55 protein-coding genes and 1 riboswitch (2 of these 56 running past the window's edge) are annotated in these 55,339 nt (G+C 66.2%); of the genes, 23 read left to right on the top strand and 32 right to left on the bottom strand.

Annotation, left to right across the window (positions count from 1 at the left end; genetic code table 11):
* Both QFZ60_RS09235 and pdxT read right to left on the bottom strand, forming a co-directional pair.
* A protein-coding gene (locus tag QFZ60_RS09235; RefSeq protein WP_307089955.1) for a YebC/PmpR family DNA-binding transcriptional regulator crosses the window boundary here: on the bottom strand, positions 1-388 show its 5' portion. It extends 368 nt beyond the left edge of the window; only the first 388 of its 756 coding nucleotides appear in the window; its start codon is at positions 386-388; its stop codon lies off the left edge, out of view.
* Positions 389-391: 3 nt separating this feature from the next.
* Positions 392-1,102, bottom strand: coding sequence for a pyridoxal 5'-phosphate synthase glutaminase subunit PdxT (gene pdxT / locus QFZ60_RS09230; RefSeq protein ID WP_307089953.1), 711 nt, complete (start codon positions 1,100-1,102; stop codon positions 392-394).
* 91 nt (positions 1,103-1,193) lie between these two features.
* On the opposite strand from pdxT, the gene QFZ60_RS09225 reads away from it, so the two are divergent.
* Both QFZ60_RS09225 and QFZ60_RS09220 read left to right on the top strand, forming a co-directional pair.
* Positions 1,194-2,486 carry a Mur ligase family protein gene (locus tag QFZ60_RS09225; RefSeq protein WP_307089951.1) on the top strand — a complete coding sequence of 431 codons (1,293 nt, stop codon included), beginning with the start codon at positions 1,194-1,196 and terminating at the stop codon, positions 2,484-2,486.
* Complete coding sequence (locus QFZ60_RS09220; protein WP_307089949.1) at positions 2,483-3,238, top strand: type 1 glutamine amidotransferase; 756 nt, start codon at positions 2,483-2,485, stop codon at positions 3,236-3,238. Before QFZ60_RS09225 ends, QFZ60_RS09220 begins: the two co-directional genes overlap by 4 nt.
* Before the next feature lie 13 nt (positions 3,239-3,251).
* Here the strand turns inward: QFZ60_RS09220 and QFZ60_RS09215 are convergent, their stop codons facing one another.
* Entirely contained in the window at positions 3,252-4,613 is a 1,362-nt protein-coding gene (locus QFZ60_RS09215; RefSeq protein ID WP_307089947.1) for a hypothetical protein, read from the bottom strand.
* A gap of 163 nt (positions 4,614-4,776) precedes the next feature.
* Here QFZ60_RS09215 and QFZ60_RS09210 point away from each other — a divergent pair, with 163 nt between their 5' ends.
* Positions 4,777-6,789: a M3 family metallopeptidase gene (locus QFZ60_RS09210; RefSeq protein ID WP_307089945.1), complete on the top strand. Its 2,013-nt coding sequence runs from the start codon at positions 4,777-4,779 to the stop codon at positions 6,787-6,789.
* A gap of 267 nt (positions 6,790-7,056) precedes the next feature.
* Here the strand turns inward: QFZ60_RS09210 and pdxS are convergent, their stop codons facing one another.
* The 6 genes from pdxS to QFZ60_RS09180 all read right to left on the bottom strand — a co-directional run bounded on the left by pdxS (position 7,057) and on the right by QFZ60_RS09180 (position 15,331).
* A complete protein-coding gene (pdxS, locus tag QFZ60_RS09205; protein ID WP_142122051.1) occupies positions 7,057-7,983 on the bottom strand; it encodes a pyridoxal 5'-phosphate synthase lyase subunit PdxS in 927 nt (308 codons plus the stop codon).
* Between the two features lie 138 nt (positions 7,984-8,121).
* Positions 8,122-8,745 (bottom strand): phosphatidylinositol phosphate synthase, encoded by a 624-nt coding sequence (gene pgsA / locus QFZ60_RS09200; RefSeq protein WP_142122053.1) that lies wholly within the window; start codon positions 8,743-8,745, stop codon positions 8,122-8,124.
* Positions 8,735-9,322, bottom strand: a complete 588-nt coding sequence (locus QFZ60_RS09195) for an HIT domain-containing protein (protein WP_056336549.1) — start codon at positions 9,320-9,322, stop codon at positions 8,735-8,737. Before QFZ60_RS09195 ends, pgsA begins: the two co-directional genes overlap by 11 nt.
* Before the next feature lie 18 nt (positions 9,323-9,340).
* Positions 9,341-11,350 (bottom strand): threonine--tRNA ligase, encoded by a 2,010-nt coding sequence (gene thrS / locus QFZ60_RS09190; RefSeq protein ID WP_307089943.1) that lies wholly within the window; start codon positions 11,348-11,350, stop codon positions 9,341-9,343.
* A gap of 116 nt (positions 11,351-11,466) precedes the next feature.
* Positions 11,467-14,958: a DNA polymerase III subunit alpha gene (locus QFZ60_RS09185; RefSeq protein WP_307089941.1), complete on the bottom strand. Its 3,492-nt coding sequence runs from the start codon at positions 14,956-14,958 to the stop codon at positions 11,467-11,469.
* Positions 14,959-14,986: 28 nt separating this feature from the next.
* On the bottom strand, positions 14,987-15,331 hold the full coding sequence (locus tag QFZ60_RS09180; protein ID WP_307089940.1) for a DUF6504 family protein: 345 nt from the start codon (positions 15,329-15,331) through the stop codon (positions 14,987-14,989).
* A gap of 130 nt (positions 15,332-15,461) precedes the next feature.
* On the opposite strand from QFZ60_RS09180, the gene QFZ60_RS09175 reads away from it, so the two are divergent.
* Positions 15,462-15,851 carry a hypothetical protein gene (locus QFZ60_RS09175; RefSeq protein ID WP_056336538.1) on the top strand — a complete coding sequence of 130 codons (390 nt, stop codon included), beginning with the start codon at positions 15,462-15,464 and terminating at the stop codon, positions 15,849-15,851.
* A 25-nt stretch (positions 15,852-15,876) separates the two neighbouring features.
* On the opposite strand, the gene QFZ60_RS09170 is transcribed toward QFZ60_RS09175, so the two are convergent.
* The gene (locus QFZ60_RS09170) at positions 15,877-16,200 is read right to left on the bottom strand and encodes a chorismate mutase (protein ID WP_082566821.1); all 324 of its coding nucleotides are present in this window, start codon (positions 16,198-16,200) and stop codon (positions 15,877-15,879) included.
* 16 nt (positions 16,201-16,216) lie between these two features.
* On the opposite strand from QFZ60_RS09170, the gene QFZ60_RS09165 reads away from it, so the two are divergent.
* Positions 16,217-16,639, top strand: coding sequence for a VOC family protein (locus QFZ60_RS09165; RefSeq protein WP_307089936.1), 423 nt, complete (start codon positions 16,217-16,219; stop codon positions 16,637-16,639).
* Between the two features lie 27 nt (positions 16,640-16,666).
* On the opposite strand, the gene QFZ60_RS09160 is transcribed toward QFZ60_RS09165, so the two are convergent.
* Positions 16,667-17,428 (bottom strand): SOS response-associated peptidase, encoded by a 762-nt coding sequence (locus tag QFZ60_RS09160; protein WP_307089934.1) that lies wholly within the window; start codon positions 17,426-17,428, stop codon positions 16,667-16,669.
* Positions 17,429-17,561: 133 nt separating this feature from the next.
* Between QFZ60_RS09160 and QFZ60_RS09155 the strand changes: the two genes are divergently transcribed.
* The gene (locus QFZ60_RS09155; protein ID WP_056336530.1) at positions 17,562-17,819 is read left to right on the top strand and encodes a mycoredoxin; all 258 of its coding nucleotides are present in this window, start codon (positions 17,562-17,564) and stop codon (positions 17,817-17,819) included.
* Positions 17,820-17,859: 40 nt separating this feature from the next.
* Here the strand turns inward: QFZ60_RS09155 and QFZ60_RS09150 are convergent, their stop codons facing one another.
* The 4 genes from QFZ60_RS09150 to QFZ60_RS09135 all read right to left on the bottom strand — a co-directional run bounded on the left by QFZ60_RS09150 (position 17,860) and on the right by QFZ60_RS09135 (position 21,868).
* Positions 17,860-18,609 carry a lipoate--protein ligase family protein gene (locus tag QFZ60_RS09150; protein WP_307089932.1) on the bottom strand — a complete coding sequence of 250 codons (750 nt, stop codon included), beginning with the start codon at positions 18,607-18,609 and terminating at the stop codon, positions 17,860-17,862.
* Between the two features lie 68 nt (positions 18,610-18,677).
* Positions 18,678-20,390 (bottom strand): AarF/ABC1/UbiB kinase family protein, encoded by a 1,713-nt coding sequence (locus tag QFZ60_RS09145; RefSeq protein WP_307089930.1) that lies wholly within the window; start codon positions 20,388-20,390, stop codon positions 18,678-18,680.
* A 4-nt stretch (positions 20,391-20,394) separates the two neighbouring features.
* Positions 20,395-20,937: a PadR family transcriptional regulator gene (locus QFZ60_RS09140; RefSeq protein ID WP_307089928.1), complete on the bottom strand. Its 543-nt coding sequence runs from the start codon at positions 20,935-20,937 to the stop codon at positions 20,395-20,397.
* Between the two features lie 127 nt (positions 20,938-21,064).
* Positions 21,065-21,868 carry a thioesterase family protein gene (locus QFZ60_RS09135; protein ID WP_307089926.1) on the bottom strand — a complete coding sequence of 268 codons (804 nt, stop codon included), beginning with the start codon at positions 21,866-21,868 and terminating at the stop codon, positions 21,065-21,067.
* 159 nt (positions 21,869-22,027) lie between these two features.
* Here QFZ60_RS09135 and QFZ60_RS09130 point away from each other — a divergent pair, with 159 nt between their 5' ends.
* Positions 22,028-22,705 carry an endonuclease/exonuclease/phosphatase family protein gene (locus QFZ60_RS09130; RefSeq protein WP_056336513.1) on the top strand — a complete coding sequence of 226 codons (678 nt, stop codon included), beginning with the start codon at positions 22,028-22,030 and terminating at the stop codon, positions 22,703-22,705.
* 35 nt (positions 22,706-22,740) lie between these two features.
* On the opposite strand, the gene QFZ60_RS09125 is transcribed toward QFZ60_RS09130, so the two are convergent.
* Both QFZ60_RS09125 and QFZ60_RS09120 read right to left on the bottom strand, forming a co-directional pair.
* Entirely contained in the window at positions 22,741-23,256 is a 516-nt protein-coding gene (locus QFZ60_RS09125) for an NUDIX domain-containing protein (protein ID WP_142122072.1), read from the bottom strand.
* Between the two features lie 66 nt (positions 23,257-23,322).
* The gene (locus QFZ60_RS09120) at positions 23,323-23,514 is read right to left on the bottom strand and encodes a DUF1918 domain-containing protein (protein WP_142122074.1); all 192 of its coding nucleotides are present in this window, start codon (positions 23,512-23,514) and stop codon (positions 23,323-23,325) included.
* Between the two features lie 73 nt (positions 23,515-23,587).
* Between QFZ60_RS09120 and QFZ60_RS09115 the strand changes: the two genes are divergently transcribed.
* Both QFZ60_RS09115 and QFZ60_RS09110 read left to right on the top strand, forming a co-directional pair.
* Positions 23,588-24,133: a metallophosphoesterase gene (locus tag QFZ60_RS09115; protein WP_307089922.1), complete on the top strand. Its 546-nt coding sequence runs from the start codon at positions 23,588-23,590 to the stop codon at positions 24,131-24,133.
* 114 nt (positions 24,134-24,247) lie between these two features.
* Positions 24,248-25,141: a glucose 1-dehydrogenase gene (locus QFZ60_RS09110; RefSeq protein ID WP_307089921.1), complete on the top strand. Its 894-nt coding sequence runs from the start codon at positions 24,248-24,250 to the stop codon at positions 25,139-25,141.
* Between the two features lie 63 nt (positions 25,142-25,204).
* Here the strand turns inward: QFZ60_RS09110 and QFZ60_RS09105 are convergent, their stop codons facing one another.
* The 5 genes from QFZ60_RS09105 to QFZ60_RS09085 are packed head-to-tail and all read right to left on the bottom strand — an operon-like array spanning position 25,205 to position 28,004.
* On the bottom strand, positions 25,205-25,651 hold the full coding sequence (locus QFZ60_RS09105) for a DUF1810 domain-containing protein (RefSeq protein ID WP_307089919.1): 447 nt from the start codon (positions 25,649-25,651) through the stop codon (positions 25,205-25,207).
* 36 nt (positions 25,652-25,687) lie between these two features.
* On the bottom strand, positions 25,688-26,209 hold the full coding sequence (locus QFZ60_RS09100; protein WP_373427671.1) for a DNA alkylation repair protein: 522 nt from the start codon (positions 26,207-26,209) through the stop codon (positions 25,688-25,690).
* 5 nt (positions 26,210-26,214) lie between these two features.
* Entirely contained in the window at positions 26,215-26,574 is a 360-nt protein-coding gene (locus tag QFZ60_RS09095) for a TraR/DksA C4-type zinc finger protein (RefSeq protein WP_307089916.1), read from the bottom strand.
* A 21-nt stretch (positions 26,575-26,595) separates the two neighbouring features.
* Positions 26,596-27,489 carry a hypothetical protein gene (locus tag QFZ60_RS09090; protein ID WP_307089914.1) on the bottom strand — a complete coding sequence of 298 codons (894 nt, stop codon included), beginning with the start codon at positions 27,487-27,489 and terminating at the stop codon, positions 26,596-26,598.
* On the bottom strand, positions 27,450-28,004 hold the full coding sequence (locus QFZ60_RS09085; RefSeq protein WP_307089913.1) for a hypothetical protein: 555 nt from the start codon (positions 28,002-28,004) through the stop codon (positions 27,450-27,452). Before QFZ60_RS09085 ends, QFZ60_RS09090 begins: the two co-directional genes overlap by 40 nt.
* A gap of 205 nt (positions 28,005-28,209) precedes the next feature.
* A riboswitch (cyclic di-AMP (ydaO/yuaA leader) is annotated at positions 28,210-28,377 on the top strand.
* 3 nt (positions 28,378-28,380) lie between these two features.
* On the opposite strand from QFZ60_RS09085, the gene QFZ60_RS09080 reads away from it, so the two are divergent.
* Entirely contained in the window at positions 28,381-29,223 is an 843-nt protein-coding gene (locus QFZ60_RS09080) for a LysM peptidoglycan-binding domain-containing protein (RefSeq protein WP_307089910.1), read from the top strand.
* A 103-nt stretch (positions 29,224-29,326) separates the two neighbouring features.
* Here QFZ60_RS09080 and QFZ60_RS09075 read toward each other — a convergent pair whose 3' ends face one another.
* From QFZ60_RS09075 to QFZ60_RS09060, 4 genes are read right to left on the bottom strand one after another with little or no spacing between them, the layout of a single operon-like run.
* Positions 29,327-30,793, bottom strand: coding sequence for a YdiU family protein (locus QFZ60_RS09075; protein ID WP_307089908.1), 1,467 nt, complete (start codon positions 30,791-30,793; stop codon positions 29,327-29,329).
* A complete protein-coding gene (locus QFZ60_RS09070; protein ID WP_307089906.1) occupies positions 30,777-31,724 on the bottom strand; it encodes a ribonuclease Z in 948 nt (315 codons plus the stop codon). Before QFZ60_RS09070 ends, QFZ60_RS09075 begins: the two co-directional genes overlap by 17 nt.
* Positions 31,717-32,241: a DUF664 domain-containing protein gene (locus QFZ60_RS09065; RefSeq protein ID WP_307093275.1), complete on the bottom strand. Its 525-nt coding sequence runs from the start codon at positions 32,239-32,241 to the stop codon at positions 31,717-31,719. Before QFZ60_RS09065 ends, QFZ60_RS09070 begins: the two co-directional genes overlap by 8 nt.
* 42 nt (positions 32,242-32,283) lie before the next feature.
* On the bottom strand, positions 32,284-32,715 hold the full coding sequence (locus tag QFZ60_RS09060; protein ID WP_307089904.1) for a hypothetical protein: 432 nt from the start codon (positions 32,713-32,715) through the stop codon (positions 32,284-32,286).
* A gap of 301 nt (positions 32,716-33,016) precedes the next feature.
* On the opposite strand from QFZ60_RS09060, the gene QFZ60_RS09055 reads away from it, so the two are divergent.
* The 8 genes from QFZ60_RS09055 to QFZ60_RS09020 all read left to right on the top strand — a co-directional run bounded on the left by QFZ60_RS09055 (position 33,017) and on the right by QFZ60_RS09020 (position 41,389).
* The gene (locus QFZ60_RS09055; protein ID WP_307089902.1) at positions 33,017-33,883 is read left to right on the top strand and encodes a universal stress protein; all 867 of its coding nucleotides are present in this window, start codon (positions 33,017-33,019) and stop codon (positions 33,881-33,883) included.
* A gap of 61 nt (positions 33,884-33,944) precedes the next feature.
* Positions 33,945-35,696, top strand: a complete 1,752-nt coding sequence (locus tag QFZ60_RS09050; RefSeq protein WP_307089899.1) for a DUF4389 domain-containing protein — start codon at positions 33,945-33,947, stop codon at positions 35,694-35,696.
* Between the two features lie 74 nt (positions 35,697-35,770).
* A complete protein-coding gene (locus QFZ60_RS09045) occupies positions 35,771-36,238 on the top strand; it encodes a universal stress protein (RefSeq protein WP_307089897.1) in 468 nt (155 codons plus the stop codon).
* Between the two features lie 43 nt (positions 36,239-36,281).
* Positions 36,282-37,304, top strand: coding sequence for a polysaccharide deacetylase family protein (locus tag QFZ60_RS09040; protein WP_307089895.1), 1,023 nt, complete (start codon positions 36,282-36,284; stop codon positions 37,302-37,304).
* A gap of 12 nt (positions 37,305-37,316) precedes the next feature.
* Positions 37,317-40,133 carry an HAD-IC family P-type ATPase gene (locus QFZ60_RS09035; RefSeq protein ID WP_307089893.1) on the top strand — a complete coding sequence of 939 codons (2,817 nt, stop codon included), beginning with the start codon at positions 37,317-37,319 and terminating at the stop codon, positions 40,131-40,133.
* Positions 40,134-40,253: 120 nt separating this feature from the next.
* Positions 40,254-40,511, top strand: a complete 258-nt coding sequence (locus QFZ60_RS09030; protein ID WP_307089890.1) for an SHOCT domain-containing protein — start codon at positions 40,254-40,256, stop codon at positions 40,509-40,511.
* 39 nt (positions 40,512-40,550) lie between these two features.
* Positions 40,551-40,868, top strand: a complete 318-nt coding sequence (locus QFZ60_RS09025; protein WP_307089888.1) for a DUF3040 domain-containing protein — start codon at positions 40,551-40,553, stop codon at positions 40,866-40,868.
* On the top strand, positions 40,865-41,389 hold the full coding sequence (locus tag QFZ60_RS09020; protein WP_307089887.1) for a hemerythrin domain-containing protein: 525 nt from the start codon (positions 40,865-40,867) through the stop codon (positions 41,387-41,389). Before QFZ60_RS09025 ends, QFZ60_RS09020 begins: the two co-directional genes overlap by 4 nt.
* 127 nt (positions 41,390-41,516) lie before the next feature.
* Here the strand turns inward: QFZ60_RS09020 and QFZ60_RS09015 are convergent, their stop codons facing one another.
* Positions 41,517-41,951 (bottom strand): universal stress protein, encoded by a 435-nt coding sequence (locus QFZ60_RS09015; RefSeq protein WP_307089885.1) that lies wholly within the window; start codon positions 41,949-41,951, stop codon positions 41,517-41,519.
* A 255-nt stretch (positions 41,952-42,206) separates the two neighbouring features.
* Between QFZ60_RS09015 and QFZ60_RS09010 the strand changes: the two genes are divergently transcribed.
* Positions 42,207-42,881 (top strand): response regulator transcription factor, encoded by a 675-nt coding sequence (locus tag QFZ60_RS09010; protein ID WP_307093273.1) that lies wholly within the window; start codon positions 42,207-42,209, stop codon positions 42,879-42,881.
* Between the two features lie 25 nt (positions 42,882-42,906).
* Here the strand turns inward: QFZ60_RS09010 and QFZ60_RS09005 are convergent, their stop codons facing one another.
* The gene (locus QFZ60_RS09005; RefSeq protein WP_307093272.1) at positions 42,907-44,559 is read right to left on the bottom strand and encodes a GAF domain-containing protein; all 1,653 of its coding nucleotides are present in this window, start codon (positions 44,557-44,559) and stop codon (positions 42,907-42,909) included.
* 237 nt (positions 44,560-44,796) lie between these two features.
* Here QFZ60_RS09005 and QFZ60_RS09000 point away from each other — a divergent pair, with 237 nt between their 5' ends.
* From QFZ60_RS09000 to QFZ60_RS08985, 4 genes are all read left to right on the top strand, one after another.
* Complete coding sequence (locus tag QFZ60_RS09000) at positions 44,797-45,255, top strand: pyridoxamine 5'-phosphate oxidase family protein (protein WP_307089883.1); 459 nt, start codon at positions 44,797-44,799, stop codon at positions 45,253-45,255.
* 70 nt (positions 45,256-45,325) lie between these two features.
* On the top strand, positions 45,326-46,192 hold the full coding sequence (locus QFZ60_RS08995) for a universal stress protein (protein WP_307089881.1): 867 nt from the start codon (positions 45,326-45,328) through the stop codon (positions 46,190-46,192).
* 22 nt (positions 46,193-46,214) lie between these two features.
* Positions 46,215-48,734, top strand: a complete 2,520-nt coding sequence (locus QFZ60_RS08990) for an HAD-IC family P-type ATPase (protein WP_307089879.1) — start codon at positions 46,215-46,217, stop codon at positions 48,732-48,734.
* Positions 48,735-48,747: 13 nt separating this feature from the next.
* Positions 48,748-49,170 (top strand): Hsp20/alpha crystallin family protein, encoded by a 423-nt coding sequence (locus QFZ60_RS08985; RefSeq protein ID WP_307089878.1) that lies wholly within the window; start codon positions 48,748-48,750, stop codon positions 49,168-49,170.
* A gap of 51 nt (positions 49,171-49,221) precedes the next feature.
* Here QFZ60_RS08985 and ppsA read toward each other — a convergent pair whose 3' ends face one another.
* The 4 genes from ppsA to QFZ60_RS08965 all read right to left on the bottom strand — a co-directional run.
* On the bottom strand, positions 49,222-51,651 hold the full coding sequence (ppsA, locus tag QFZ60_RS08980) for a phosphoenolpyruvate synthase (protein ID WP_307089876.1): 2,430 nt from the start codon (positions 51,649-51,651) through the stop codon (positions 49,222-49,224).
* 47 nt (positions 51,652-51,698) lie between these two features.
* Positions 51,699-54,254 carry a cation-transporting P-type ATPase gene (locus QFZ60_RS08975; protein ID WP_307089874.1) on the bottom strand — a complete coding sequence of 852 codons (2,556 nt, stop codon included), beginning with the start codon at positions 54,252-54,254 and terminating at the stop codon, positions 51,699-51,701.
* Positions 54,251-54,712, bottom strand: coding sequence for a universal stress protein (locus QFZ60_RS08970; protein WP_307089872.1), 462 nt, complete (start codon positions 54,710-54,712; stop codon positions 54,251-54,253). The genes QFZ60_RS08975 and QFZ60_RS08970 overlap by 4 nt, the downstream gene beginning before the upstream one ends.
* Before the next feature lie 63 nt (positions 54,713-54,775).
* Positions 54,776-55,339: the end of a heavy metal translocating P-type ATPase gene (locus tag QFZ60_RS08965; RefSeq protein ID WP_307089871.1), read on the bottom strand. Its footprint extends 1,410 nt past the window's final position; only the last 564 of its 1,974 coding nucleotides appear in the window; its start codon lies beyond the right edge, outside the window — the gene reads right to left on this strand; the stop codon is at positions 54,776-54,778.

Genomic DNA, 55,339 nt, shown 5'->3' with positions numbered 1-55,339 from the left:
AGCCGGGGTCGGCGATAGTGCCGCCGTTGCGGGAAATGGCCAGGCGGACCTCGGAGGCTGCACGGTTCTTGTTGTCGGTAAGGCACTCGATCAGCAGCGCGGAGCCCTGGGGGCCGCGGGCTTCGTACATGATCTCGGTGTAGTCCACCACTTCGCCGGTGAGGCCGGCGCCGCGCTTGATGGCACGGTCGATGTTGTCGTTGGGGACCGAGGTCTTCTTGGCCTTGGTTACGGCCAGTTCCAGGCCCGGGTTGCCGGCGAGGTCGGGGCCGCCCATCCTGGCGGCAACTTCGATGTTCTTGATCAGCTTGGCGAACGACTTTGCGCGGCGGCTGTCAATGATCGCCTTTTTGTGCTTGGTCGTTGCCCATTTGGAGTGGCCTGACATGCTTTACGCTTCTCCTCTGATCATGCGGATAAAAAGTTCGTGTACGCGTTTCTCGCCGGTCACTTCCGGATGGAAGGAGGTGGCCAGCAGCTGGCCGGAACGCACTGCGACAATTCTAGCCGTCCCCGGGAGGGATGCCGCGTGAGACGCCTGGCCGGGGTCCGCCGGTTCCACCTGGGCCAGGACCTCCACGTCCGCACCCACCCGCTCCACCCAGGGGCCGCGGATGAATACGGCGTGCACCGGTTCAACGCCGGATTCGGTGGCGCTGAAGTCCAACCCTTTGAAGTCCAGGTCGGTTTCAAAGGACTCGCGCTGCCGGCCGAAGGCATTGCGGCGGACAGTGATGTCCAGGCCGCCGAACGTCTGCTGGGGAGCGCCTGAAAGATCGGTGGCGGGATCGGCGATATCAGAGGCCAGCAGGATCATCCCTGCGCAGGAGCCATAGACGGGCAGGCCTTCGGCGATGTACTTCCGCAACGGGTCGGCAAGGTCAAAGGCCCGGGCCAGTTTGTCGATGGTGGTGGACTCGCCACCGGGGATGATGAGGCCGTCCAGGCCGTCCAGTTCCCCGGGGCGGCGGACAGCCACGCCCTGGGCACCGGTGGCTTCGGCGGCGCGCAGGTGCTCGCGGAAGTCTCCCTGGAGGGCCAGGACACCAATCCGCAGGCCCGAGCCCACGCGCGCGCGATCAGCAGAAGGGGGGTTTGTCATCCCTCCAGCATACGGGGCACAACCCCTTCGCTGCTGCCGTGCGGATGCGGCTGGCAAAGGTTGCATGCCGCTGCTGGGATATATTCAAAACATGGTCTTCTTCAGTGTTCCGCTCGGCAAGCTGGTCCGCAGGGTGTCCCGGCTGCGCGGCGGCGGGTCCGCCCTTCCAGGACTGGTGGTTGAGAAAATCGACTCCGGCTTTATGCGGCGGACACTCACCACACTGCCCCACGGCGTGGCGGTGGTCAGCGGCACCAACGGCAAGACCACCACCACCAAAATGGTGGTTGAACTGCTGGAAAGCCAGGGCCTTAAGGTCTTCACCAACCGCACCGGCAGCAACTTCACCCGCGGTGTGGCCGCGGCGCTCCTGGGCGAGGTGGACTGGCGCGGCCGGCTGGACGCGGACATCGCTGTGCTGGAACTGGACGAAGCCCATGCTGTCCATTTCGTGAACAGCGTCCCGCCGCGCTACTGCCTGCTGCTCAACGTGCTGCGCGACCAGCTGGACCGCTTTGGCGAGATCGACAAGACAGCGCAGCTCCTGCAGCACATCGCTGCCAAAACCACAGGAACGGTTGTCCTGAACCGCGAGGACCCACGTGTTGCCAGGATCGCGGATACGCTCACGGGACAGGAGGTCAAGTACTTCGGCCTTGACGACTCCCTGCTCGGCACCTTTCCCAACGACGATGACATGCGCGCCGCCCCAGGCTCCCCCGCCCCGGCGGGCCTGCCGGAAAAGCCCGCGGCCGACGTCGTACTCCGCAAAGTGGGCGCGGACAGCGCCGAGTTTGAGTACGACGGCGGTACGGTCACCACGGCGATGAAGCTGCGCGGTGTGTACAACATCTTCAACGCCGCCGCGGCGCTGACGCTGGCCCGCAGCATCTGCGGCGGAGGCGCCGCAGCCGCAGACCATGCCACCTTGCTCGAAGCCCTGTCCAGGGTGGCGCCGGCCTTTGGCCGCGGTGAAAGCCTTACCGTCGACGGCCAGCCGCTGGACCTGGTGCTGGTGAAGAACCCCAGCGGTTTCCGGCTGGGACTCAAATCCTTCCCCGCCGAGGGCTACGCCACCATGATCGCCATCAACGACAATTACGCGGACGGACGGGACATGTCCTGGCTCTGGGACGTGGAATTCGATTCCCTCCGCGGCGGCGGCGTGGATGTGCTCACCGGATCACGCGCCTACGACATGGCGCTGCGGCTCCAGTACGACGAAGTCCGGGTCGGAGCGGTGCACACCGATATCTCCGCCGCCCTGGCAGCCTTCATTCGCGAAGGCCGGGACAGGCCCAAACGGATCTTCTGCACCTACACCGCCATGCTGGCCATTCGCCGCGAGCTGGCCAAAATTACCACCGTGGAGGTTGTCTCGTGAATCCGGCAGAAGCAACGGCGGCCGATGGCCCGTCCAAGGGAACCCTCCGCGTGGTCCAGCTCTACCCGCGTGACATGAACATTTACGGCGACTGGGGAAACGCCCTGGTCCTGAAGCGCCGGATCGAATGGCACGGTTACACCCCTGAACTGCTGGAGTACAACGTGGGCGATCCCTTCCCCGAGGACGTGGACATCATTGTCGGCGGCGGGGGCCAGGACAGCGGGCAACTGGTGATCCAGGACGATCTGCAGGCACGGGCCGGCCAACTCAAGGAACTGGCGGAGGACGGTGCGCCGATGCTGGTCATTTGCGGCCTCTACCAGCTTTTCGGCAGGTACTTCAAGACCCGCACCGGCGCCGTCATTCCGGGCATCGGCATCCTGGACGTGGAAACCCACGGCACGGATGAGCGCCTGATCGGCAACGTCAAGGTCTCCACCACGGAGTTCGGCGAAGTCCTGGGCTACGAAAACCACAGCGGCCAGACCACGCTCGGCAGCGGTGTGCAGCCACTGGGCACCGTAGCGAAGGGCACTGGAAACAACAGCAATGACGGCCATGAAGGGGCCCGGTACCGCAACATCGTTGCCAGCTACCTGCACGGCTCGCTGCTGCCCAAGAACCCTGCCATTGCCGACTTCCTGATCCGCACCGCGGCGGAGCGAAAGTTCGGCAGCTTCTCCCCGGGCAACCCGGACGACACCTACGCCGCCCTGGCCCGGGAGCACGCTGCCCGCCGGCCCCGCTGACCTGGTTCATCCGTTACCGCCACTGGAAATACTCCCGGTGGATGTTGGCCCTGCGAACACCTGCGTTCCGGAAGGCCTTACGGAACTGCCGCAGCATGGCGTCCGGTCCGCCCATGAATACCGAGAGCTCGCGGGGTTCGGTGCCTACGGCCGCCAGGACCGCCTCCGGGGTGAGCCGTCCGTCTGCTTCGGTGTCCACTGCATGGACCGTGAGCCGTGGATGGTTCCGGGCGATGGCAGAGATCTCATCGGCAAAGGGGGACGGACCCGCCGAGGTGACGAAGAAGTGGACATCGTCGTGGAGTTCGCCGTCCAGGGACCGCAGCCAGCTGAGGAAGGGCGTGATTCCCACGCCGCCCGCGATCCAGACCTGATGCGCTGTTCCGCGGTGCCGGTCAAAGCGTCCGTAGGGCCCGCCAACCACCGCCGGCATCCCGGGCTGCACAACGTCCGGAAGCCTGGCCGTGTGGTCGCCCAGCGCCTTGACCGTGATGCTGATCCCGCCTTCCAGCGCCGGCCCCGAGATGGAGAAGGGGTGCCGCTGCCAGCCGTCCGCTCTTTCCAGGTAGACCATGGCGAACTGCCCGGGTTTGAAGACCAGCGGCCGGCCCAAGGGACGCAGTGCCACTTCCACCAGGTCCGGTGCCACCGGCTGGACCGCAGCCACCTGGTAGTCGTGGTGGGGCAGGAAATGCCGTGCCAGCAGTTCGCGGTAGGCATAGAACCCCAACCCGGTTTCACCGATGGCCACGTAGCTCCAGCGAAGCGCGGGCACAGCCTCGAACGCACTGGCGTCGAGCAAGCCGTGCAGGAACCCGGCGGCCAGGAACAGGCCGGTCAGCCGGTGGAAGCCGCGCCACCGCTCGTAGCCGCCCAGCAGGCGGGCGGCCAGCCGCACCGGCCTGGTCCTCAACAAGGTGCGGACCAGCCCGCGGACAGGCGCGGGAAGTATGGTCCGCCAGCGTGGCAGGACTGCCCATACAACCAACGCGGCGAGCCCGCTGGTGGCAACCACCGCCAGTGTCTTGCCAAGGCTGGTTGCCTCCGGATTGGCGGCAAGTTCTATGTGCGGCAGCAACAGGATTGTTGCCGTCATCGCCGCCCTGCGGTGCCAGATGGCGGCGTGGTCAATGCCACCGAAAACCGGCTCAACGTGAGGCAGGGTGCTGACCAGGACCAGCGCGATTGAATACAGCAGGACGGATTCGCCGCCGAAGAGTTGCCCTGCGTGCCCCAGGACGGGTTCGCCGGCAGGCCGAGCGAGGGACCAGAAGATGCCGTAGGCCCCGGCCAGCACCATGATTGCGCCTGGACCAAGCCATCGCAACGGCATTCCCAGGAAGACGGTCCCGTGTCCGGCGCCACCCTTGGTCATGGCCACGGTCCTTTCATCATTGACAAACCGTTGTGCGTCCCTGCAGGAGACGGTAATCGCGGTCCGGGGCGGACCGTATAGCGGCCATTGTAGGGTTACCGGCTGGGAGGACGTGCCCAGCCCCACAATTGAGAAGCCTGTCCCTCTGTGAAAGGTTTAGCCCATGACGAACCCGCTCCTTGCCGCCAGTCCCCTGCCCTACGGCCTCCCGCCCTTTCAAGCCCTCACATTGGAGCAGTACCGGGAAGCCATCGAGGCAGGATTGTCTGCTCACCTGGATGAGATCCGGGCAATCACCGGCAACGCCCAGCCGGCCACCTTCGAAAACACGGCCTTGGCCATGGAACGTTCGGGGCAGCTGCTGAACCGCGCGGCCGCGGCGTTCTTCACCCTGGTGTCCGCCAACGCAACAGAGCAGATCCGGGAGCTCGAAACGGAGTTGTCCCCGCGGTTCTCAGCCCACCAGGATGAGGTGTTCCTCGACAGGGCGCTCTTCGACCGCTTTGCCGCCATCGATACGGACAATTTCGATCCCGAGTCCTCCCGTTTGGTGGAGGAGTACCTCAAGGAGTTCCGCCAGTCCGGCATCCAGCTTGACCCGCCGGGCCAGGAGCGGCTCCGCGCCATCAACGCCGAACTGGCACGCCTGGGTACCGAGTTCGGCCAGCGGGTCAAGGAAGGCATGAAGTCCGCTGCACTGCTGCTGGACAATGAGGGTGACCTGGCCGGCCTGCCGGCCGACGACGTCGCCGGCGCTGCGGAAGCAGCCCGCGCCGCCGGTCACGACGGCAAATACCTGCTCACCCTGATCCAGCCCGGGAACCAGCCTGCCCTGGCATCGCTGGAGAACCGGGACGTCCGCCGTCGCCTGTTCGAAGCATCCGTGGCCAGGGGCAGTGACGGCGGCAGCCTGGATGTCCTTGACCTGGCCAGGGAAATGGCCGGGCTGCGGGCGGAGAAAGCAAGGCTGCTGGGATTCGACAATTACGCAGAGCTGGTGGCGGACCGCCAGACGGCCCCCGACTTTGAGGCAGTCCGGACCATGCTGAGCAGGATGGCGCCGGCCGCCATCCGCAACGCCGACGCCGAGGCGGCAGAGCTGGCCGAAGTTGCCGGCCACCCATTGGAGGCATGGGACTGGGCCTACTATTCGGCGAAGGTGCGGCGGGAAAAATACGAGGTCGACGAACAGGCGCTCCGGCCCTACTTTGAACTCAACCGCACTATCACCGACGGCGTGTTCTCTGCAGCAACGTCACTCTACGGGATCACTTTCCACGAGCGGACCGATCTCCACGGCTACCACCCGGACGTGCGTATCTGGGAAGTACGCAACGAGGACGGCACGGCACTGGGGCTGTTCCTGGGCGACTACTACGCGCGCGAATCAAAGCGGGGCGGCGCCTGGATGAACTCGCTTGTTGACCAGTCGGACCTGCTGGGCACGCGGCCCGTGGTGACCAACACACTCAACATTTCCAAGCCACCCGCCGGCGAACCCACTCTTCTCAGCCTGGACGAGCTGCGCACCCTGTTCCACGAGTTCGGCCACGCGCTGCACGGCCTGTTTTCAAACGTCACCTATCCGCGCTTCTCGGGGACGGCGGTGCCGAGGGACTTCGTGGAGTATCCCTCGCAGGTGAACGAAATGTGGATCATGTGGCCGGAGGTGTTGTCCAACTACGCACGCCACTATCTCACGGGCGAGCCCCTTCAGCAGGACATCGTGGCCAGGCTGGAGGAGTCCAGGCTCTGGGGTGAGGGTTTTGCCACCACGGAGTACCTGGGAGCTGCCCTGCTCGACCTGGCGTGGCACACGCTGGAGCCGGATGGCGTTCCCGAGGACGCGCTGGAGTTCGAGGCCAAGGCCTTGGCTTCGGCCGGAATTGCGCACCGCCTGATTCCGCCGCGGTACCGGACCGGGTACTTCCAGCACATCTTCGCCGGGGCGGGATACGCGGCGGGCTACTACTCCTATATCTGGAGCGAGGTGCTGGACGCCGACACCGTGGACTGGTTCAGCGAGAACGGCGGCCTGACGCGCGCCAACGGCGAAAGCTTCCGCCAGGAACTCCTCTCCCGCGGCAACAGCCGCGACCCCCTGGAGTCATTCCGCATCCTGAGGGGCCGCGACGCGCACCTGGAGCCGCTGCTAAAGCGCCGCGGCCTCGAGTAACCCCTAGCGATTGCTCCGTACCTGTCGTTTTCAGCCCCGATAACGACAAGTACGGAGCAATCGATATTAAAGAACGACGCCGGTCCCCCACCAGAAAAGGTGAGGAACCGGCGTCGTCAGTTACAACAGGGGAAAGCGACGGGCGGCCCGGTCCGGCAGCGTGCGTAAAAGGGGCCCCGCCCAAACCCCCTGCCCGTATGGCGGCAGCGGGAGGCGGGGAATAGCACGCAGAGGATCGGGCCGCCCGTCGGCCCCAGGACCAGAGAGTTACCAGCCGCGCTCGGCGAGGCGGTGCGGCTGGGGGATCTCGTCGACGTTGATGCCCACCATGGCTTCACCCAGGCCGCGGGAGGCCTTGGCGATGACGTCGGGGTCGTCGAAGAAGGTGGTGGCCTTCACGACGGCAGCGGCGCGCTGGGCGGGGTTGCCGGACTTGAAGATGCCGGATCCGACGAAGACGCCGTCTGCGCCGAGCTGCATCATCATGGCAGCGTCTGCGGGGGTGGCGATGCCACCGGCGGTGAACAGCACCACGGGAAGCTTGCCGGCAGCGGCGACTTCCTTGACCAGTTCGTAGGGTGCCTGCAGTTCCTTGGCCGCGACGTACAGCTCGTCCTCGGGAAGGGAGGACAGCCGGGCGATCTCGGAGCGGATCTTGCGCATGTGACCGGTGGCGTTGGAGACGTCGCCGGTGCCTGCTTCACCCTTGGACCGGATCATGGCCGCGCCCTCGTTGATGCGGCGCAGGGCCTCACCCAGGTTGGTGGCGCCACAGACGAAGGGAACCTTGAAGTTCCACTTGTCGATGTGGTTGATGTAGTCGGCCGGGGTGAGGACCTCGGACTCGTCGATGTAGTCGACGCCGAGGGACTGCAGGATCTGGGCTTCGACGAAGTGGCCGATGCGGGCCTTTGCCATGACCGGGATGGAGACGGCATCAATGATCTGGTCGATCATGTCGGGATCGGACATGCGGGACACGCCGCCCTGGGCACGGATATCAGCCGGAACACGTTCCAGCGCCATGACTGCCACGGCACCGGCGTCTTCGGCGATGCGGGCCTGTTCGACGTTGACGACGTCCATGATGACGCCGCCCTTGAGCATCTCGGCCATGCCGCGCTTCACGCGGCTGCTGCCCGTGACGCTGTTCGCGGACGAACCGGCCTCGTTGCTTACATCAGGTGTAGACACAAAAACCCCTATGGGTAGCTAGATGATCTTCGCCGGGCATGCGGCGGCAGCTGCCGGACGTGCACGCACGGATTGCCGGGTCCATTGACCGGGCAGTCTTTATACTAGTCCCCCGCCGCCCGGCCGGCTTAATCATGTCTAATCAGCCGGCGTCGGTTCCGCCAAGGCCTGCCGCCGCACCGAGATGACGCGCTGGACCACGGTAATAAGGCTGGCTGCCGCCAGGAGGACCAGAGTGACGAGGAGCACTGCCGGCGGGAGTCCGAGGCCGGTGAGACCAGTGATGACCAGGACGGAGACCAGGCGTTCGGCCCGCTCTGCGATCCCGACGTTCGCAGTGAAGCCCAGGGACTCTGCTTTGGCCCGGGCGTAGGAGACCACCATGCCCAGGACAAGGCAGAGCAGGGCTGATACGGCAATGGCCATGTTGTTGCCACCGGTAAAGAACCAGATGGACACCCCTGCGAACAGGGCACCGTCGGCAATCCGGTCCAGGGTGGAGTCGAGGAAGTTCCCCCAGCGGCTCTTCACGCCCTGCATCCGCGCCATGATGCCGTCCAGGACGTCGGAAAAGATGAAAGCCGTGATGAAAAGGGTGCCCCAAAAGAGCTGGCCCAGCGGGTAGAAAACCAGGGCCCCGGCCGCAACCCCTGCGGTGCCGAGGATGGTTACCGCGTCCGGGGAGACACCGATCTTCAGGAGCCAGCGGGCCAGCGGGGTAAACAGCGCGGTGAAGAATCCGCGGGCGTGCCTATTCAGCATCCGACTCCCCGGGCCAGGCTTCAGCCACCTGCCGCCGGACCTCATCAAGGGTCTGGGTGATGGCCTTGGTCTGGGCGATGATGGGGAAGAAGTTGCCGTCGCCGCCCCACCGCGGAACGATGTGCTGGTGCAGGTGCGCGGAGATGCCGGCTCCCCCCACCACCCCCTGGTTCATCCCCAGGTTGAATCCGCCGGGGTTGGAGACCTTGCGCAGCACCCGCATGGCCGTCTGGGTCAGGTCAGCGAACTCTGCTGTCTCTTCAACCGTGAGGTCGGTGTAATCCGGAATGTGCCGGTACGGGCAGACCAGAAGATGCCCCGGGTTGTAGGGAAACAGGTTCAGCACCACGTAGCAGGTCCGGCCGCGGTAGACGATGAGCGCCTCTTCGTCGGTCCTGTTCGGGCCTACGCAGAATGGGCAGTCGTTCTCATTCTTGAACTGGTGCTGCCCGCCCTTGATGTAGGCCATGCGGTGGGGAGTCCACAGGCGCTGGAAGGCGTCCGGGACACCGGCGAGGGCAAAGTCGTCGGTAACGCCGGCATCGCCTGGATATCCTGCGCCTGTGTTCTCCTGCACTGTGCTGCTTCCGTTCGGCTAGCTGGTCCGGTTGCGGACGGCGTCGGTGATCCGCTTGACTGCTTCCGCAACGGGCACGCCGTTGTCCTGGCTGCCGTCGCGGAAACGGAATGAAACTGCGCCCGCCTCCGCGTCGTCGCCGCCGGCGATCAGCACGAACGGGATCTTGTCCTTGCTGGCGGTGCGGATCTTCTTGGGGAACCGGTCCGTGGAAGTGTCCACCTCGGCGCGGATGCCCTCGGCCTTAAGCTGGTCGACGACGTCGAACATGTACTCGTTGAACGCCTCCGCCACGGGGATGCCCACCACCTGGACGGGAGCCAGCCACGCTGGGAACGCTCCGGCGTAGTGCTCGGTGAGGACGCCCATGAACCGCTCGACTGAGCCGAAGAGCGCACGGTGGATCATCACCGGACGCTGCCGGCTGCCGTCGGCGGCCTGGAATTCGAGTTCGAAGCGCTCGGGCAGGTTGAAGTCCAGCTGGATGGTGGACATCTGCCAGGTTCGGCCCAGCGCGTCCTTGGCCTGCACGGAAATCTTGGGACCGTAGAACGCAGCCCCGCCCGGATCCGGCACCAGTTCCAGCCCGGACTCCTGCGCCACCTCGGAAAGGGTCCTGGTGGCTTCCTCCCAGGTGGCGTCGTCGCCAACATACTTCTCCGGGTCCTTGGTGGACAGCTCCAGGTAGAAGTCGTTCAGCCCGTAGTCCTTGAGCAGGTCCAGGACGAAGGTCAGGGTCTTGGTGAGCTCGTCCTTCATCTGCTCGCGGGTGCAGTAGATGTGGGCGTCGTCCTGTGTCATGCCACGGACGCGGGTGAGGCCGTGCACCACGCCGGACTTCTCGTAGCGGTAGACCGAACCGAACTCGAACAACCGCAGCGGGAGCTCGCGGTAGGACCGGCCGCGGGAGCGGAAGATGAGGTTGTGCATGGGGCAGTTCATCGGCTTCAGGTAGTAATCCTGGCCGGGCTTGCGCACCGTGCCGTCCTCATTGAGTTCGGCGTCCACGTGCATGGCGGGGAACATGCCGTCCTTGTACCAGTCCAGGTGCCCGGAGACCTCGTAGAGGTGGCCCTTGGTGATGTGCGGGGTGTAGACGAACTCGTAGCCGGCCTCGACGTGCCGCTGGCGCGAGTAGTCCTCCATCTCCTTGCGGATGATGCCGCCCTTGGGGTGGAAGACGGGCAGGCCGGAGCCCAGTTCGTCCGGGAAGGAGAAGAGGTCAAGTTCCGAACCGAGCTTGCGGTGGTCGCGGCGCTCGGCCTCGGCAATGCGCTCCTGGTAGGCCTTCAGGGCGTCCTTGGTGGGCCAGGCGGTGCCGTAGATGCGCTGCAGCTGCTGGTTCTTCTGGTTGCCCAGCCAGTAGGCCGACGACGACCGGGTGAGGGCGAAGGCGTTGGAGATCATCTTGGTGTTGGGCAGATGGGGGCCGCGGCAGAGGTCGCACCAGACAGTGGTGCCTTCCTTGCGCTCCACGTTGTCGTAGATGGTGATGTCTCCGGCACCGACCTCCACGTTAACGCCCTCGCCGGCCTCGGCGGCGTCGTTCTTCTTTCCCAGCAGTTCGAGCTTGTAGGGCTCGTTCTTCATGGCCTCGCGGGCCTCGTCCTCGCTGACCACGCGGCGGACGAACTTCTGGTTCTGGTTGACGATTTTGAGCATCATCTTCTCGAGGGTCTTGAGGTCCTCGGGGGTGAAGGGCTCGGCAACGTCGAAGTCGAAGTAGAAACCATCGGTGATGTAGGGGCCGATGCCCAGCTTGGCGTCGGGGCGCAGCTGCTGCACGGCCTGGGCCATGACGTGGGCGGTGGAGTGGCGCAGGACGTTCAGGCCATCGGGGGAATCAATGGTGACGCCTTCCACCTCGGCGCCCTCGGGAAGTTCCTGGTCAAGGTCCTTCAGTTCGCCATTAACGCGGGCCACAACAACGTCACGGCGCTGAAAGAAGAGTTCCGCACCGGTTGTCCCGGTAGTCACCTTGGTCTCTTCGCCATCGACGAGAAGGGTGATCTGCTGGGCATCTGACACGGGTGTCTCCTATTCAAAGTTAAGGCTTCATAGCTTGTGGCATACGGGGACCACAGCCAGCCACCGTCAATGCTATCGGTTCACGTAAGGGCCGACCAACGCGGCACACAGCACCGTTACCCGTTAAATCCGGTGATGGCCAGTGTCCTGCTGATGCCGTCCAGGGGATGCGGGCCGTCCTGGGCAGCCGCCGGGAAGGTCTCCGGGAAGGGCAATGTCTCCGTCCGGCCCAGGTCCCAGGCCATGCTTGCACTCAGGCTGATCCCCCGGGGGCCGGTCCTTCGGGTGGTGCCGCGGATCAACAACAGGCGGGTTCCGAACAGGAGCGGCCCTGCACTTTCCTGGGCTTCGTGGAAGAAGACTGAATCGACGCAGCCTGTGCCGTCGTCGATGCTGATAAACACCACCCTCCTGCCGCCACGCATGGGCGGAGTCTGGGTGGCTACCCGCACTCCTGCCACCAGTACTTCTGTCCCGTTGCGCAGGCTGAGGAGTTTATCGGCAGTGGTGACCCCCAGCCTTTCCAGCAGGGGCCGGTGGCTGTCCATCAGGTGCGTGCTGACATCCACGGCCATGAGGTCAAGTTCCGCCCGGACGTTTTCCACCAGCGTGGGGGCAGGGAGCCCCGGCTTGATGTTGCGTAATTCAATGTCGCCCAGGGGAAGGGACAATTGCCCTTCCAGCACGTCCACACCTTTCCGGGCGCCTTTGGCCGACTGGAGCTGCTGCAGGTGGTGCACCAGGTCAGCCCTGTTTGCTGCTCCCCCGGCTTCCTTGTGCAGCGCATCAAAGGCTCCGAGCTGCGCAAGCCGCCGGATGCTTGGCTTGCTGAGCCGCGAGCGCGCCCGGAGATCTGCCAGTGAGTCATATGGCTGGCCGGCGACTGTCCGATTCAATTCCGCAGCGGACAGCCCGTAGATGCCGTTCAGGCTGAGCCGTATCCCAAGCCTGCCGGCGTCCCGGCCGGAATCAATCCGTTCCACCCGGTATTCTGCTTTGCTCCGGTTGATGTCCAGGGGAAGGATGGGGATGCCCAGCCGGCGGGCTTCGGCCACCAGCAGTCTTTTGGGATACATCCCGGGATCGTGCTCCCACAAGCCGGCAAGGAACGCTTCGGGGTGGTGTGTTTTCAGCCAGGCGGACTGGTAGGTGGGGACGGCGAAGGCAGCACCGTGGGCCTTGCAGAAGCCGAAACTGGCAAAGGACTTCAAAGTCCCCCATACCTTGTCCACCACCTCTGGGGTGTACCCCCTGGCCTTGGCGTTCCGCCGGAAGTACTCCTCCACCTGTGCTTCACCGGTCTCGTTGCTCAACGCCCTGCGGAACTCGTCGGCCTTGGCCAGCCCGCAGCCGGTCATGATGTCGAGGGTCTTCAGGATCTGTTCGTGGAACACCGTGACCCCATGGGTTTCCTGCAGCACCGGTTTGAGGTCCGGGTGGGGATAGACCTCAGGGGCGAAACCGTGCCGGTGTTCCAGGAAGGGCCGAACCATGTCGGATTTCATGGGTCCGGGACGGAACAGGGAAATATCGATGATGAGGTCGTTGAACTCGCGGGGCGCCATCTTTCCAATCAGTTCCCGCTGCCCCGGGGATTCGATCTGGAAGCAGCCAAGGGTTTGCGTGCTTCTGATCAGTTCATAAGTGGGTTCGTCGTCGAGGGGGACGGCGTTGAGGTCGATCCGGCCGTCCCCGGCGATGTAGTCAGGTCCTGTGCCGTCAGGCCCTGCCTGATGCTTTCCCGCTGCCACCACCTCTTCCTTGCTGGGGTGGATGCGGATGATCTCCCTGACCGCGAAGGCCATGGCGCTTTGCATGCGCACGCCCAGGACATCGAGTTTGAGCATGCCCATGGGGTCCATGTCATGTTTATCGAACTGGCTCATGGGAAGCCCAAGGCCGCTTGGCTGGACCGGGGTGCGGTCCAGGAGCGTGGCATCGCCAAGAATCACTCCGCACGGGTGCATGGAGATGTGGCGGGGCAGCCGGTCCAGCCGTTCGGTCAGGTCCACCAACAGGTCAAGTTGCTGGTTCCCGTCAGTGTCGCGCTGCTCCACCCTTCCGGCGAACTCACGGAGTTCGGGTTTCTCCTGCAGGGCTTCACGGAACTTCCGGGCGGAAAAGCGCCACAACTGCTTGGCGATCTCCCCCACCTCGCCGTCGTCCATGCCCAGCGCCAGCCCGGCGTCGCGGACCGCACCCCGCGCCCTGTACCCGTTTTGCATGCTCATCAGGGTGACCCGCTCGGAACCGAACCGGTCGAAGATCCTGCGGTACACATTGTGGCGTTCGGCGCTCTCGACATCGATGTCTATGTCCGGCAGCGTGGCGCGGTCGTTGGAGAGGAAACGTTCGAAAATCAGGTCGTGCTGGAGGGGATTCACATGGCTGACCTCGATCAGGTAGTTGACCAGGCTGGAGGCACCGGATCCCCTGGCTGCCGCCCTGACCCCCATGTCCTGGATCATCCGGGACACCTCCGCCACCGTGAGGAAATAGGAGGAGAAACCGAGGTTGTTGATGATGCCGAGCTCATGCTCCAGCCGGGACAGCATCTCCTGTTCCTGCTTACCGGTGATCCCCGGGAACCGCCTGCCGATCCCTGCATGGCAGCGCTGGATCAGTTCAGAGTGCGGGTCCTGGCTGATGCCAATCACAGAGGCCTCAGGAACTACGGGCTGCTTCCACCCCATATCGGTGGCGGGATCTATCCGGCAGAGGTCGGCGAGCGCCTCTGTCTGAGCCATCAGCTGCTTAAGATCAGCGGCGCCATACCCTGCAGCGGAAATAATTTCCTTTCCCAGCCCCAGCATCTGTTCCGGGGTTTTCAGCCAGCCCTGCCCGGTGGGTTGCAGGAGGGGTTCCCCTGCCAGTTCCGGAAGGGACTTCAGGGTCCTGGCAGAGTCCAGGACATCGGCGGTTGGTGCGCCGTCTGCGGCGCAGTACCTGACGGCATTGGTGAGGATTGCGGGTACGCGGTGTTCCTCGGCGAGCCTGAGCATGCGGACTGCATGGGCGGTGCTGAACGGAGTCCCCGGAGCGCTGAGCTGGGAGACGATTTCCGCCACGACAGTTCCTGCGGGCATGGCATCCAGCCACTGCCTGAACAGGGTCCGGGGGCGCAGGTAACGGCGGCCTCCCATGGCCCGTCCGACGTCGGAATCCGGTCCTATCAGGACGGTCAGAACCGGCTTGAGGGTTTGGGGATCAAGGGTTCGGGAGGCGAGTTCAGCGCGGGTGACGGCGGCCGGCACGGCGCCACCGGCTTTGCCTGAGGTCCTGGCGTGGGCATCGGACACCAGCCGGCATAGCGCACGGTACCCGGCACCATGGTTGTTGCCCCGGGCAAGCACCACCGCTCTGCCGGCTACCTGCGTGCGGTGATCGCCGTCGTCGTCAAAAACTGCAAGGTCCACCCCCACTATGGGGTCGATGCCCGCAGCCATGCATGCCTTGAGGTGCTTGATGGTGCCGTACAGTCCGTCCCGGTCGGTGCAGGCCAGGGCGGTTGCGCCGTCGGCCGCGGCCGCCATTGCCAGCTCTTCAGGCCAGGAGACGCCGTAGTGGGAACTGAATGCCGTGGAAACGTGGAGGTGGGTAAAGCTCATACTGTTCAGGGTTCAGGCTGTTCTGTGGTCATGCTGTTTTAGGGCGAAGGACGTCATGGATCCGCAGCAGCCGCCAACGGCCACTGCGGATATGGCGGGTCAGATCAAGGGTGAGCGGTTCCGCGCCTTCCCCTGGACCCGGCGGAGGGGACGCCGCCGGGACAGGCTGCACCTGGACCCGCCAGATTTCGTGGTCCACGACGCCTGGCCCGCTTCCCAGCGGAGCCCGGGTGTCCTCCGCCCACCACTGCCGGCGTTCATACCACCGGACGGGTTCGGCGCAGACGAGGTACGGCTTTCCTGACCAGGTCAAGGATTCAGGCTGCCCGGCAGCGGAACACACCACGTCAACGGACTCGCTGAACATGCCCACGCGCGCCTCCCGGACCGTTCTTCCTCACAAGGATTCGAATATGTATTCGAATAAATCCAGTCTACGCCGGGAGGCCGGCAAAACATAGGCGGGGGTGGACGGAGCGTGCGGCAGGTAGCAGGATGATGGCATGAGTACCGATGACGCACTCCTGAAGCAGGCAAGCATCAAGACGCAGGACTCCACCCTCGTCGCACGGTTCGATATCGACGGCGCCATTCCGGATTCCGGCGCTTACGTGGTGGGCCTGATGGGAGCCTCGCCGGACTATTCAATGCAACGCCGGCTGTGCATTGAATTCATGAACGGGGAGGCAATTGCCTGCTACTCGTTCAACCGGGACCAGGGAATCGAGGAAGACTACGACCTGTCCGGGGTGTCCCACTCGGAGAACAGCATCACTGGAAGCTTTCCCCTCACTGCCTTGAACGGGCTCGGGCAGGGGCATGTCCTGTCGGCCTTCAGCGAGGCGGACGGGCGGGAGTTCCAGCACGGGGTGCCGGTGGAGGAAACCCTTTAGGGGCTCCTCCACCCCATCCTGTATGTCAGCTGTTCTTGTTGTGGATCCGCAGTTCAAGTTCAATGAACGCGGAGATCATTGCCCGGTAGGTTGATTCCACGATGTCCGGATCGATGTCCTTTTTCTCCGCGGCGGACCGGACATGCTCAATGATCCGCTCCACCCGGCCCGGGGCACGCACTTCGGCGTCGTCGCCCTTGAGCGTCCCGGCAATCCTGATCAGCCGTTCGCGGCGGGCGATGAGGGTGACAATCTGTTCATCCACTTCGTCAACGGCAACCCGAACGGCAGCGAGCTGTTCCTTGTCGGCCCGGGCATCCCTATCGTTTCCTTGAATTGTCGCCATCATCTGACAGTATCGAAGCATGGAGCCCAGAGTCGACTTTATCTCCCTCGGAGTCCGCAATGTTCCGCAATCGCGCGCCTTCTACGTTGACGGGCTCGGCTGGCCGGTGCACCGGGAGCTTGCCGGGGAGGTGCTGTTCATCCAGGTAAACCACGGCCTGGTGCTCTCCCTTTGGGACGTACGCCAGATGCAGGCCCAAGCAGTCACCGGACCGCCCGCAGGCGTCCCCTCCATCACCCTCAGCCACAACGTGGGAAGCCCCGGGGAAGTGGACAAGGTCATGGCGGAGGCCGCGGAGGCAGGCGCTGCCATCATTGCGGAACCGGTCACCAAGCCGTGGGGCGGCTACACGGGCTACTTCGCCGACCCCGACGGATTCCGCTGGGAGGTGGCGTACAACCCCACCTGGGGAGTGGACGACGCCGGCCGGGTCACCGTCTGAGGCCCGCCGCGCCATCGGCGGCGGCTGCTAGAACAGGGCTTCGACCGGGCGGATCAGTTCCGGGCCGTTGTTCCGGACGTTCCCCACTTCCTTGCCCACGGAATCCACCGTCCAGTCGGCGGCGGCATTCTTGACTCCGGACCGCACCAGGTCCACGAGCCCGGCGGCGTCATCCGCCTGCGGGTCCAGCCAGGCTTCCATGGTGTCCCTGTCCATGGGCAGGGGGACGCGGTCGTGCAGCTCGGTCAGCTTCCCGAAGATGGTGGACTCCGAGCCCTGCGGTGGCGTGTCTGCCGTGAGGATGGATGTTGAGAGCAGCCAGCGGCCCGGATCCCCTTCGGGAACGGACGGGTCCTTCCACCACTCATAAAGTCCTGCAAAAACCACCCCGTGGTCCTGGCCCGGGTGCACGTAGTAGGGCTGCTTCGACTTTCCCGGGCCCTGCTTCCATTCGTAGTAGCCGTCGGCCGGGACGGCGCAGCGCCGGGACTGGACAGCCTTCCGGAACGCCGGTTTTTCCAGCACCGATTCGCTGCGGGCGTTGATCATGCGGGAGCCGATGCCGGGATCCTTGGCCCAGGACGGGACCAGGCCCCAGCGTGCCACGTGGAGCTGGCGTACCTGCCGGGGCGCGGCACTGTCATCAACCAGGCGCTCCAGCACGATGGGTACTGCATCGGTGGGGGCCACATTCCACGACGGCGGAATGTTGATCTCGTTCTCCAGCTCGGCATCGAATTCGGCCAGGAGGTCCCCCACGGCACGTGCCATTACGTAGCGTCCACACATGGCACCAGCTTGCCACCGCCCGCCACATACTGTCATCCCACGCCACCGCCGGGCCTTCAACGCCGGGGAATACCGCCGGCCGCGCTACGGTTGACGGTAAGGAAACCTTTCAAGCGACGTTTAGGAGCTCCCTGTGGACTTCACTCCCGAATCCGGCACCATCACCATGTTCTCCACCACCTGGTGCGGCTACTGCAACCGGCTCAAGAAGCAGCTGGATGCGCAGGGCATCGGCTACACGGAAATCAACATCGAAGAGGTGGAAGGCACGGCCGACCTTGTGGAGCAGCTGAACGGCGGCAACCGCACGGTCCCCACGGTGCTGTTCCCGGACGGCTCCGCGGCCACCAACCCGTCGGCCGCCGAGGTCAAGAGCCGCCTGGCTGCCTGACCGTTCCACGGCACGCGGCGTCGCCGCAACCCACTGCGGGTCATGCCCCCAGGCTGCTGAATGAGGCAGTTTCCAGGGCGGCATGGCCCGCATATGTTTCCAGCAGGGCCTGCTCAACGGCTGCCACGTCCAGGCCGGGGACCAGATCGTTGGCGGCGCCGGCGGTGGCAGGATCCCAGTCCAGGCCCAGCGCAGCATAGGTGTCGGTAAGGACCTTGCGGATGGGGGCGGAATCCTCCACCACAATGACGGAGCTGAAGAGCCAGCCGCCGGAGACCACCCGCTGCGCTGTACCCACGAGTTTCACCCGCCGGGAGTTGTCCGCCGGGTCCGTTCCATGCACGCTGAATTCGCCGGGACAGTACTCCCCCGGGATTTCCCCCACCGCCGCCTGCACCCCGACGCTCCGCAGCGCCTGCGCAAACAATTCACCAAAGTAGCCGAACCGGGCTTTGGAACCGGCGACGGCGTCGGCGCCCGGTTCGATATGGTCAACCACCAGGGTGCCCTGATGGTATGCGGCAGCGCGGCCGCCTGCCCGCCGGACCAGGGGTTCGAAGCCGTTGTCCCTGCAGGCCTGCGCTGCCGCGTCGAAGCCTGGCAGGCGGGTGTCCCGCTGCCCGAACGCAACGGTGGGGGCGGGGCGGTACAGCCGCAGGGTGGGGCCAATGCCGCCGCCCCTGGCCCGGGCCAACAGCTCCAGGCCGAATTCGAGGTCGCGGCCCGCGCCAAGGGACACGTCCTGCCGCACCACGGTGAGCGTGCGGAGTCCAGTACCGGTGTGGTGCATTGTGGCGAAGCTCCTGGGTTGAAGGCGGACGGGCCATCCTTAGGTTACGCCCGACGGCGGCAGCAGCCTTAACGGCCCCGGCGCCCCGCCCACAAGGCGTGCAGCAGGGGAAGGGATGACGTGGCCATCAGCACGTTGCCGAACACCACGTCGTCGGCGCGGACAATGGCGCCGGCCACCAGCAGGCCGACGAAAACCACGGCGGAGCCGATCCGCCTTCCCGCCCGTTCCAGCCGTGCTGCCTGCCGCTCCAGCCGCGGAACGGCCACCTGCAGCGATCCCTCTTCAAGCCGGCCGGCCAGGGCATCCAGCCGGCCTGGCAGGCGGAGAGCCACACCGGCGGCGTCCACCGCCTGCCGGGCCACGTCCTGGACAAGGTTGCCGCGCTCGTTGCGCAGCAGCTGTGCCGCATAGGGTTCCACCGAGTCCCAGAGGTTGAAGCGTTCATCCAGTGCACTGCACACCCCGGATGTCAGGGACATGGCACGGATGATCAGCAGGAAATTCTCCGGCAGCTGGAACGGCAGCGAGCGGACCACATCCCCGAACTCCACGGCGAAATCGCGGAACTCCCGGGGATCGACTTCGCGGAGCTCGGCAAAGCCCATGCCGCCGAAGCGGGCAAAAAGCTGGGTCATGGCGCGTTCCAGGGCCACGCTGTCCGCTGAGGGCATCAGGACGCCCACATCGTTGATCGCCGCCACCAGTCCCTTGCCGTCGCGGGCGGCTGCGGCGATCAGGAGCTTCCGCAGGCCGCTGCGCGTGGAGGCAGTAACCTCACCCATCATGCCGAAGTCGATGAACGTCAGTTTCCAGGGAAGTCCGCCTGTGCCCGCGGGGGCCGGGGTGACGAAAATGTTCCCCGGGTGCGGGTCGGCGTGGAAGAAGCCGTTGGTGAACAGCTGGTCGAACATGATGGCGGCGAAGACCGGGGCAACCGCGGCGGGGTCGATGCCGGCAGCCCGGAGTGCGCGGACATCGGTGATCTTGATCGCCGTAACGTCCTCGAGTGTCAGCACACGGCGGGTTGTCCGCTCCCAGACAACTTCAGGTACAGCCACCCGGTCATCACCGGCAAAATCGGCCGCGAAGCGCTCGGCGTTGACGGCCTCGTGCAGGTAATCAATCTCCTGCAGGCTGATCTGTGCGAATTCCTCCACCAGTGCGCGCATGTCGGCGCGGCGGGAGACGAGCCGGATGTGGCTGAGCCAGCCCGCCACCTTCCGCAGCGCGGCCAGGTCGACGTCGACAATGGCACCTATGCCGGGACGCTGCACCTTCAGGACCACGGCATCCAGGCCCGTGTCCCCGGCGTCCAGGGGGCTCAGTCGCGCCCGGTGGGCCTGGCCCAGCGAAGCGGCTGCAATCGGTAACTCGTCCACCGAGGCGAATACCCGGTCCGGGGGCGCGCCCAGTTCCCCTGCCGCCAGGGCAGCGATTCCCGGGAAGGCTACCGGCGGCACTTCATCCTGCAGCCCTTCGAGCTCCTTCGTGATCTCCGGAGGCAGGACGTCAAGCCTGGAGGACAGGAACTGGCCCACCTTGATCATCAGGCCGCCGAGCTCCACGGCCAGGTCATGGAACCGCCGGGCAAAGCGCTGCATCCGCCGGGAACGCGTCCGGGCGGCAACCCCGCCAAGACCGATCCGCGGCAGGAACAGCTCGAACCACCACGTGGCTGCAAGGTTCGCGGCGGCGAAGCGCAGGATCCGCCGGTAGCGCCCGCGGTGCTCCCGCACCGCCGGTGGCGGGTCCGCCCTGGCATGGACGATCGAGGACACCCCTTCAGTCCTGGGCGAGGATGGAGTAGAGCCGCCGGCGGGCCTCGTCCAATACCGCCACTGCCTGCTGCACCTGTTCGGGTGAGCCTGTCCGGCCTACCTGCGCAGCCGCCTGCGCCAGTTCAATCCCGGCCTTGGGGAGGGACCCGATCCCGCCGCCGCCCGTGGCAGCCGCGGGGTCCCAAGGCGCAGATCCATGCTGGGCCGCCACCTCCTCGCGGCCGGCTTCGGTCAACGAGTAGATCTTCCGCCCGTTGGATTCCTCGGCGCTGATGGATCCTTCATCGGCCAGCAGCTGCAGGGTGGGATAGACGGAACCTGCGCTCGGCTTCCAGCTGCCGCCGCTGCGCTCCTCGATCTCCCGGATGATCTGGTAGCCGTGCATCGGCCGTTCCGCGAGGAGGGCCAGCACCGCTGCCCGCACCTCGCCTTTCCCGGCACGGGTTCCAACCCGCTTTTCAAACCGGGAGCGCAGCTCCTCCACGGCCTGCCACATGCCGTCCAGGTTGTTCCCGCCGAATCCCCCCACAGGGTGTGAAGCACGCATGATGAACTCCTTTGCCGATCGCGAACGATATACAACGATACTCAGCGATATATGCCGTGCGCATAGCCGGGGACAAAGGCACAGACGGCGGCAGTGGCAGGATCTGCGGATCAGGATTTATCCAGCGTCAGGACTTGCGCAGCGTCAGGATCTGTTCAGCCCGCCCGAACGGGCCCTGCCGGTCGTGCAGGACGGTGGACGTGAGACCGATTCCGTCGCGGCCAAACGACACCGCGTTGTCCAGTCCCAGCCATTCGCCCTCCGGCCGGCGGTACATGTGGATCTGCAGGTCCAGGTTGGGGAACGAGTAGCTGTCCTTGCCCGGCGGCACGCGGGCGGCGATGCCGTTCGCGGTGTCCACGAGGCCCATGAGCCGCGCGAAGTCCCCGCTGTCGGCACGGTCGGTGAGGGGGTGGTCGGTGCGGAGCCACACTTTTCCGGCCCCCGGACGGTGCCCTTCGGCCACCCGCATCTCAAGGGACCGGATGTAGCCTCCCGGCCATACGGCGGCGCCATCGTAAGGCTTGCATTCGTCAGGGCCGGGTATTGCAGCATCCTCGATGGCGGCCACCTCCGCGGTGTCACTGGTCTGCAGCCGCCACCCCGTGGCGCGGATCGCGGTGCGGCCCCCCGCCACCAGCTCCGCCTGCACCAGCTCGATGGTCCTGCCGGGGCGCAGCGTGGTGGTGTCGATACGGAACTCGCCGCCCGGGATCAGCCCAAGGATTTCGTAGCTGATCCGGCCCATCCGCATGTCCTCACGCGGCTGGTGCCGTTCCAGCACATCTGCCATGAGCCCCGAAGCGGGAGCCATGTGCTGTTCGTGGACGTTCCATGCACCCTGGGCATGGATGGTGGACCGAAACCGGCCATCGCCGAGTTCCTGGTAGTAGAAATTGCCTTCGGCGAGCTCGGGCAGGTCTGCAGTCAAGGCTGGCCCCTTACGGAAAGTCAGTGAATTGCCAGTAACTCTATCCCGAGCCGGCCGTGGAGGACGCGCTGCAGCAGGCAACGAAATGTTGGAGGGTGCGGCGGGCAATCGGACTAGAGTAAGGAACTGGTCCTGTCAGCAACCCTCAAAAGAGGTTCCATGCGCGTCATCAGCTACAACCTCCGCAAGCACAAGGCCAGCGGCGAACTTCTCGCCCTGGCCAGGAACCATGACATCGATGCTCTCTGCCTCCAGGAAGTGGATTCCAGCGACCTTCCGGAGACCCTTGGCCCGCTGCATTTGGCAGATGTCACCAAGGGCAACCGGCTGGGGCTTGCCATCTATTACCGGACCAGCCGCTTCACGGCACTGGACACACAATCCTTTGCCTTGAAGAAATCCATGCATGACCGGGTCCTGGCCCCGGCCCATGAGCGGCTCATTGGAACCCGGGTCATGGACAACGAAACCCAGCATGAACTGGTGATCGGCTCATTCCACGCCGCCCCGCTGACGGCCTCAAACTCACTGCGCAGGAAGCAGATCCATGCAGCGCATGCCGAACTGCTGAGCATGGGCAAGGGCCTGATGACGCTGATGGTGGGCGACTTCAACTACCCGTTCTTCACCAAGAACCTGGACATGCACATGAAGAACTCAGGGTATGCCCTCTCGCTGAGCAACAGGCGGACCTACACCCGGTACAAGGTGTTCAAGGGCCATTTCGACTTCGCCACGTCACTTGGCCTGGATATCGCCAGCGTGGAAACCCTGCCGCGTGGCAACTCCGACCACCTGCCCATCCTCGTGACCGCGGAGTACGGCGAGGGCTACTAGCCCGGAACGCGGTCAAGCACTAGACGCCTCGGCGCCTACCAGGACGCGTCGGTATCCAGCCTCGCCAGCAGGTCCGGCCAGGAAGCCGCAAATCCGGGGTGCAGCTCCAGGGAGTCCACCTCGGCCACCGGGATCCACAGCAGGGCGATGCTTTCAGGATCGCTGATGACGGGTTCGAAGGATTCCCGCACCCGCACTACCACCGTGGTGTAGGACCAGTAGCCATGGTCCAGCACCGAGGTGAACAGCACCTCCACGCTTTCGGACGGGACGGCAGCCTCTTCGTAGGCTTCGCGGAGGGCGCCGTCCACCGGCTCCTCGCCCTCGTGCAGTGCCCCGCCGGGCAGTCCCCAGGTTCCACCGTTGTGGCTCCAGACGGCACGGTGCTGCAGCAGCACGCCTTTTGCGGGGTCGTAGGCCAGGACGCCGGCTGCGCCGAACCTGCCCCAGTACCTGCCGCGCTCCCCTTCCACCCAGGCGTCGCCCGGGTCGCGGGGACCGGTGCGGGGCGGCGGAGTGGAGGACGTGCTGGCGGACGGGAAGAAATCCATTGCTCCAGTCTGACAGGTGAAGCAAGGACAGGTGAAGAGAAGCACCGGCAGGTGTACGCCGGACCCTCAGGTCTTGTGCCCGTGGTCGACGGCGAAATCGCCGCCGGGGTACATGACCGTTTCGTGCCCGTCGTCGAAGCGGACAACGTAGGGTGGGCTGCCCCCCTCACCACGGACTTCCAGGATCACCCCGTGCCGGTCCGAGGACCCCACGGTCCTTCCATGCACCACGATGCGGTCGCCTTGGGCTGCCTCCATGGCCATCACCTCCAAGCCCCCAGATTACGACTCATGACCGCACGCGAACAGGGCCCCATGGCAGGATTCCGGTATGGCGTTGAACCTGGTCCTGATTGCCGATACGCACGTGCCCAAACGCGCCCGGAACCTGCCCCGGCAAGTGTGGGACGCCGTCGACAGTGCCGACGTGGTGTTCCACGCCGGCGACTGGGTGGAGGCGGCGCTGCTTGACGAATTCGAGCGCCGCAGCAAACGGTTCCTGGGCGTTTATGGCAACAATGACGGCCCGGAACTGCGCCGCCGCCTGCCCGAAACCGCCACCGCCACCCTCGGCGGGGTCCGCTTTGCGATGGTCCACGAGACGGGCCCGGCCAAGGGCCGGGAACTGCGGTGCGAGGCGCTCTACCCGGCTGCCGATGTCCTGGTGTTCGGCCACAGCCATATTCCCTGGGACACGGTGTCGCCGAAAGGGCTGCGGCTGCTGAACCCCGGCTCACCCACGGACCGCCGCCGCCAGCCTGCGTGCACCTTCATGCAGGCCACGGTTGACGCCGGGCAGTTGGCGGAGGTGCGGCTGGTGGAAGTTGAGCGCGGCCGAGCAGCCCAGCCGCTTGGCAGGAAACAGAGTCTTGCCTAGGCTAGGAACCGTAAGCATGCTTAGCTTTTTGCCCCCGTCACGGCGCAAACCGCAGCCTGCTTCAGTTTCCGGGGCGACGAAACCGCCCGCGTCCGCACGAACAGGAGGACCACCATGACTGACCAGTACACTTTCCGTAATCCCGTGACTGCCTACGAAACAATCTCCCCGCCCAAGCAGCACCAGCCCGAGCCGGGCCTTGATGCCGAACTGGAGCCCAAGGCCGACCTCGGCGAGGAAACCTACCGCGGCACCGGCCGGCTGGAAGGCCGCCGGGCCGTCGTGACCGGGGCGGACTCCGGCATCGGGGCCGCGACGGCGATCGCCTTTGCGCGGGAAGGCGCCGACGTCGTCCTTTCCTACCTGCCGCAGGAAGAAGAGGATGCCTCGCGCATCGCCGGAATCATCGAAGCGGCCGGCCGCAAGGCCGTCAAGGTGCCCGGTGACCTCAAGGACTCCGCCGCGTGCCGCGACCTGGTGGACACGGCGCTGGCCGTCCTGGGCGGAGTGGACATACTGGTCAACAACGCCGGGAAGCAGGTGGCCCAGGAGGACCTGCAGGACATTACCGACGAGCAGTTCGACCACACCTTGAAGACCAACGTCTACGCGATGTTCTGGGTGACCAAGGCCGCCGTGCCGCACATGCCCGCAGGTTCCACGATCATCAACACCACGTCCATCCAGGCCTACAACCCGTCCCCCACCCTGGTGGACTACGCCACCACCAAGGCGAGCATCAACAACTTCACCAAGGGCCTGGCCCAGCAGCTGGCACCCAAGGGCATCCGCGTAAACGCTGTGGCTCCCGGTCCGATTTGGACTCCCCTGCAGGTCAGCAGCGGCCAGCCCAAGGAGCAGCTGCCGGAGTTCGGCCAGTCCACGCCGCTGGGCCGTGCCGGCCAGCCTGCCGAGCTGGCCCCCGCCTACGTCTTCCTGGCGTCCCCGGAGTCCAGCTACGTGGTGGGCGAAACGCTGAACGTCAACGGAGGCAGCCCCACTCCTTAACAGCTCCCACGGCGTTAACAGCTCCCACGGCGTTAACAGCTCCCACGGCGGTCCCGGGCGCGGTCAGCCGGCCGCGTCCCGGTCCGCCAGGAGCTCGTCGGTGGCGGGGTCGGGTTCGCCGTTGAAGAACTGGGCCAGGACCGTCTTGAACACTGTTTCTCCGGGTGCCGCCCGGAGAAACAGTGTCATGGAGGAGCGGAGTTTCTTCGCGTCGATGCCGCCAAAAATGTCCTCGGCTGACTGGTCGGCGTGGTTGGCCAGGACCACAGCGCACTCCAGCAGCCGCGGTCCCAGCACCTCGTGGTCAAGGTACGCCCGGGCTTCAGCCAGGGACGAAATGGCAAATTTGCGCGACATGGCGCTCTGCCCCAGCCCGGCAATCTGCGGGAAGATGAACCACATCCAGTGCCCGGACTTCCTGCCGACCTGCAGCTCCCCCAACGCCTGCTCATAGGCTCCGCCGGTGTTCTGCGCGGCAACAAAGCGCTCAAGGTCAAACGGCTCATTCATGTGGATCTCCTTGTTTGGCCTGTTGAGAGGTTCAATTTACAGGGTCAATTCCTTTGACAGGGCACCGGCCGCCGCCCGCAGTTCGGGGTCCGGGTCCTCCCGCCACCGCGCCAGCACCACGCCGGCCCGCTGCCGTTCACGCTCCCCCAGCCCTGCCAGCAGCGGCACCAGGACATCGGAGAGCAGAGGCTCCGTGAGGTCCGCTGCCTGGGCTGAGCGAAGGAAGCCTTCCAGGCGGGTCAGGTCCGAATGCCTGAGCAGGCGCACCTTTGACTGCAGCAGCACGACGGCGGCCAGGCGGCGCTCGAAAACGGGGCGCGATCCGGGCCTTGGCTGCCCCCACAGGGCGGAGGCAAGCATCACGGTTCCATCGTGGTCCAGGTCCTTGAACTTGCGGAGGGCGTCGCGGACCGTGCCGCGGACGGCCCCTATGGAGGAACCGTAGGAGGCCAGCACGCCGCCCAGCCGGTTGCCGACGTCGTCTGCGCGGTACCAGGCGCCTTCGTTCTGCAGGGTCCGGTCCACGAAATCCGCCGCAGCGGACACAACGTCCGCCATCTCCGTCACCGTCCGCGCCCCGAGGAGGCGTGCAGGATGCAAAACGGGGTCCAGGGGCGTGCCTCGAGCCTTCCTTCGGCGATGGGTTCCCCGCAGACGGCGCAGGTTCCGTAGCTTCCCCCGGCCAGCCTTGCCAGGGCCGCTTCGATCTGGTCCAGGCCGGCCGAGCTCTGCTTCAGGAGCGCCGATGCCTGCGAAAGTTCGAAGGCGATCGTGGCGCCCTCCGGATCATGCTCGTCGTCGACGTTCGAATCCTGGCGGGCCGAATTCGCCGCGGCGATGTCTGCGCGCAGCACCGGCAGCAGCGCCACCCGCCGCGCCCGCTCCTCTTCGAGCAGCAGACGGAACCGTTCGAAATCTGGCATGGGGAAAGCCTAGCGCGTCAGTCAGTACCAGTTCAGGGACGTGGAATGGTTCCACGCCCCGCAGGGCGAACCGTAGCGGTCACGGATATAGCCAAGGCCCCATTCGACCTGCGTCCCGTAGCTGGTCAGCCAGTCGCTGCCGGCGCTGGCATACTTGCCCGGCGGCAGCGCCCGGGCAATCCCGTAAGCTCCGGACCAGGCGTTGGTGGCGGTGGTCAGCCAGTTGGATTCCTTGGTCCACAGCCGGGCCAGGCACAGGAACTGGTCCTGGCCCCATCCAAAGGCAGCAGGGCGTCCGGACGCGTAGCTTTTCGCCCCGGCCGGATCGTTGACAGCTCCACCGGGAACGGAAGGAACGACGACGGCGGGCGGGCTTGGCAGGGCCGGCGCCGTTGGAGGCGCATCCGGAACGGCAGGAGCTTGATGGTTGGCAGGCGCGGCCGGTGCCGAATTGGCCGGTGCCGGATCCACCTGGACGGGATTAGCGCCAGTGGCAGCTGGGGCGCCGGGCTGGTGGGGCTGCCGGGCGGCAGCCGTTGCGGCCTTGGCGGCAGCTTCGGCCTGGCGGCGGGCTTGCTCCTCCGCGGCGGCGCGCTTGGCCGCCTGGGCCGCCTCGTAGGCCGCCCGCGCTGCCTGGCCTTGGCGATACTCCCCCTCAAGGGCCGCCGTCGTACCCCTCAGGGCGGCAAGCTGGGCAGTCAGCCCGCCACCGTGCTGCTGTTCCCCGGCCACCTGGCGGTCCAATGCGTCCCGGGCGGAACGGGCGGCCTCGGACTTGGCCCTCGCCTCCCCGGACAGCCGTTCCCGCTCACTCCTGGCAAGCTGTTCCTGTTCCCTGAGCGCAGCGGCAACCTTTCCTGCCGCTGCCGCCTTATTCACCAGCGCAGCAGTCTTATCCCCTGAAATCTTGACCACGTTGAGCCCTTGCGTGCTGTTGGTCCCCAGGGCATCGAGCGCCACGAAGAATCGGTGTTGGTCCCGCCGGTCTTGTACGACTGGACGGCCAGGGCGCCGATGTCCTTCCGGTACCGGGCCAGCTGGTCGTCTGCGCGGGCTGCCTGCGCAGACACGGTCTCCAACTTCGACGCAGCCACCTGAAGCTCCGCATTCGCCGCGGCGTGGTCGGCGGCAGCCCGGACCGCCGCATCCCCGGCCGCCTCCGACTGCTCCTGGAGACCGCTGAGCAGCCCGTTGATCGCGGTGATCTCCGCGGCCTTTGCCGCTTCGGACGATTGTGCCTGCTGCACCTCTGCCCAGGAGGGGTATCCGCCGGGCGGCCCCTCCTCTGCTGCGGCCGGCAGTGCGGTGGCGCCGGCCAGGGCGACAGCCATCAGGCCGCGAACAGCGGGAACGGCCGCTTTGTAACGAACAGGGGCATAGTTCCGCAGCCTACCGCCGGGTGCCGCGGTGAAGCAGTGGCCTGTAGCCACACTGTTACCCTTTCGGCGCCATTTGCCCGTTTCCTGTCTTGCGGGGTCAGCGCCGAAATCCGAGGTACATCAAGACGTTTGCGGAATTGAGAGGAAAACCTCGTATGTTATCCAAATGTGACAATGACCCTGAGAGCGGGTTATGGTCTTTGGGTGTCCCTCTCAGACGGGACATTCCCATCAGTATGCCGAGCCCTGCCGCTGATCATGGGATTCACCGTTTCCAGATGGCAGGGACGGGGGAACCAAGTTTCCACGGCCACTTGTGGCCTTGGGGTTAAGTCGGTAGAGCTCCGCTTGCGGAGCCGCTACCGGCCGGGCATCTCCAGCCCGAACCCGACAGCTCACCCCGCAGGCATGGGAGAGGCGATCAACCGTGTCAAAAAATTCCATTACTGCCCGTCACCGCGCGACTCCGGCCCGCTCCATTGTGCTCGAGGGCCTCGCCGTAACCGCCAAGTCCCAGGCCCGCTCGCTGGGCCGCCCGGCGCTCGCAGTTGCTGCAGCGTCAGGCATTGCATTCGGCGTCGGAGCCCCGGCCCATGCAGGCGTCACCGGTCCGGACACCACTGAGAACACCAGCGTCCAGGCGTACTCCGCACCTGCAGCCCCGGCAGCAGCACCCGCCGCCGCAGCAGGCAACGTCCACACCGTCGTAGCCGGCGACACCATCGGGGCCATCGCGGCCGCCTACGGCGTCAGCCTCAACGACGTCCTGTCCGCCAACGGACTGGGCCTGTCCTCAATCATCTACCCCGGTGACCAGATCCAGATCCCCGGCGCAGGCTATACCGCAGCACCGGCTCCGGCCCCTGCCGCAGCTCCGGTCCAGGCCGCGGCCGCAACCGCACCGGCGAACACCGGCATGAACATGTCCTACGCCTCCGCCACCCCGCTGGCCTCCACCGGCACGGGAACCGGCGCTGCCATCCTGGCATCGGCTTACAGCCAGGTTGGCGTGGGCCAGGACTGCACCGCAATGGTTGAAAAGGCCCTGCGCTCCGTCGGCAAGTCCGTCGGCGACCTGGCCCCCACCCAGTTCTTCCAGTACGGAACCGTTGTCAGCGCCCCCGCCCCCGGTGACCTGATCATCACCTCCGGCCACGTTGGCGTTTACGCCGGCGACGGCCAGGTTGTCAGTGGCGGCGTCAACGGCTACAGCACCGAGGTCCACTCCATCAGCTGGCTCGGCGGCTACTCCGCAGTCCGCGTAGCCTAGTCTCCGCGGCGCTTCGCGGCAGCGAAGCCAGTCACAACAGGAGGGCGGCAGCCGGGTATTCCCGGCCGCCGCCCTCCTGTCGTTTTCCCACTGGCACCAGCCGTCAGGTCCCGCAGAAGGTCATGTAGTTGCCGAATTCTTCAGGGGCACCCTCGGCGTAGCGTTCCAGCCCGGGACGTTCGGTAAAGGGGGCACCGATGGCCTCGAGCAGCTGCTGCAGGGGCGCGAGGTTTCCTTCGGTGGCAGCTGCGAGGGCTTCCTCAACCAGGTGGTTCCGGGGAATGTAGACCGGGTTCACGCTGTCCATCAGTTCCGCATCGGGTTCCATGGCCTGCCACCGCTCCGCCCAGGCGTCGAACGCGGCCAGGTCAAGGACCATGCCGCGGACGGGACGGAGGTCGCCCCGGGCGGCCTTGCCCAGGTTACGGAAGAACAAGGTGTAGTCCACCGGGCCGTCCTTCAGGATGGCGATGGCATCGTCCACCAGGGCTGAGGAGTCCTCGCCGCTTTCCGCGCCGCTTCCCAGGCCCAGCTTGCGTTTCATACCGCCGGACCACGCCTTGCTGTACTGTCCGCGGAACCCGCCGAGCACTTCCACGGCCGGGGCAACCGCCTTTTCCTGGTCCTCGTCGATGAGCGGCAGCATCGCCTCGGCGAGCCGGGCAAGGTTCCATTCGGCAAGCACTGGCTGGTTGGCATAGGCGTAGCGTCCGCTGACGTCGATGGAACTGTAGACGGCGGCGGGATTGAACGCGTCCATGAACGCGCACGGGCCGTAATCGATGGTTTCCCCTGAGATGGTCATGTTGTCCGTATTCATGACACCGTGCACGAATCCCACCAGCATCCACCGGGCCACCAGTTCTGCTTGGGCGGAGACGACGGAGCTGAACAACGCAAGGTAGGGGTTTTCGGCTTCGGCAGCGTGCGGATAGTGCCTGCTGATGGCATGGTCCGCCAGCCGCTTCAGGAGGTCCAGGTTTTCCGTGGCGCGCGCGTACTGGAAGCTGCCAACGCGCAGGTGGCTGCTTGCCACCCGTGCCAGGACGGCACCCGGCAGCATGCCGTCACGCCGGACCTGCCGGCCGGTTGCCACCACGGCGAGCGAGCGGGTGGTGGGAATGTGCAGGGCGTGCATGGCCTCACTGACCACATATTCACGGAGCATGGGCCCGACGACGGCACGTCCGTCCCCGGCGCGGGCGAAAGGCGTGCGTCCCGAGCCTTTGAGATGGACGTCCAGGAGGCGGCCGCTTTGGTCCGTGACCTCCCCCAGCAGCAGCGCACGTCCGTCACCGAGCAGGGGTGAGTAACCGCCAAACTGGTGCCCCGCATATGCCTGGGCCACCGGAGTGGCGCCAGCGGGTATGTGATTGCCCACCAGGAGCCGTACCCCTTCGCCGCTGCGGAGGTACTGCGGATCGAGGCCCAGGTCCCGTGCGAGCTTGTCGTTCAGGACCAGAAGCTTGGGACTGGGTGCTTCCTCGGCCTGCCAGGGAACGGCGAGTTCGGCCAGTTCCCGTGCGAAACGGCCGTCAAAAGTGACCGTGGATTCAGCTGATGCCGTCATGGTTTAACCCTATCGCCGTAGTTTCGCCTGCCGCTTCCCGCATCTGTTGCCGTCGATGGGGAACGGCAATGCGCTGCAGGTCCTCAGCAGCAATGACCGTGGTTTCCGGAGCCCGGGCCCTTGCCTGCTCTGCGAGGTGGGAGACGTCGTTTCCGTACCGTGCTGAAAAGTGCGTGAGCACCAGCGTCCGGGCCTTCCCTGACGCCGCCAGTTCGCCGGCCTGCCCGGCGGTCAGGTGCAGGTATTGCCGGGCCAGGCCGGCGTCGTCGTCACTGAACGTGGACTCCGTGACCAGCAGGTCGGTGCCCGCTGCCAATTCTTCTGCACCGGGACACGGTGCGGTGTCCATGATGAAGGCAAACCGCTGGCCCGGCCTGGGAATGCTCACGTCCTCCATCCGGGCTGTCCCCAGGGCCCCCTGCCGCTGGAGCCGCCGGACGTCCGGCCCTTCGATGCCCGCCGCCCGGAGCCGTTCCGGCAGGAAGGTGCGGCCTTCGGGCTCGGTGAGCAGATAACCGTACGTCTCGATGCGGTGCTTCAGGGGCCGGACCTCAAGGCCTTCCGCCACGGGCCCGGCGCCGGAGTGCGGGTGCAGCCGCAGGTCGATGCCGGGAGAGCTGACGGCCACCAGGGCCTGGACCACATCGCCGCCGGACGCCGGATAATGCAGGTGGACCGGGTGCCGCACCCCGTCCAGGGCCATCCTGGAGAGGACTCCGGGCAGGCCGAAACAATGGTCCCCGTGCACGTGGGTGAGGCAAATCCTGGTGATGCTGCTTGCCGCTGCTCCGGCATGGATCATTTGGCGCTGGGTGCCCTCGCCGGGATCGAAAAGCAGTCCTTCGCCGTCCCAGCGCAGCAGGTAGCCGTTGTGGTTCCTCGTACGGGTGGGGACCTGTGATGCGGTGCCCAGCACCACGAGTTCACGCACCGCCGGTGGCCGCCGATGGGCCGTGCAGCCCTTTGGCGTAGGCGGCCTGACCGGCGTGCTGGAGGCAGTCCCCCAGGATACTGACCAGCCGCACTCCGAGGGTGACGGGCGGATCCCAATGCCGGTCAACCACGAGGTCCAGGTCGGAATCATTGATTCCTTCCACCACCTTTGCCGTCTGCCGGTGGACGGCTTCGTAGTACTCCTGCAGCAGTTCCCGGGATGCGCGGACGGCGTCCACCTGTCTGCTGGAATGGCCGTAACCCGTGTCGCTGTCCGCCAGCGGGAGGCCAAAGCGGGCAACGAATCCCCCTGCCGTCCAAACCTGTTCCAGTCCCGAAGCGGCGGCAACCTGCGCATCTTCCACCCGGCCGATGTGCCAGACGAGCCAGGCGATGGAATTGCCGTGACCTTCGGTGCGGTGCTGCAGCTGCCCCTCATCCAGCCCGTCAAGTACCTGGCCCACGAGGCCGGGGATACGGCCGAAGGCTTCCAGCAGCAGTTCCTTGGATTGCATCATTCTCTTCCCCGTGGGCCCGGGCCGGCAGGTCCGGCCTTGCTAGCGTTCCAGGTCGTCGGGCTCAAACTCGCTCAGGGGTGAGCCGCCGAAGTTTTCCTCATCGTCGCTGGCGTCTGCTTCCAGGCCTGTGGGGTTTTCGCCGAAATCGACGTCGGCCGCTGCTTCACCCAGCGTGGGGGTGTCCGGCGGCACCTGCTCATCGCCCGAGCGGTACCGCGCCTGGGCACTTTCGTCGCGCAGCGTCTGGTCGCTCAGGAAGTCCTGCTCTTCGCCCGAGACTGCCTCGTCCTGCAGCAACGGGTCTTCCTGCCAGCGGTCCGGGTTGTTTTCGGCTGCCCCGGGGTAGCTGTCCGGTTCCCCCATGACAGGGTCGAGCTCCAGTGACGACGCCGCGCCCGGAGTTTCGTCGAGAAGTATGTCGTCTTCCTGCACGACTTCCAGCTCGTCGTCGGGGAGGTTCTGTTCAGTCATGATGGTGCCTTTCTCTTTAAGTCCGGCGGACAATAGTAAGCATACTGAGGAACTGTGCCGCCTGTGAACCTTCGACGCTCCAGGGCACCTCACCCCAGCCCCCTAAATCATCCATCGATTGCTCCGTAGATGTCGTTTTCAGGCCCCAAAACGACACGTACGGAGAAATCGATGGGGTGACCGGGGCAAGCAGGGGGCGCTGAGCAGCGCTTCCGTGACTTTTGGCCCTAGAGTGCCGGTGGCGGCGGGGCCAGTCTGGAACGGCAGGAAGACCAGTTCACGATGAGCAGGAAGTGCCGCCATGACATCCCAGAAACCCATCGCTGTGGGCACCAACGATTCAGCGCAAAGCCAGGCTGCGGTCCTCTGGGCAGCGCGCCGCGCCCACCGCGCAGGCCAGCCGCTGGTGATCGTCCACGTGGTGGACGACCGGTGGGTTGCCGAACCTTACCCTTGGTTTGGAACACTCCAGCAGGCCGGTGAGGAACTGCTCAAGACCGCCGCGGGCCGGCTCGAAGGAAGCGTGCCGGTTACCCCGGCCACGCTACTGCTGACCGGAAGTGTGGGCGGGCAGCTGGCCAAGTTTTCGAAGAAGGCCTCGATGATGGTCATCGGCTCAGGCAGCGGCCACCTCGGCGGCGCCCTCGCGGACCGTGCACTCCAGGTGGCCACCGCAGCCAAGGTCCCCGTCGCCGTTATCGGGACCCAGGACCTGGAAGCCCGGTCCGGTGTGGTGGTAGGCGTGGACGGATCCGCCGAAGCCACGCAGGCTGTCGCCTTCGCCGCCGCCGAAGCAGACCGCGATGGCGACGAACTTACTGTCGTCTATGCCGTCAATGCGCCCGATCCCGTCATCGACGCCGGCCTGACGCCGGCTGCGCTCGCGGACCTCATCGTGGACGAGGAACGGGTTGTGCTTTCTGAAACCGTTGCCGGGCTCAAGGAAGACTACCCGGACCTGACCGTGCACCAGCGGCTCGAAAGCGACAAGGGCGCGGTGGACGCCCTTGTAGACGCCGCGGCCGGAGCACGCCTGCTGGTGGTGGGCAGCCGCGGCAGGGGCGCCTTCAAGCGGCTGCTGCTCGGTTCCACCGCACATGGCGTGCTGAAGCACCTTCCCTGCCCCACGATCATCACGCGGACTGACGCCGTCCAGGGCACCATCTAGGCCTGGACCGCCTGCCGGTCCTTCTCCCCGTTCCACATATCCGCCAGGAAAGGTCCACATTATGAAAAAGCCAGCCGCCATCATCATGCTGGTCCTCGGGATCCTGATCACCATTCCGGGGCTGGCTGCGCTGGCGGGAGGAGCCGTGGCGTCGGCGGTGGGATCCATCCAGGGGGACGGCTTCCTGACCTCCGGCACATCGCGTTTTTCCGTCAATTCCTTTGCCCTCACCTCTCCACGGGCCGATGCCATTGGCGAGGATGTTCCCGGCAGGCTTCCCTTCGACATCGGCACCCTGCGCCTGCGCGTTAATGCAGTGAGCCCCGACAAACCGGTGTTCATCGGCATCGGCCCGCAGGCCGACGTCGAACAGTACCTGTCAGGTGTGCACCACTCGGAGCTGCTCAACATCCGCCAGAGGCCCTTCCGCGCCGAATACCGCGACGTTCCGGGTGGAAACCCCGCATCACCACCGGCTGACCAGCGCTTTTGGACCGCATCCGTGTCAGGCCCCGGGGAGCAGGAGCTCACCTGGAACATCACCCCGGGCACATGGGAAGTAGTAGTGATGAATGCCGATGCCTCCTCCAGCATCGACGTCCAGGCGCAGGCCGGCTTCCGCTCGGACCTGATCCGGCCGGCAGCCACCGGCCTGCTGGTGGGCGGGCTCATCGCCCTGGTGATCGGTATTCCCCTCATCATCTTCGGCGCCATGGGACTGGGCCGTCATGCCGCGCGGCCGACCGGCGGGCCATCAGCCGGAGGACCAGGCATGGCAGGACCGGGGATGGCAGGACCGGGGATGGCAGGGCCGGCGATGGCAGGGCCGGCGATGGCAGGACCGGGGATGCCGGCGCCGGCGATGGCAGGACCGGGGATGGCCGGGCCAGGCCAAGTGCCGGGGGCTCAGGTGCCGGCCGGGCAAGTATCAGGAGGGCAAGTATCAGGAGGACAGGGACCAGCACCGGCGCCGTGGGGCCAGCCAGGGGCGCAGGCCGCACCGGCAGCACCGGGGGCGCTCCCGCCGCAACCGTTCACGCCGGCCGAAGACCGCCGCGGCTACCCCGCACGGCTGTTCGGCGCCATCGATCCCGGGCTGTCCCGGTGGATGTGGCTGGTCAAGTGGTTCCTGGCCATCCCGCATTTCATCCTCCTCTTCTTCCTCTGGTTCGCGTTTGTCATCACCACCATCGTGGCGGGATTCGCCATCCTGTTCACCGGCCGGTATCCGAGGGCCCTGTTCGACTTCAATGTCGGCGTCATGCGGTGGAACTGGCGGGTGGCCTTCTACGCCTACGCCGCCGTTGGTACCGACCTCTACCCGCCGTTCACCCTCAAGCGCACCAATTACCCGGCCGACTTCGACGTGGACTACCCGGAGCGGCTGTCCCGGGGCTTGGTCCTGGTGAAATGGTGGCTCCTGGCGATCCCGCATCTGCTCGTAGTGGCCGCGTTCACCAACACTGCCTGGCGGTGGCGCGCAGACAACAACTACTTTGGAACAACCTATGAACAGAGTGCGGGCCCGTCCCTGCTGGGGCTGCTGGTCCTGATCGCGGCAGTGATCCTGCTGTTCACCGGCCGCTACCAGCGCCCGCTGTTTGATTTCATCCTTGGCGTTGACCGCTGGATCTACCGGGTCCTGGTGTACACCGCGATGATGCGGGACGAATATCCACCGTTCCGGCTTGACCAAGGGCCCCTCGAACCTGAGTGGCCCGAAGCGGTGGCTCCCGCCGCGGCAGCACCCCAGGCCGCGCCGCCGTCCGCCGGTGGACCGTCCGCCGGTGGACCGCCCGCCGGCGCGCCATGACCTTCGGCCCTAGCCCCGCCGCGGGGCTGCGGGCAGGATGGGCGTGACAGCGAAGGTCGGAAGAGGGAGCAGACATGAGCATTGCCGGGGCACCAATTGCCAGGATCGTGGTAGGCGTCGACGGATCGGAGCCTTCCGTGGAGGCGCTCCGCCAGGCCCAGCGGTTTGCCACTCCCCTCGGCGCCAAGGTCCAGGCCATCGCCTGCTGGGAGTACCCGCAGGTGTACTCCGGCTACGTCATGATGGGCATTGAAGGCTTCGAGGAGGGCGCGAAGAAGATCCTGGACGAGGCAATGGAACAGGCCTTCGGTGCCGAACTGCCGGCCAATGTCAGCGCAAGCCTTGTCAGGGGCCAGCCCCGCGAGGCGCTGATCGACGCAAGCCGCGATGCGGACATGATCGTGGTGGGGCGCCGCGGGCACGGCGGATTCGGCGGACTGCTCCTGGGCTCCGTCAGCTCAGCCGTCGTGGCCCACGCCCACTGCCCCGTGCTGGTGGTCCACACTCCCGAGGGCGGGGCCCACGCCGCCCAGGGTTCCTGACCAGCCCGGCGGCGGGGGAAGCCACTGACGTCCAGGGCGGGTGATGGCATTGCCGTTCAGTGAAGCACGACGGCGGACGGTCGCCATAGCGCTCGCCGCCGCCCTGGTGGTCCTTGCCATCGCCCTGGCCCTGTTGCTGCCGGCCCTCACGGCCGGTCCGCCGTCGGCTGCGCCGTCCGCCTCACCGGCGCCGCCTTCCGCACCTCCCAGCCAGTCCACACTCCCCAGCCCGTCCAGCCCCACGGTCCCGGCCGATTCGCCTTCCGGCCAGCAGGGCCCACAGGAGACGGAGACGCCTGAAGCCGGCCAGATTCCGGTGGAGCCGCCCATCACGGTCCCTCCCGTTCCCGCACCGCAGCCCACGCAGGCTCCGGCCGAACCCACGCCGCCGGAGGAGCCCGCCGCTCCCCCGCAGCCGGCGCCGTTTCCGGACTCCCTCCGCGGCCAGGACCTGACCGTCATCCCCGGGGCGGGGCGCATGGTTGCCCTCACGTTCGATGCCGGCGCCAACGCTGCGGGACTGCCCAGTATCCTGTCCACGCTCTCCACCAAAGGCGTTGCCGGGACCTTTTTCCTGACCGGCAACTGGGCCGCCAACAATCCGCAGTCCGTGGCACGGATCGTGGCCGCCGGGCACCGGGTGGCAAACCATTCCATGACCCATCCCGGCTTTACCGGACTGGGCAACGAGCAGATCACCCAACAGGTGCGGGGCGCCGAGCAGACAATCCTCGCAGCAGGGGCCGATCCAAGGCCGCTGTTCCGCTTCCCCTACGGCGAACGGGACGCCCGAACCATCGCGGCGGTGAACTCGCTGGGCTACGTGGCAGTCAGGTGGACCGTTGACACCCTGGGCTGGAAAGGCACCAGTGGAGGTGCCAGCCTCCAGTCAGTGGCCGACCGCGTCCAGGCGGGGCTGCAGCCGGGCGAGATCGTCCTCATGCACATCGGGTCCAACCCGGATGACGGCACCACCCTTGACGCCGACGGCCTTCCCCAGGTCATTGACCGTATTGCGGCCGCGGGCTACGGTTTCGCCACCCTCGACGCCCTGCTGGGGCAGTGAAAGCCCGGCACCATGGCGAAGACCAGGCCCTCCCGGGGCGGGGAAGTGCGTCCCCGGCGGCCGGAACCCGCCACGCGGCGCCGGCCGGACAATGCCCCTGATCCGGCACACCATGGACTCCCCGTCCATGAAGTGGTCCTGCTGCTGGAAACGGATGCAGCAAGGGGCCTGGGCCAGGAAGAGGTAGCGCGCCGGCGAGCCCAGTTCGGCCCGAACGAGCTGCCCCGGTCCAAGGGCGGGGGCATTGCCCGCAAGCTGGGACGGCAATTCAACAACCCGCTGGTCTATGTCCTGCTGGCCGCCGCAGCCGTGACCGTGTTCCTTGGCGAATTCCTGGACGCGGGCGTCATCCTCGCGGTGGTCCTGGTCAACACGGCGATCGGCTTCATTCAGGAAATCCGGGCAGAAGCGGCCCTGGACGCACTGCATTCGCTGGTCCGCACACATGCCGCGGTCATGCGCGGCGGCGAACGGCGGCCGGTTCCCTCCGAGGACCTGGTCCCCGGGGACCTTGTGCTGCTGGAGGCAGGCGACAAGGTACCGGCTGACCTGCGCCTGGTGCGGCTGTCCGCCTTGCGGGTGGACGAATCCGCGCTCACGGGGGAATCGGACCCCGTGTCCAAGGACGAGGTAATACTGCCGAAGGTCACGCCGGTGGCAGACCGGAGGAACATGCTGTACAGCGGTACCTTGGTGACCGCAGGCACCGGAGCAGGCATCGTCGTCGCCATCGGCGGCGAAACCGAACTTGGCGAAATCCACCGCCTTATGGGGGCGGTCCGGCCGGTGGCCACGCCGCTGACCCTGAAACTGGCACGCTTCAGCTCGACCCTCACCATAGCCATCCTTGCCCTCGCCGCCGTGGCCTTCCTCGCCGGCCTGGCACATGGTGAGCCGCCGGGGCAGATGTTTACTGCCGCCGTCGCGCTGGCCGTCGGAGCCATTCCGGAAGGCCTCCCCGCCGCCGTCACGGTGACGCTTGCCATTGGCGTCCGCCGCATGGCGCGCCGCCGCGCCGTGGTCCGCCGGCTGCCGGTGGTGGAAACACTGGGCAGCACCACGGTGATCTGTTCTGACAAGACGGGCACCTTCACCGAGAACCAGATGACAGTCCGGGCACTCTGGACGCCCTCGGGCACCTATGACGTGACTGGTTCAGGCTACGGACCTGCGGGAGGCATCACCCCGTCGGCATCGCGGCATCCCGGCGGCACCGACCAGCATGTGACGGCCGCGCCGGAGCATCCGGCGGACGGGGATGCAGCGCTGCAGTGGTCCCTTCTGGGCGGTGGAGCATGCAACGACGCCAAGGTGCACAGGGAGGGATCCACCTGGCAGGTGCGGGGTGACCCCACCGAGGCCGCGATGCTGGTGGCGGCAGGGAAAGGCGGGATGGACGTTGCCGGCTTCCTGGCCGCCAATCCGCGGCAGCAGGAACTGCCGTTCACGTCGGAGCGGCAGTTCATGGCCACCCTGCATGGTTCCACGCTCCCGGAAGGGGGCGGCCTGGTGTTGGTCAAAGGTGCTGTGGAACGGATCCTTGACCTCTGCTCCCATGAAATGGACACGCACGGCGCCAACAGACCTGTCCGCAGGCATGCCGCGCTCAATGCCGCGCACGCGCTCGCAGACAGCGGACTGCGGGTCCTGGCCACCGCCATGATGCGCCTTCCCGCCGAGGGCCGGCCCCTTGCCGGGATCGAATTGCGGGGCCGGATGACCCTGACGGGGCTCCAGGCCATGCACGATCCACCGCGGGAAGCGGCCGCAGCTTCCGTGAAGGCGTGCCAGCGCGCGGGCGTGGCGGTGAAGATGATCACCGGAGACCATGTGCGGACCGCGGTGACGGTGGCGGCAGCGGTGGGCCTGGCCGCCGACCGTGACACCGGGACGGCCCTGACAGGCATGGAGCTGGACGCCATTCCGGCAGATCAGTTTGCCGGCGCGGTGGAACGGGCAACGGTTTTCGCCCGGGTTTCGCCGGAACAGAAACTCCGCCTTATCGGGGCCCTCCAGTCCCGCGGACACGTGGCCGCCATGACGGGGGACGGCGTCAACGACGCCCCTGCCCTTCGGCAGGCGAACGTGGGCATCGCCATGGGGCGGACCGGAACGGAAGTGGCCAAGGAGGCATCGGACATCGTCCTGACCGATGATGACTTTGCCACCATTGAGGCCGCGGTTGAAGAGGGCCGGAACGTCTTCGACAACCTGACCAAATTCATCGTGTGGACCCTGCCCACCAACATGGCTGAGGGGCTGGTAATCCTCGTGGCCATCCTCCTGGGGGCAACGCTGCCCATCCTGCCCACCCAGATCCTGTGGATCAACATGACCACCGCCGTGGCCCTTGGACTGATGCTGGCCTTTGAGCCGAAGGAACCGGGGTTGATGTCCCGTCCGCCCCGGCCGCCGGGCCGGCCCCTCCTGACGTGGGCCCTGACCGTGCGGATCCTCCTCGTTTCGGCGCTGCTGGTCGCAGGAGCCTGGTGGCTGTTCGAACACGAACTGGCCGTTGGCGCATCCGTTGCCCAGGCCCGCACGTCCGCCGTCAACCTTTTCGTGGCCGTGGAAGTCGCTTACCTCTTCAGCTGCCGGTCCCTGACCCGGCCGGTCTGGCGGATCAGCCCGTTCAGCAACCGCTGGCTCCTTGTCGGCGTCGCGGTCCAGGCCGCCGGCCAAGCAGCCCTGACCTACGCACCGCTGATGAACGGTCTCTTCCACACCGCCCCTATCAGCGGGGAGGCCTGGCTGCGGATCCTTGGCCTCGCCCTGCTTGCCTCCCTGGCCGTCGCCGTGGACAAACGTCTGCGGCGCCGCGGTTTCTAGTGCCTGCCCCCCGTCCCGGGACGGGACTAATGGCTCTGCCCCCGGCCGCCGGGAGCATCCCATACTGAAAGTGGAAGGCGGACGGTTGGCGTCCGCCTCCATTTGACCGGAGGTCGTGAAGTGTACGGCTGGAATGACGGCATGGGCCTTTGGGGCTATGTCCTGATGAGCATCAGCATGGTGGTGGTCTGGGGAGCAATCATCACCGGCATTGTCCTGCTGGCCCGTTCCCTGCGGGCGCCCTCCCTGAATGCACCCCAGCCCCCGTCGCCCCGAAAGGCAGAGGACGTACTGGCCGAGCGCTTCGCGCGCGGCGAGATCGACGTCGCGGAATACCAGAACAGGCTGGCTGTCCTGCGCGGCCACCCGGGTAGCTGACGTCCGGCTCCCCGCAGGCAATGGACAGTGGGTGCAGCTGTGCCGCTCTCTGAATTTGAAAAACGCGAACTCGAACAGATCGGCCATGGACTGGCTGAGGAGGACCCCGGCTTCGCCGCCCTGCTTGGCCGGGATGCCTTTGCGCTTTCCCAGCGGGCCCGGTTCTGGCGCGGGTTGCTCCTTGTCGCGGCAGGAATCTGCGTCCTGCTGCTTGGCCTGGTGGTCCGGGTTCCCTGGCTGGGCATTGCGGGGTTCGCCATCATGAACGGTGCAGGGTACTGGGCCGTCAAGGACCTGCGCTGGTCGCCCCGGACCACGAACCGGCAGGTCACCCAAATGGAAGGCAACAACGAATGAACGCTGGACCAGGTAAGGACGCCACCGCCGAGGCGCACGCGCTGCAGGCGGTTGAAGCCCACCATGCGGACATGCTGCGGCAGTTGAACGCGCTGGCGGGACTGCTGACCGAGGCCGTGGAGGCACGGGACCCCGCCGCCGGGCAGGAAACGCAGGCCGCGCTGCTGGACTGGTGCGACAGGCAGCTGGTGCCGCACGCCCTGGCAGAGGAAGGTCCCCTCTACAGCGGTCCGCACGCCATGCCGGAGGCCAGGCTGCTGGTGGACGGAATGCTGGCCGAGCACCAGGTGATAGTGGGCCTGGTCGAGGAGCTCCGGACGGCCGACGGCGTTGCTGCCGCAGTGGCCGCCGGTGCCATCCAGCGGATTTTCGCCCTGCACCTGGACAAGGAAAATCGGCTCTTGATGCCCTTCGTCATCGAATCCCCGGACCTGTCGCTTGCCCGGGCCGTTGAAGGACTCCACGAACTGGTGGGAGAGGGCGCCGCCCACCATCACGGGCAGGGTCACCACAGCCACTGATTCCCAGGCAACAGCCACTGATTCCCAGGCACTGGTACGACGGCGGCGTGCCGGGTTGGCCTGCCAGCGCGCCTGATGCCGGTCAAGGCGCTGTAGATGCCTGTGACTGCCTCCCGTCGGGGTGGTCTCACTCCGTCTCCTCCGGGGCGTGCACCACCAGCACGGGACAGTGGGCATGGCTTACGCACGCAGAGCTCACCGAGCCAAGAATAAAGCTGCCGTGTCCCCTCCTGCCCACGATCAGCAGGGAGGCGTTACGGCTCGCGTCAATCAGCAGCGGGCCTGGTTTACCCCGCACCAGCCGGGCGTGCACAAAGGGCGGCAGCTCCTCAAAGGCGTCTGCCAACGCCTGCTGGAGTACCTCATGGGCGGCATATTTGAACCCCTCGATCCCTACCGCCAGGTACACCCCGTAGCCGGCCGGCACGTCCCAGCAGGCCCAGGCCTCCACCGTCGCAGACAGGGGCTCCGCCATGGCCCGGGCTACCCGGAGCGCGGCGATGGAGGCGTCGGATCCATCCACCGCAACGATGATCCGGGGATGCGGTCCAGGGGCACTCATGCCTGCTCCATTCACTGGGGTTCCCTCCTGCGGGCGTCGTCCCAGAATCGCGCAGAACCGGGGGCCGGGGGTAGGGCCAAAAGTCATGACGGGAACAGCACCTGGACTGGCGCCTGCCACAGTGCCACCCACCGGCGGACTTAGGTCCCTTCCCGGTATGAAGGCCGCTGGGTAACAATGGGGTCAGGCCCTCGGGGGCCGCCCCGCACTGATGCGGGTTTTGAGTCCTGGAGAGTTGGGGAGCGTTCTGTGCACATGCATGAAGCTGGGTCTGATGAAGCAGCAGGATCGTCCGGTCAGGTCCGCGTGTTCATCCTCGATGACCACGAACTGGTCCGGCAGGGACTGAAGGACCTGCTGGAGGGCGAAGGGTTCCTGGTTGTGGGCGAAAGCGGATCCGCGGCCGAGGCCACCCGCCGGATTCCGGCCCTGCACCCGGACATCGCCATCCTGGACGGAAGGCTTCCCGACGGCACGGGCATTGAGGTGTGCAGGGACGTGCGTTCCCTCGATCCCCGCCTGCGGTGCCTGATCCTTACCAGTTACGACGACGAACAGGCCCTCCGCGGCGCAGTCCTGGCCGGCGCCTCCGGATACATCCTGAAACAGATCAGGAGCGATGACCTCCTGGCGGGGATCCGCAAAGCGGCTGCGGGCGAATCCCTGTTTGAGCCGGGAGTGGAGCAGCAGATCATCACCGGGCTTTCCACGGTACCCACCGATCCCCGGTTGGAGGGCCTGAGCGCGCAGGAGAAGAAGGTGCTTGCGCTGATCGGCCAGGGGCTGACCAACCGGCAGATCGGCGATGAGCTGTTCCTGGCCGAAAAGACGGTCAAGAACTATGTGTCGTCCATCCTGGCCAAACTGGGCTTCGAGCGCCGGACGCAGGCCGCCGTCTACGTCACCAAAAGCGCAACGGACACTGGCTGATAACCGGCACCGCCTGGCCTACCCATCAAGCGAGCCGTGCGGACCACGTCACGGACGTGCCGGCACCCGGCACGCTCTCGATGATGCAGTTGCCCTTCAACAATTCCGCGCGGTGGCGCATGTTCGCCAGACCGCTGAGGCGGGAAGGCTCGGCAAAGCCGCGGCCATTGTCGCTGATGAGGAGCTGGACCTGGTCACCGCCCACGTCAACCAGGACCTCGATGTCCTCAGCGCCGGAATGCCGCAGCGCATTGCTGAGGCCCTCCGAAAGCACGGATAACAGATGGACCGCGACGTCCTCCCGGATCGAGTCCACCGCTCCGTTCAGGGAAACCTTGGGAGTTATGGCGTAGCTGCGGGAATTTTCCCGGACTGCGCGCAGGATCTGGCCCGTCAGCGGTTCCCGTTCCTCGTCGGCGGTACGAAGGGAGTAGATGGTATCCCGCAGCTTGCGGATGGTGTCGTCGAGCTCTGTGGTCACAGCGGCAATGCGTTCATGCGCCACAGGGTCCATCGTGTAGCGGCGCAGGCTCTGGATGCTCAGGCCGGCTGCGAACAGGCGCTGGATCACCAGGTCGTGCAGGTCCCTGGCAATCCTTTCCCGGTCACTGATGAGGAGATTCTGTTCCCGCAGGGCGTTCACGTGCGCCAGGTCCAGGGCCAGGCCGATCCGGCTCCCAAAGATGGCGCCGGACTCTGCCTCAGACTGGGTGAAGACCGCCGCTCCCTGCGCACGTGCCAGCAGGAGGACGCCGTTCCCGCTGCCGGCGTGCCCCAGCGAACAGACAAGGACAGAGCCCAGCTTCCCTGCCACCTCGTCGTCGAACACCTGCCGCGGGTCCCTGGCAACGAAAGACCCGCCGTCGGCAATAACGCCGGACACCGCACCTGAGGCCATCAACTCCTGGCCTGCCTGAAGACCTTGCACACCAAGGCATGAACGGCAGCGAAGCGTACCGTCAGCGGCCGGCACAGCCACCACTGCAAGCGCGGAGTCCGATACCTTCAAGGCGGTGTCGGCAACAAGGTCGAGAATGTCCGGGTTCCCCGGATGCGGCGCCATGATCAACCGGCTGCTCAGCTCCATGCCCGCCTCCAGCCATTTCTGCCTGCGGTTGCTGTCTTCAAAAAGGCGGGCGTTCTGGATGGCGACACCGGCCGCGGCTGCCAGGGCAACGGCAAGTTCCTCATCGTCGGTGGTGAAATCCTCGCCACCCTGCTTTTCCGTCAGGTAGAGGTTGCCGAACACCTCATCGCGGACCCGGACGGGGACGCCCAGGAAGGTCCTCATGGGCGGGTGGTTCGCGGGGAACCCGGACGCAATGGGGTGCCGCCCAAGGTCGTGGAGCCGCAGGGGCCTTGGCTCGCGGATGAGCAGGCCCAGGACGCCGTGCCCCGTGGGCAGGTCGCCGATGGAATGGATCCCTTCGTCGTCAATGCCAACCGTGATGAAGTGGCTCAGGGTCCGGTCCTCACCGATTACGCCCAAAGCGCCGTACCCTGCGCCAACCAGGGTGCAGGCAGACCGGACAAGGCGGTCCAGCACGGCCTCCAGGCTCAGGTCCTCGGCGAGGGCCACCACTGCGGCCAGCAGGGCACTAATGCGCTCCTGGGTATCCAGCAGCTCATCGCCCCGGGCGGTGAAGTCCCGCAGCGGATCTTCCGCGCTGTCCCGCATCGGCGGCCGCCAGGGATCCTCAGTGCTCACGTTCCACCTCCTGCGGCAGGGAACCTGCGGCGCTGCAGGTCCGTGTCGCTATCCAAGTGTCCGGAACGGAAGTGCCTGCCCCCGCCCACAAGTCCGTCTTCTCCTGAGCATGAAGACATGTCCTGGGATCATTGTAAAAGGGCTCGTCAACAGCCGGCGGGACCTTCTTCCCTACCGGGGGGCAATTCCCGGCCCTAGGCTACGGCCATGAATACAGCAGCGGCAGAACCGGAAATCAAAGAACTCGGCGTCCACGATTGCTGGAAGTACCTTCGTTCCACGTCCATCTGCAGGATCGCCTTCACTGACGGGGACGCCTTGGAAAACTACCCCGTGAATTTCGTTCCCAGCAACGGCACCCTGCTCATCCGTACCGGCGAAGGCACAAAGCTTGCCTCCCTGACGGACCGGAAAGCCGTCACGGTTGAGGCTGACGGAATGAACCAGTACGGCACTATCGCCTGGAGCGTCATCCTCAAGGGGCACGCGCTGGTGGTGTCCGACGAAGAGGAAACCCGGGACGCGATGGAGACGGGCCTGTCCCCCTGGCAGCCGGGCCGGAAGAACGTCCTGCTGCGGATTACGCCGGAGGACATCAGCGGCCGGAAGTTCGTGATTGCGGCGCCCACCCATTGGTGGCCGCCCCGGGAGCCCGCCGCCGGTTAGGTCAACGCTGGAAACCGCCGCATGGCACCACCCACAACCCTTTCCACGTACCCCCAAAGGATGGACTCCCATGGCACCTGCCAAGCCAATCGCCGTCGGCATCACTGATACTTCGGCATCAAACGCCGCCCTGTTGTGGGCGGCAGCCCGGGCCAGCAGGCTGAAGTGTCCCCTCGCCGTCGTGAATGTTGTGGACGACCGCTGGATGGCAGCCGAAGTCCTGCCCTACCTCGAGATCCTTCGTGAGTCGGGACTGGCACTGTTGAAGGAGGCCGGCGAAAAGGCCACCGCTGCCGAACCGGGCCTTCAGGTTACCCTCCAGCTGCTCGAAGGAGGTGTGGGTGCGGCGCTGGGTGACTATTCCAGGAATGCTTCCATGCTTGTCCTTGGCACCAGCGGCCACACGCGTGGTGCCCTGACTGACCGTGCCCTCCAGGCAGCAGCCACGGCCGAGTGTCCGGTGGCGGTTGTTGGGGACGGCCAGGAACCGGGCCGCGGCATTGTGGTGGGCGTGGATGGATCACGGGAATCCACCCAGGCGGTGGCCTTTGCGGCCGCCGAAGCTGACACGCTCGGGGAGGAACTCACCGTCTTTTACGCCTTCACCGGCCCCAGCCGGTGGATCGCGGCAGGCCTGCCGCAGAGCAGCTTTGCCACCCATGTAGTGGAGGAAGAGCAGATCGTGCTGTCCGAAACCGAGGCGGGCCTCCGGCAGGACTACCCGGATCTTGTGGTCAACACCGTGATGGAAACCGTCCTGGAGCCGGCGGACGCCCTGATCCGTGCCGCCGCGGGGTCGCGGCTGCTGGTCCTGGGCAGCCGTGGAAAAGGTGGCTTTGAAAGGTTCGTCCTGGGATCCACTGCACATGCGGTCCTGACCCAGCCGCCGTGCCCCACCGTCATCACCCGCCTGCACAAGCAGCAGCACCAGGACTGACCGGGGCGGGCTGCCTGGCCGGATGTCTATAACCGGGGAAAACGACGCACCGATCCCGGGCATGGACTTCAGCCATGCCCGGGAGGGGCTCTCCAGCGCCGAAGTGCGCGAGCGGATGGCCGCGGGCCGCATCAACAGCGTGCCCACGGCAACCAGCCGGAGCGTGGGCGAAATTGTCCAGGCGAACGTGTTCACGCTGTTCAATGGCGTGGTGGGAGGGTGTTTCATCCTGCTGCTGGTCCTTGGCCAGTGGCGTGACGCGCTTTTCGGCCTGTCCGCTGTCAGCAATTCGCTGATCGGCATCGTCCAGGAGTACCGGGCCAAGCGTTCCCTTGACCGGCTGGCCATCCTGCAGGCGGCCAGGAACACCGTGATCAGGAACGGGGCCAGGGAACTCATCTCCTCGGAGGACCTGGTTCCGGACGACCTCGTGGTGCTCAATGCCGGAGACCAGGTCATGGCGGATCTGGTGCTTCTCGGCGGAGGCGGGCTTGAGGTGGATGAGTCCCTGCTGACGGGCGAGTCCGAGCCGGTTCCCAAACAGGGCGGCGAGGTGCTGCTGTCCGGATCGCTGATCCTCGCAGGCAACGGCCGGGCCACCGTGCTCCGGGTGGGGCCGGAGACCTTCGCGTACCGGCTGGCAGCAGAGGCGCGGCGTTTCTCCCTGGTCACATCCGAAATCCGCAGGGGGCTGGAGAGGGTGTTCACGGTGATCACCTGGCTGCTCCTGCCAACCGCCCTGCTGCTCACGAATGCGCAGATGCAGGACCAGGACGGATGGGCCGGCGCAATGGGATCGGGACGGTGGATACCGGCCGTCGTTGGAGCAGTGGCGGGCATCATGGCGATGATTCCGCTCGGCCTGCTGCTGATGACCAGCGTGGCTTTTGCCGTGGGCGGCCTCCGCCTTGCCCGCCGGAAGGTCCTGATCCAGGAACTCGCTGCCGTGGAAGTGCTGGCGCGGGTGGATGTCCTCTGCCTGGATAAGACCGGCACCCTGTCCTCCGGCGCCATCGTATTCGATGCCATCCACGACGCCGGGACCGCCCGCACGGCCGGGTGGCGGCAAGCGTTGGAATGGTTTGGCGCCCACGCGGATGCCAGCAGTACCGCAGCGGCCATCGGGGCGGCCTTCCCCGTGCAGGAACCCCTCCGGGAGGATGGGTCAGTTCCTTTTTCCTCTGCACGGAAGTGGAGTTCGGTGACGTTCGCGCCGGAATCCGCTGCTTCCGGCGCCTGGATCCTCGGAGCCCCCGATTCCGTACTCGCCTCCCCCGGCTGTGCCGATGCACACGGAAAGGCGGCAGCCCTCGCCTCCAGCGGCCTCCGGACGCTGGTCCTGGCGCACCTGCCGGCACCAATGCCGCCGGATGCCGCAGAGGCAGGCCTGCCTCCCGGGCTGGTGCCGGTCCTGCTGCTGACCTTCCGCGAGAGCATTCGGGGTGACGCCGCCGCGACGCTCGACTATTTCCGCCGGCAAGGGGTCACCGTCAAGATCATTTCCGGTGACGATCCCCGGACCGTAACAGCCCTTGCCCGGGAAGTGGGCTTTGGAGGCGGAGTTGCCTATGACAGCAGGATGCTTCCCGAAGATCCGGTCCTGCTGGAGGAAACGGTGGAGTCACACAGCCTCTTTGGAAGTGTGACGCCGTCCCAGAAGCGGGACCTGATCCAGGCGCTGAAACGGCGGGGGCACACCGTGGCCATGACGGGGGACGGAGTGAACGATGTCCTGGCGCTCAAGGAGGCGGACCTGGGCATCGCCATGGACTCGGCGTCACCGGCAACCAAGGCCGTGGCCCGCCTGGTCCTCCTGGACGGGCGCTTCGACAGGCTGCCGACTGTGGTTGACGAGGGCCGCCGGGCCATCAGCAACATCGAACGCGTCTCCCTGGTTTTCCTGAGCAAAACTGTCTATGCCACGGTCATCTCGGTGGTCACCGGCATCCTGCTGCTGGCCTTTCCGTTCCTGCCGCGCCAGCTCTCCGCACTGGATGGACTGACCATCGGCCTGCCGGCGTTTTTCCTGGCCCTGCAGCCCGGCGGCCAGCGTTATGCCCCCGGGTTCCTGCGGCGTTCCCTCGCCTTCGCGGTCCCGGCCGGCATCTGCACCGCCCTGTGTGTCCTGGCGGTCAGCGCGTATGGGCAGTTGTGGGGCGGGCACAGCCTTCAGTCCGCGCAGTCTGCGGCCACCATGACCCTGGGGCTGGTGGCCGCATGGGTCCTGGTGATGGCGTCACGTCCCCTCAATCGGGTTAAGGCATTGATCCTTGCCGGGATGTACGCGGGACTGCTCCTGTTGTTCACCGTTCCCTTGACGCAGGATTTTTTCCGGGTGGAGTGGCCGCCCGCCAGCCTGCTGGCTGTGTCCGTTGCAGCAGCTGCGGCGGGATGCGGGGCCATCGAACTGGTGGGCCGCTTGACCCACCGGCCACCGGACCCAATGGGCGAACCCGGACTGGGACCTTTGACTCTGGAACCGGATCCAGGGGAAGGCGATGGTGGAATTGCCGGGCAACGCGATGGTCCGGCTTCCAGATGAGCAGGAGGCAACAATGACTGATCTGATGAAATGGTTTGATAACCGCCGCTCCCCCATGGATGTCATCGAACGGCTTTTCGAAGGTGACGCGGGGTCTTCGGCCATCCGGGTTGAAGAGATGGTGGACGGCAACACCCTTGTGGTGCGGGCTGAGCTGCCCGGCGTGGACCCGGAGAAGGACGTGGACGTGACGGTCACGGACGGCGTCCTGACCATCAAGGGCGAGCGGCAGGAAAAGAAGGAGCACAAGGACAAGGACAGTTACCGGTCCGAGTTCCGCTACGGTTCCTTTGTCCGGCGGATTCCCCTCCCCAGCGGAGTGCAGCAGGACGACGTCACGGCTTCATACAAGGACGGCGTCCTTGAGGTGCGGGCCCCGATTCCGGAGCAGGGGCAGGGCACCGGGCCGTCCAAAATCCCCGTCACCAGGGGCTGAGAACATTTAAACGTACGACGCCGGCGCCTGGCCCTGCGAGGGCCAGGCGCTTTATTGCCCCTTGGCCGGGGCTGCGGCCAAGGCTGCTTCCGCTGCCGCGATAACCGGAAGTGTCCGCACGTAGGTGTCCGGATTCAGGGACACCGAATCGATCCCCTGGCCCACCAGGAACTCTGCGAGGTCGGGATGGTTGCTGGGCCCCTGTCCGCAGATTCCGATCTTAATGCCGGCAGCATGGGCCTTGGTGATGGCCTCGGCAATCATGGACTTCACCGCCGGGTCCCGCTCGTCGAACAGACCGGCAAGTTCCTCCGAGTCGCGGTCCACCCCCAGCACCAGCTGGGTGAGGTCGTTGGAACCGATGGAAAACCCGTCAAAGCGTTTGGCAAACTCGCCGGCCAGGACCACGTTGGAAGGGATCTCGCACATCATGTAGAGCTGCAGCCCTTCCTGGCCCCGGACCAGTCCATGCTCTTCCATCGCTTGGATGACCTGGTCCGCTTCCCGCACGGTGCGGCAGAAGGGGACCATGACAATCACGTTGCCGAATCCCGCCTGCTCGCGCACGCGCTTGAGGGCTTTGCACTCCAGCGCGAATCCTTCACGGTAGTGGCTGCTGTAGTAGCGTGAAGCGCCGCGGAAACCCAGCATGGGGTTTTCCTCGGGACGCTCGAAGGCGCTGCCGCCGACCAGGTGGCTGTATTCGTTGCTCTTGAAGTCGCTGAGCCGGACAATCACCGGTTTGGGATGGAACGGGGCGGCGATCTTGGCGATCCCCGTGGCCAGCACGTCGATGAAGTACTCCTGCGGGTCCTGGTAGCCGCTGGTGAGCTGTCGGATGAGCGCCGCCTCCTCCGGATCCGCCACCTTCTCAGGATGGACCAGGGCCATGGGGTGGATGCGGATCACGTTGTTGATGATGAACTCCATGCGTGCCAGGCCAACACCCGCCGCGGGCAGCCGCCACCACTTGAACGCGGCTGCCGGGCTGGCGATGTTGATCATCACATCGGTGCGGGTGGCCGGCAGGGCGTGCATGTCCACGTCTTCCACCGTGAACTCCAGCAGCCCCTCATAGACGCGGCCCTCCTCGCCTTCCGCGCAGGACAAGGTGACCTGGCCGCCGTCGGACAGGACCTCCGTGGCGTTGCGCGTGCCCACGACGGCGGGTACGCCCAGTTCCCGGCTCACAATGGCTGCGTGGCTGGTAGGGCCGCCGTGGTCGGTGATGATGCCTGCGGCCCGCTTCATGATGGGCACCCAGTCAGGGTCCGTCATCCGGGTGACCAGCACGGAGCCATCAACGAAGGACTCGATGTCCTTGGCATCCCGGACCACGCACGCCCGGCCCCGGGCTATGGAATCACCGATGGCGGCACCAGTGAGCAGGACCCGCCCGGGCTGTGCCAGGTGGTAGGTGCGGAACGTGGAGGCGCTCCGGCGGGCCTGCACCGTTTCCGGCCTCGCCTGCACCATGAACAGTTCGCCCGTGGCGCCGTCCTTGGCCCACTCCATGTCCATTGGCCGCCCGTAGTGCTCCTCCACGGCCACCGCCCAGCGGGCCAGCAGGACCACCTCGGGGTCCTGCAGCACCAGCGAGCGCTGCTCACGGTCCGTCGTCTCAACGGTGCGGGTCCTGGCATCCCCGCCGTGGCTGTACACCATTTTGCGTTCCTTGGCGCCGAGCTGGCGTTCGATGACGGGGATGAAGCGCTGGTCTGCCAGGAGCGGCTTGAACACCTGGTATTTGTCCGGGTTGATGGTTCCCTGGACCACGGTTTCGCCCAGCCCCCACGCGGCGCTGATGACCGCCACACCGGGAAAGCCGGATTCGGTGTCAATCGAGAACATCACCCCTGATGCGCCCAGGTCCGAGCGGACCATCCGCTGCACGCCGACGGACAGGGCAACGTCCAGGTGGTCGTAGCCTTTTATCTCGCGGTAGCTGATGGCGCGGTCCGTGAACAGGGAGGCGTAACAGCGCCGGCACGCTTCAAGGACCGCGCGGGCGCCGGCCACATTCAGGAAGGTTTCCTGCTGCCCCGCGAAACTGGCGTCGGGCAGGTCTTCGGCCGTTGCGCTGCTGCGCACCGCAACGGCAACCTCTGCCTGTCCGGCCCGGTGGCACAGTGCCCGGTAGTGTTCCTGGATGTCAGCGGCGATGCTTTCCGGGAACGTCGCCTGCAGGAACAGTTCACGGATCGCCGCCCCCGCCTGGCGCAGCGTCAGGGTCCCGGCGCGCTGTTCCCCGATGTGCTTTCTGATCCGCGGCTCAAGGTCATTGGCGGCAACAAATGCGCCGTAGGCAGCGGCCGTCGTGGCAAATCCTTCGGGAACCCTGACTCCTGCCGATTGCAGGGCACGGCTCAGCTCCCCCAGGGAAGCGTTCTTTCCTCCCACCGAGGGGATGTCCGCGATCCCCGTGTCCTGGATCCACTTGACGTTGATGTCAGTAAGGGAGGTTTCTGCGGCGGCGCTCATGGCTCGATTCTTTCCTCCGGCCGGCGGGGCAGGCAGAGTCTTTGGTCCTAGCCGCGGCGCAGCCGGCCACGGACCGATTTGTGGATCCAGTCCGCAAGCAGGACGGCGGGAGCAGCCAGCAGCGCAAGAACCAGGCCCATGGGGGTCGGCGGTGCCTGGCCCAGCAAGGCGGCGAGGTAGGGCACGAACAGGCACACTGCCAGGACGGCCAGTTCAGCCGGCACGGCCCACACCAGCAGCTTGTTCGTGCCCCAGCCCAGGGACCAGGGCGGCAGGGTGGCGCTCCGGCACGCGAACGCGTTGGCAAGCTGTCCCAGAACAACGGCGGTGAATGCGGCACCGGAGGCAGCCATCAGGAGCCCTGCTTCGGGGACCTGTCCACGCGTCCAGCCCCCATCGGCCAGAACCGCCGAGAACACGGCCATCTCCATGGCCGCTTCCACGGGCCCCAGGATGCAGAAGACCCGGATGACCAGCCGCCGGTCCATCAGGTGCCGGCGTTCGGGCGGACGGGCCAGGACGTGCCTGCCCGGCGGCTCGGCGCCAAGGGCCAGCGCCGGCAGCAGGTCGGTGCCGATGTCCAGGGCGAGGATTTGCAGGACGCCCAGGGCGAGCGGAAAGTGGCCGCCGGAAAGCGCCCAGATCACGAACGGCGTCAGTTCCGCCACGTTGTCGGTGAGGTGGTATGTGAGGAACCGGTGGATGTTGGCGTAGGTGGCCCTGCCTTGTTCAATGGCCGCCACGATGGTGCCGAAGTGGTCATCGAGGAGGACCAGGTCCGCGGCTTCCCGGGCCACGTCGGTTCCGCTCAACCCCATGGCCACGCCGATGTCCGCTTCGCGAAGGGCCGGGCCGTCGTTGACGCCGTCGCCGGTCATGGCCACCACGTGCCCGCGGGCCTGCAGGGCCTTGGCGACGCGAAGCTTCTGTTCCGGTGAGACCCTGCTGACCACGATCCCGTCGCGGTCCAGGAGCGCTCCGAGCATCTGTTCGTCATCCGGAAGGTCCGTGCCCTCCACCACGTGTTCAGGGGATCCGATCAGGCCGATCTGGCGCGCTATCGCTGCGGCCGTGGCAGGATGGTCCCCCGTGATCATGGCGACTTTCAGGCCGGCCTGCCGGGCGGTCCGGATCACCTCGCCCACATCCGGCCGGGGCGGGTCCTGCAATCCGATCAGGCCCAGGAACTCCATGCCCGTTTCGAGTTCGGCTGCCGGGCTGGTGTCCCTGGCTTCGGGTGTTCCTTCGAGGCTCCGCCGTGCCACGGCAATGACGCGTTGGCCCCGTGTCGCCATGAGCTCCACCTGCTCCTTGACCGCTCCCGGCACGGACTCACACAGCGGAAGGACCGTTTCGGGGGCACCTTTGCAGAACAGCTCAGGACCTGCGAGGGCGGATTCCCTGCGCCGGACGGGGTCGAAGGGCAGCCGGCGCGACGGGGAAGGCCCTGGTCCGGTCCCCGTCAGGCGGCGGGCCAGGGCGTCCAGCGCAGCTTCCATTGGGTCCCCCTGGGCGCGCCACTGACCGTCGTGCAGCTCGGCCCTGCCCTGTGACGCGGTACGGGCTGCGAGCGCTGCCTGGGCCGCCCTTTCCACGCCCCGGCCCTCGATGAGAGCTTCCGGGTCATATCCCTGGCCCGTCACCTGGACTGTCCCTTCCGTGCTGAAGACCTCGACGGCGTTCATCCGGTTCTGCGTCAGGGTCCCTGTTTTGTCGGTGCAGATGAAGGTGGTTGAGCCCAGCGTTTCCACTGCCTCGAGGTTGCGGACCAGCCCATTGCGCGATGCCATACGTTGGGCGCCCATCGCCAGGGACAGCGTGACCGTGGGCAGGAGCCCTTCCGGAACCAGCGCCACGGCAACGCCAATGGAGAACAGGAAGGAATCCCGCCATTGAAAGCCCACCAGCAGCGATGCCAGGAAGAAGACCGCCGCTATGCCCAGGGCCATGCCTGCGGTGACGCGGACAATCCGCCGCAGTTCCAGCGACAGCGGTGTGGGCGGTGGAACCGCTCCGCTGGTGAGGGCGGCGATCCCGGCGAGCTTGGTCCTGGCGCCGGTGGCGGACACGGCGGCCTCCCCGTAGCCGTTGACCAGGAAGGTCCCGGCCCACACGGGATCGCCTGCGGCTTTGGGCACGGGCTCGCTTTCGCCCGTCATCATGGATTCGTCCATTTCGCATGCGGACGCCGACAGCAGTTCCATGTCTGCGGGCACGCGGTCGCCGGAAGCGAGCAGCACCATGTCCCCGACCACCAGCTCGCTGGCGTGGACCTTGCGCACCTTCCCGTCCCGCCGCACCACCACATCGGCGGGCAGCAGGCTGCGCAGCCTTGCGGCGGCATGCTGGGCGCGTTCCTGCTGGATGTGGGCGAACACCCCGTTGACAATGACGACGACGATGATCGCCACCGCCAGTTGAGGCATGTCCGCGATGAAGGCCAGGCTGGCGGCGCACCACAGCATGAGGGCGAAGAAGTGCGTCATCTCCCCCCAGAGCTTCCGCCATTGCGGGACGGTTTTTTCCGCCGGAAGCTGGTTGGGGCCTGCCTGCTTCAGGAGCTGCGCGGCCCGCTCAGAGCTCAGGCCGTCCGCGGTCCTCACACAGCGTCCGCCTCCTGCCCCACCAGGAGCACCGGGCATTTCGAGTGGGCCGCGCATGCCTTGCTGACCGAGCCCATCGACGACTTGAGCAGTCCACCTTCTCCATGCCGTCCGACCACCAGCATCTGGGCCCGTCCGCTCTCCTCCACCAGCACTTTCGCCGGCGGCCCGAACTTGACGGTCACGTCAATGTTTTCCGGCCGTTCGCCGGAGAATGCCCGGCCCAGCGCGTCCTCCACCAGGCGGCGGGCGGCGTCTTCAAGCCTCGCGGTGAACTGCCGGTCCGCCCCTTCGAGGCGGGACATGACCAGGTAGTCCGGCATCCCGATGCAGGAGATGACTTCAAGCCGGGTGCCCAGGCGGGCTGCCAGGGTGCCGGCGTAGCGGAGGGCTGCGGAGGAGTATTCTGAACCATCCACGCCCACGATGACTGGTTTGGCCCCTGTTTCTGCGTTCATGGACACCACGATCCCGGCTGGCGGCTGGGGCCGGAAGGGCCAAAAGTCATGCCGGCCGCTGGCTTAGCCCGCGCGTATCGGATCGGGACGGCCCTGCAGGTCGGCAGCGCTTTTCAGGTCGGCACCGCGCAGCGCCCTCAGGCCGTTGAGGATGGTGGCCAGGTCCACCAGTTCCTGCAGCAGGGCCCCGGCGACGGCTGGGATGTAGCCCGTCATGGCGATGGCCATCAGCAGCACGCTGAGTCCTATTCCGGTCCAGATACTCACCAGGGCCACCGCCACGGTCCTCTTTCCAATGGCCACGGCCACCGCCACTTTGGAAAGGTCGTCAAGCATGACCACCACGTCCGCCGACTCGCTGGCCGCGGTGGCCCCCTTGGCGCCCATGGCGATTCCCACATCAGCTGCGGCCAGGACGGGTGCGTCATTCACGCCGTCACCCACCATCAGGACCGGCCGTTCCCGGATGCCGGCAACGGTATTGACCTTGTCCTCGGGAAGGCAGTCAGCCTGGACGTGCCCGATCCCCGCTTCCTCGGCGATGTGTGCCGCCGTAGCGCGGGCATCCCCGGTGAGCAGCATGGTGTTCCGCACGCCGAGGCCGCGCAGCAGGTCAAGGGTATCCAC

It is taken from the genome of Arthrobacter sp. B2I5, assembly GCF_030816735.1.
GTDB lineage: Bacteria > Actinomycetota > Actinomycetes > Actinomycetales > Micrococcaceae > Arthrobacter.
This window is presented reverse-complemented; position numbering and strand designations above follow the sequence as displayed.

What these genes read in the sequence shown, in the direction of transcription:
- QFZ60_RS09045 (WP_307089897.1), top strand. Translation starts at nt 35,771, where the DNA reads ATGAGCATTGCCGGGGCACCAATTGCCAGGATCGTGGTAGGCGTCGAC.
- QFZ60_RS09165 (WP_307089936.1), top strand. Translation starts at nt 16,217, where the DNA reads ATGGAGCCCAGAGTCGACTTTATCTCCCTCGGAGTCCGCAATGTTCCG.
- pdxT (WP_307089953.1), bottom strand. Translation starts at nt 1,102, where the DNA reads ATGACAAACCCCCCTTCTGCTGATCGCGCGCGCGTGGGCTCGGGCCTG.
- QFZ60_RS09035 (WP_307089893.1), top strand. Translation starts at nt 37,317, where the DNA reads ATGGCGAAGACCAGGCCCTCCCGGGGCGGGGAAGTGCGTCCCCGGCGG.
- QFZ60_RS09060 (WP_307089904.1), bottom strand. Translation starts at nt 32,715, where the DNA reads ATGACTGAACAGAACCTCCCCGACGACGAGCTGGAAGTCGTGCAGGAA.
- pgsA (WP_142122053.1), bottom strand. Translation starts at nt 8,745, where the DNA reads ATGCTGAATAGGCACGCCCGCGGATTCTTCACCGCGCTGTTTACCCCG.
- QFZ60_RS09055 (WP_307089902.1), top strand. Translation starts at nt 33,017, where the DNA reads ATGACATCCCAGAAACCCATCGCTGTGGGCACCAACGATTCAGCGCAA.
- QFZ60_RS09160 (WP_307089934.1), bottom strand. Translation starts at nt 17,428, where the DNA reads ATGTGTGGACGCTACGTAATGGCACGTGCCGTGGGGGACCTCCTGGCC.
- QFZ60_RS09140 (WP_307089928.1), bottom strand. Translation starts at nt 20,937, where the DNA reads ATGCGTGCTTCACACCCTGTGGGGGGATTCGGCGGGAACAACCTGGAC.
- QFZ60_RS09095 (WP_307089916.1), bottom strand. Translation starts at nt 26,574, where the DNA reads ATGCCAGATTTCGAACGGTTCCGTCTGCTGCTCGAAGAGGAGCGGGCG.
- QFZ60_RS09100 (WP_373427671.1), bottom strand. Translation starts at nt 26,209, where the DNA reads ATGGCGGACGTTGTGTCCGCTGCGGCGGATTTCGTGGACCGGACCCTG.
- QFZ60_RS08970 (WP_307089872.1), bottom strand. Translation starts at nt 54,712, where the DNA reads ATGAACGCAGAAACAGGGGCCAAACCAGTCATCGTGGGCGTGGATGGT.
- QFZ60_RS09040 (WP_307089895.1), top strand. Translation starts at nt 36,282, where the DNA reads ATGGCATTGCCGTTCAGTGAAGCACGACGGCGGACGGTCGCCATAGCG.
- QFZ60_RS09215 (WP_307089947.1), bottom strand. Translation starts at nt 4,613, where the DNA reads ATGACCAAGGGTGGCGCCGGACACGGGACCGTCTTCCTGGGAATGCCG.
- QFZ60_RS09050 (WP_307089899.1), top strand. Translation starts at nt 33,945, where the DNA reads ATGAAAAAGCCAGCCGCCATCATCATGCTGGTCCTCGGGATCCTGATC.
- QFZ60_RS09020 (WP_307089887.1), top strand. Translation starts at nt 40,865, where the DNA reads ATGAACGCTGGACCAGGTAAGGACGCCACCGCCGAGGCGCACGCGCTG.
- QFZ60_RS09105 (WP_307089919.1), bottom strand. Translation starts at nt 25,651, where the DNA reads ATGAATGAGCCGTTTGACCTTGAGCGCTTTGTTGCCGCGCAGAACACC.
- QFZ60_RS08985 (WP_307089878.1), top strand. Translation starts at nt 48,748, where the DNA reads ATGACTGATCTGATGAAATGGTTTGATAACCGCCGCTCCCCCATGGAT.
- QFZ60_RS09225 (WP_307089951.1), top strand. Translation starts at nt 1,194, where the DNA reads ATGGTCTTCTTCAGTGTTCCGCTCGGCAAGCTGGTCCGCAGGGTGTCC.
- ppsA (WP_307089876.1), bottom strand. Translation starts at nt 51,651, where the DNA reads ATGAGCGCCGCCGCAGAAACCTCCCTTACTGACATCAACGTCAAGTGG.
- QFZ60_RS09005 (WP_307093272.1), bottom strand. Translation starts at nt 44,559, where the DNA reads ATGCGGGACAGCGCGGAAGATCCGCTGCGGGACTTCACCGCCCGGGGC.
- QFZ60_RS09175 (WP_056336538.1), top strand. Translation starts at nt 15,462, where the DNA reads ATGAGTACCGATGACGCACTCCTGAAGCAGGCAAGCATCAAGACGCAG.
- QFZ60_RS09065 (WP_307093275.1), bottom strand. Translation starts at nt 32,241, where the DNA reads ATGCAATCCAAGGAACTGCTGCTGGAAGCCTTCGGCCGTATCCCCGGC.
- QFZ60_RS09015 (WP_307089885.1), bottom strand. Translation starts at nt 41,951, where the DNA reads ATGAGTGCCCCTGGACCGCATCCCCGGATCATCGTTGCGGTGGATGGA.
- QFZ60_RS09110 (WP_307089921.1), top strand. Translation starts at nt 24,248, where the DNA reads ATGACTGACCAGTACACTTTCCGTAATCCCGTGACTGCCTACGAAACA.
- QFZ60_RS08990 (WP_307089879.1), top strand. Translation starts at nt 46,215, where the DNA reads ATGTCTATAACCGGGGAAAACGACGCACCGATCCCGGGCATGGACTTC.
- QFZ60_RS09170 (WP_082566821.1), bottom strand. Translation starts at nt 16,200, where the DNA reads ATGATGGCGACAATTCAAGGAAACGATAGGGATGCCCGGGCCGACAAG.
- QFZ60_RS09075 (WP_307089908.1), bottom strand. Translation starts at nt 30,793, where the DNA reads ATGACGGCATCAGCTGAATCCACGGTCACTTTTGACGGCCGTTTCGCA.
- QFZ60_RS09115 (WP_307089922.1), top strand. Translation starts at nt 23,588, where the DNA reads ATGGCGTTGAACCTGGTCCTGATTGCCGATACGCACGTGCCCAAACGC.
- QFZ60_RS09185 (WP_307089941.1), bottom strand. Translation starts at nt 14,958, where the DNA reads ATGAGCTTTACCCACCTCCACGTTTCCACGGCATTCAGTTCCCACTAC.
- QFZ60_RS09120 (WP_142122074.1), bottom strand. Translation starts at nt 23,514, where the DNA reads ATGGAGGCAGCCCAAGGCGACCGCATCGTGGTGCATGGAAGGACCGTG.
- QFZ60_RS09130 (WP_056336513.1), top strand. Translation starts at nt 22,028, where the DNA reads ATGCGCGTCATCAGCTACAACCTCCGCAAGCACAAGGCCAGCGGCGAA.
- QFZ60_RS08995 (WP_307089881.1), top strand. Translation starts at nt 45,326, where the DNA reads ATGGCACCTGCCAAGCCAATCGCCGTCGGCATCACTGATACTTCGGCA.
- QFZ60_RS09125 (WP_142122072.1), bottom strand. Translation starts at nt 23,256, where the DNA reads ATGGATTTCTTCCCGTCCGCCAGCACGTCCTCCACTCCGCCGCCCCGC.
- QFZ60_RS09000 (WP_307089883.1), top strand. Translation starts at nt 44,797, where the DNA reads ATGAATACAGCAGCGGCAGAACCGGAAATCAAAGAACTCGGCGTCCAC.
- QFZ60_RS09150 (WP_307089932.1), bottom strand. Translation starts at nt 18,609, where the DNA reads ATGCACCACACCGGTACTGGACTCCGCACGCTCACCGTGGTGCGGCAG.
- QFZ60_RS09210 (WP_307089945.1), top strand. Translation starts at nt 4,777, where the DNA reads ATGACGAACCCGCTCCTTGCCGCCAGTCCCCTGCCCTACGGCCTCCCG.
- QFZ60_RS09010 (WP_307093273.1), top strand. Translation starts at nt 42,207, where the DNA reads ATGCATGAAGCTGGGTCTGATGAAGCAGCAGGATCGTCCGGTCAGGTC.